This window comes from Pseudoalteromonas sp. CF6-2, assembly GCF_021729425.1.
Taxonomy (GTDB): Bacteria; Pseudomonadota; Gammaproteobacteria; order Enterobacterales; family Alteromonadaceae; genus Pseudoalteromonas; species Pseudoalteromonas arabiensis.
In genome coordinates this window covers 1,788,357-1,844,663 of sequence record NZ_CP091442.1, presented here as the reverse complement: position 1 = coordinate 1,844,663, position 56,307 = coordinate 1,788,357, and the positions used below count along the sequence as shown (strand labels likewise).

Annotated in this window: 61 protein-coding genes (1 of these 61 cut by a window edge); 32 read left to right on the top strand and 29 right to left on the bottom strand. The window is 38.9% G+C overall.

What is annotated here, in order from left to right:
• Window positions 1–342 precede the first annotated feature (342 nt).
• Together L3Q70_RS08535 and L3Q70_RS08530 are read left to right on the top strand one after the other, a co-directional pair.
• Entirely contained in the window at window positions 343–627 is a 285-nt protein-coding gene (locus L3Q70_RS08535; protein WP_062569104.1) for a hypothetical protein, read from the top strand.
• 120 nt (window positions 628–747) lie between these two features.
• Complete coding sequence (locus L3Q70_RS08530; protein WP_193988831.1) at window positions 748–1,254, top strand: AAA family ATPase; 507 nt, start codon at window positions 748–750, stop codon at window positions 1,252–1,254.
• Between the two features lie 169 nt (window positions 1,255–1,423).
• Here L3Q70_RS08530 and L3Q70_RS08525 read toward each other — a convergent pair whose 3' ends face one another.
• Window positions 1,424–2,632, bottom strand: coding sequence for a porin (locus tag L3Q70_RS08525; RefSeq protein ID WP_193988830.1), 1,209 nt, complete (start codon window positions 2,630–2,632; stop codon window positions 1,424–1,426).
• Between the two features lie 171 nt (window positions 2,633–2,803).
• Window positions 2,804–3,325 carry a TetR/AcrR family transcriptional regulator gene (locus L3Q70_RS08520; protein WP_062569101.1) on the bottom strand — a complete coding sequence of 174 codons (522 nt, stop codon included), beginning with the start codon at window positions 3,323–3,325 and terminating at the stop codon, window positions 2,804–2,806.
• A 206-nt stretch (window positions 3,326–3,531) separates the two neighbouring features.
• Between L3Q70_RS08520 and L3Q70_RS08515 the strand changes: the two genes are divergently transcribed.
• The 7 genes from L3Q70_RS08515 to L3Q70_RS08485 all read left to right on the top strand — a co-directional run bounded on the left by L3Q70_RS08515 (window position 3,532) and on the right by L3Q70_RS08485 (window position 12,218).
• Entirely contained in the window at window positions 3,532–5,118 is a 1,587-nt protein-coding gene (locus tag L3Q70_RS08515; RefSeq protein ID WP_237115255.1) for an ABC-F family ATPase, read from the top strand.
• 413 nt (window positions 5,119–5,531) lie between these two features.
• The gene (purE, locus tag L3Q70_RS08510; RefSeq protein ID WP_054561454.1) at window positions 5,532–6,014 is read left to right on the top strand and encodes a 5-(carboxyamino)imidazole ribonucleotide mutase; all 483 of its coding nucleotides are present in this window, start codon (window positions 5,532–5,534) and stop codon (window positions 6,012–6,014) included.
• A 1-nt stretch (window position 6,015) separates the two neighbouring features.
• The gene (locus L3Q70_RS08505) at window positions 6,016–7,164 is read left to right on the top strand and encodes a 5-(carboxyamino)imidazole ribonucleotide synthase (protein ID WP_237114093.1); all 1,149 of its coding nucleotides are present in this window, start codon (window positions 6,016–6,018) and stop codon (window positions 7,162–7,164) included.
• Window positions 7,165–7,299: 135 nt separating this feature from the next.
• Window positions 7,300–7,530, top strand: coding sequence for a DUF2798 domain-containing protein (locus tag L3Q70_RS08500; RefSeq protein ID WP_062569098.1), 231 nt, complete (start codon window positions 7,300–7,302; stop codon window positions 7,528–7,530).
• Window positions 7,527–8,459, top strand: a complete 933-nt coding sequence (locus L3Q70_RS08495; protein ID WP_083515304.1) for a putative sulfate exporter family transporter — start codon at window positions 7,527–7,529, stop codon at window positions 8,457–8,459. The genes L3Q70_RS08500 and L3Q70_RS08495 overlap by 4 nt, the downstream gene beginning before the upstream one ends.
• The gene (locus L3Q70_RS08490; RefSeq protein ID WP_237114091.1) at window positions 8,456–9,619 is read left to right on the top strand and encodes an endonuclease/exonuclease/phosphatase family protein; all 1,164 of its coding nucleotides are present in this window, start codon (window positions 8,456–8,458) and stop codon (window positions 9,617–9,619) included. The genes L3Q70_RS08495 and L3Q70_RS08490 overlap by 4 nt, the downstream gene beginning before the upstream one ends.
• Before the next feature lie 106 nt (window positions 9,620–9,725).
• Window positions 9,726–12,218, top strand: coding sequence for a prolyl oligopeptidase family serine peptidase (locus tag L3Q70_RS08485; RefSeq protein WP_237114090.1), 2,493 nt, complete (start codon window positions 9,726–9,728; stop codon window positions 12,216–12,218).
• Window positions 12,219–12,247: 29 nt separating this feature from the next.
• Here the strand turns inward: L3Q70_RS08485 and rrtA are convergent, their stop codons facing one another.
• A complete protein-coding gene (rrtA, locus tag L3Q70_RS08480) occupies window positions 12,248–12,874 on the bottom strand; it encodes a rhombosortase (RefSeq protein ID WP_237114089.1) in 627 nt (208 codons plus the stop codon).
• 54 nt (window positions 12,875–12,928) lie between these two features.
• Between rrtA and ggt the strand changes: the two genes are divergently transcribed.
• From ggt to L3Q70_RS08465, 3 genes are all read left to right on the top strand, one after another.
• Complete coding sequence (gene ggt, locus L3Q70_RS08475; protein WP_193988826.1) at window positions 12,929–14,686, top strand: gamma-glutamyltransferase; 1,758 nt, start codon at window positions 12,929–12,931, stop codon at window positions 14,684–14,686.
• Between the two features lie 174 nt (window positions 14,687–14,860).
• On the top strand, window positions 14,861–16,555 hold the full coding sequence (locus L3Q70_RS08470) for an NAD-dependent malic enzyme (RefSeq protein WP_062569404.1): 1,695 nt from the start codon (window positions 14,861–14,863) through the stop codon (window positions 16,553–16,555).
• Window positions 16,556–16,696: 141 nt separating this feature from the next.
• Window positions 16,697–17,413: an SIMPL domain-containing protein gene (locus tag L3Q70_RS08465; RefSeq protein WP_237114088.1), complete on the top strand. Its 717-nt coding sequence runs from the start codon at window positions 16,697–16,699 to the stop codon at window positions 17,411–17,413.
• Here the strand turns inward: L3Q70_RS08465 and L3Q70_RS08460 are convergent.
• A complete protein-coding gene (locus tag L3Q70_RS08460; protein ID WP_062569092.1) occupies window positions 17,410–18,768 on the bottom strand; it encodes a DUF2254 domain-containing protein in 1,359 nt (452 codons plus the stop codon). The two genes, L3Q70_RS08465 and L3Q70_RS08460, sit on opposite strands and share 4 nt — an antisense overlap.
• Window positions 18,769–18,889: 121 nt before the next feature.
• Here L3Q70_RS08460 and L3Q70_RS08455 point away from each other — a divergent pair, with 121 nt between their 5' ends.
• From L3Q70_RS08455 to L3Q70_RS08435, 5 genes are all read left to right on the top strand, one after another.
• Window positions 18,890–19,264 (top strand): MAPEG family protein, encoded by a 375-nt coding sequence (locus tag L3Q70_RS08455; protein WP_237114087.1) that lies wholly within the window; start codon window positions 18,890–18,892, stop codon window positions 19,262–19,264.
• A gap of 69 nt (window positions 19,265–19,333) precedes the next feature.
• On the top strand, window positions 19,334–20,179 hold the full coding sequence (locus L3Q70_RS08450) for a transporter substrate-binding domain-containing protein (protein ID WP_228074460.1): 846 nt from the start codon (window positions 19,334–19,336) through the stop codon (window positions 20,177–20,179).
• Window positions 20,169–20,807 carry a sulfotransferase gene (locus L3Q70_RS08445; RefSeq protein WP_193988822.1) on the top strand — a complete coding sequence of 213 codons (639 nt, stop codon included), beginning with the start codon at window positions 20,169–20,171 and terminating at the stop codon, window positions 20,805–20,807. Before L3Q70_RS08450 ends, L3Q70_RS08445 begins: the two co-directional genes overlap by 11 nt.
• A 49-nt stretch (window positions 20,808–20,856) precedes the next feature.
• On the top strand, window positions 20,857–21,429 hold the full coding sequence (locus tag L3Q70_RS08440; protein WP_193988821.1) for a tRNA-(ms[2]io[6]A)-hydroxylase: 573 nt from the start codon (window positions 20,857–20,859) through the stop codon (window positions 21,427–21,429).
• A 166-nt stretch (window positions 21,430–21,595) separates the two neighbouring features.
• Window positions 21,596–21,967 carry a hypothetical protein gene (locus tag L3Q70_RS08435; RefSeq protein ID WP_237114086.1) on the top strand — a complete coding sequence of 124 codons (372 nt, stop codon included), beginning with the start codon at window positions 21,596–21,598 and terminating at the stop codon, window positions 21,965–21,967.
• Here the strand turns inward: L3Q70_RS08435 and L3Q70_RS08430 are convergent.
• Window positions 21,964–22,662, bottom strand: coding sequence for a metallophosphoesterase (locus tag L3Q70_RS08430; RefSeq protein WP_237115254.1), 699 nt, complete (start codon window positions 22,660–22,662; stop codon window positions 21,964–21,966). The genes L3Q70_RS08435 and L3Q70_RS08430 overlap by 4 nt on opposite strands.
• 297 nt (window positions 22,663–22,959) lie before the next feature.
• Here L3Q70_RS08430 and L3Q70_RS08425 point away from each other — a divergent pair, with 297 nt between their 5' ends.
• The 3 genes from L3Q70_RS08425 to L3Q70_RS08415 all read left to right on the top strand — a co-directional run bounded on the left by L3Q70_RS08425 (window position 22,960) and on the right by L3Q70_RS08415 (window position 25,913).
• A complete protein-coding gene (locus L3Q70_RS08425) occupies window positions 22,960–24,576 on the top strand; it encodes an ATP-binding cassette domain-containing protein (RefSeq protein ID WP_237114085.1) in 1,617 nt (538 codons plus the stop codon).
• Window positions 24,577–24,715: 139 nt separating this feature from the next.
• Window positions 24,716–25,147, top strand: a complete 432-nt coding sequence (locus L3Q70_RS08420; RefSeq protein WP_237114084.1) for a hypothetical protein — start codon at window positions 24,716–24,718, stop codon at window positions 25,145–25,147.
• A gap of 64 nt (window positions 25,148–25,211) precedes the next feature.
• Window positions 25,212–25,913, top strand: a complete 702-nt coding sequence (locus tag L3Q70_RS08415) for a hypothetical protein (protein WP_237114083.1) — start codon at window positions 25,212–25,214, stop codon at window positions 25,911–25,913.
• 39 nt (window positions 25,914–25,952) lie between these two features.
• Here the strand turns inward: L3Q70_RS08415 and L3Q70_RS08410 are convergent, their stop codons facing one another.
• From L3Q70_RS08410 to L3Q70_RS08375, 8 genes are all read right to left on the bottom strand, one after another.
• Window positions 25,953–26,432, bottom strand: coding sequence for a DUF3653 domain-containing protein (locus L3Q70_RS08410; RefSeq protein WP_237114082.1), 480 nt, complete (start codon window positions 26,430–26,432; stop codon window positions 25,953–25,955).
• 314 nt (window positions 26,433–26,746) lie between these two features.
• A complete protein-coding gene (locus L3Q70_RS08405; RefSeq protein ID WP_237114081.1) occupies window positions 26,747–28,096 on the bottom strand; it encodes a zonular occludens toxin domain-containing protein in 1,350 nt (449 codons plus the stop codon).
• The gene (locus L3Q70_RS08400) at window positions 28,093–28,407 is read right to left on the bottom strand and encodes a DUF2523 family protein (RefSeq protein WP_062567884.1); all 315 of its coding nucleotides are present in this window, start codon (window positions 28,405–28,407) and stop codon (window positions 28,093–28,095) included. The genes L3Q70_RS08405 and L3Q70_RS08400 overlap by 4 nt, the downstream gene beginning before the upstream one ends.
• Window positions 28,407–29,981 carry a hypothetical protein gene (locus L3Q70_RS08395; RefSeq protein WP_237114080.1) on the bottom strand — a complete coding sequence of 525 codons (1,575 nt, stop codon included), beginning with the start codon at window positions 29,979–29,981 and terminating at the stop codon, window positions 28,407–28,409. The genes L3Q70_RS08400 and L3Q70_RS08395 overlap by 1 nt, the downstream gene beginning before the upstream one ends.
• An 83-nt stretch (window positions 29,982–30,064) precedes the next feature.
• Entirely contained in the window at window positions 30,065–30,289 is a 225-nt protein-coding gene (locus tag L3Q70_RS08390; protein ID WP_062567882.1) for a hypothetical protein, read from the bottom strand.
• A gap of 11 nt (window positions 30,290–30,300) precedes the next feature.
• The gene (locus tag L3Q70_RS08385; protein WP_237114079.1) at window positions 30,301–30,504 is read right to left on the bottom strand and encodes a hypothetical protein; all 204 of its coding nucleotides are present in this window, start codon (window positions 30,502–30,504) and stop codon (window positions 30,301–30,303) included.
• Complete coding sequence (locus tag L3Q70_RS08380) at window positions 30,504–30,803, bottom strand: G5P family DNA-binding protein (RefSeq protein WP_237114078.1); 300 nt, start codon at window positions 30,801–30,803, stop codon at window positions 30,504–30,506. The genes L3Q70_RS08385 and L3Q70_RS08380 overlap by 1 nt, the downstream gene beginning before the upstream one ends.
• 205 nt (window positions 30,804–31,008) lie before the next feature.
• Window positions 31,009–32,289, bottom strand: a complete 1,281-nt coding sequence (locus tag L3Q70_RS08375; protein WP_237114077.1) for a phage/plasmid replication protein, II/X family — start codon at window positions 32,287–32,289, stop codon at window positions 31,009–31,011.
• A gap of 127 nt (window positions 32,290–32,416) precedes the next feature.
• Here L3Q70_RS08375 and L3Q70_RS08370 point away from each other — a divergent pair, with 127 nt between their 5' ends.
• The gene (locus L3Q70_RS08370; RefSeq protein WP_237114076.1) at window positions 32,417–32,608 is read left to right on the top strand and encodes a hypothetical protein; all 192 of its coding nucleotides are present in this window, start codon (window positions 32,417–32,419) and stop codon (window positions 32,606–32,608) included.
• A 585-nt stretch (window positions 32,609–33,193) separates the two neighbouring features.
• On the opposite strand, the gene L3Q70_RS08365 is transcribed toward L3Q70_RS08370, so the two are convergent.
• From L3Q70_RS08365 to L3Q70_RS08335, 7 genes are all read right to left on the bottom strand, one after another.
• Entirely contained in the window at window positions 33,194–34,543 is a 1,350-nt protein-coding gene (locus L3Q70_RS08365) for a zonular occludens toxin domain-containing protein (RefSeq protein WP_237114081.1), read from the bottom strand.
• Window positions 34,540–34,854, bottom strand: coding sequence for a DUF2523 family protein (locus L3Q70_RS08360; protein ID WP_062567884.1), 315 nt, complete (start codon window positions 34,852–34,854; stop codon window positions 34,540–34,542). The genes L3Q70_RS08365 and L3Q70_RS08360 overlap by 4 nt, the downstream gene beginning before the upstream one ends.
• Window positions 34,854–36,428: a hypothetical protein gene (locus L3Q70_RS08355; RefSeq protein ID WP_237114080.1), complete on the bottom strand. Its 1,575-nt coding sequence runs from the start codon at window positions 36,426–36,428 to the stop codon at window positions 34,854–34,856. Before L3Q70_RS08355 ends, L3Q70_RS08360 begins: the two co-directional genes overlap by 1 nt.
• 83 nt (window positions 36,429–36,511) lie before the next feature.
• A complete protein-coding gene (locus L3Q70_RS08350) occupies window positions 36,512–36,736 on the bottom strand; it encodes a hypothetical protein (protein WP_062567882.1) in 225 nt (74 codons plus the stop codon).
• 11 nt (window positions 36,737–36,747) lie between these two features.
• Window positions 36,748–36,951, bottom strand: coding sequence for a hypothetical protein (locus L3Q70_RS08345; protein ID WP_237114079.1), 204 nt, complete (start codon window positions 36,949–36,951; stop codon window positions 36,748–36,750).
• Complete coding sequence (locus tag L3Q70_RS08340) at window positions 36,951–37,250, bottom strand: G5P family DNA-binding protein (protein ID WP_237114078.1); 300 nt, start codon at window positions 37,248–37,250, stop codon at window positions 36,951–36,953. The genes L3Q70_RS08345 and L3Q70_RS08340 overlap by 1 nt, the downstream gene beginning before the upstream one ends.
• A gap of 205 nt (window positions 37,251–37,455) precedes the next feature.
• Window positions 37,456–38,736 (bottom strand): phage/plasmid replication protein, II/X family, encoded by a 1,281-nt coding sequence (locus tag L3Q70_RS08335; RefSeq protein WP_237114077.1) that lies wholly within the window; start codon window positions 38,734–38,736, stop codon window positions 37,456–37,458.
• 127 nt (window positions 38,737–38,863) lie between these two features.
• Between L3Q70_RS08335 and L3Q70_RS08330 the strand changes: the two genes are divergently transcribed.
• The 6 genes from L3Q70_RS08330 (at window position 38,864) to L3Q70_RS08305 (ending at window position 45,264) form a co-directional block, all read left to right on the top strand.
• Entirely contained in the window at window positions 38,864–39,055 is a 192-nt protein-coding gene (locus tag L3Q70_RS08330; protein ID WP_237114076.1) for a hypothetical protein, read from the top strand.
• Window positions 39,056–39,730: 675 nt separating this feature from the next.
• Entirely contained in the window at window positions 39,731–40,126 is a 396-nt protein-coding gene (locus L3Q70_RS08325; RefSeq protein WP_062569081.1) for a response regulator, read from the top strand.
• 7 nt (window positions 40,127–40,133) lie between these two features.
• Window positions 40,134–41,027, top strand: a complete 894-nt coding sequence (locus L3Q70_RS08320) for a MoxR family ATPase (protein ID WP_062569080.1) — start codon at window positions 40,134–40,136, stop codon at window positions 41,025–41,027.
• 3 nt (window positions 41,028–41,030) lie between these two features.
• Window positions 41,031–41,990: a DUF58 domain-containing protein gene (locus L3Q70_RS08315; protein ID WP_062569079.1), complete on the top strand. Its 960-nt coding sequence runs from the start codon at window positions 41,031–41,033 to the stop codon at window positions 41,988–41,990.
• A gap of 2 nt (window positions 41,991–41,992) precedes the next feature.
• Window positions 41,993–43,933 (top strand): DUF3488 and transglutaminase-like domain-containing protein, encoded by a 1,941-nt coding sequence (locus L3Q70_RS08310; RefSeq protein ID WP_237115226.1) that lies wholly within the window; start codon window positions 41,993–41,995, stop codon window positions 43,931–43,933.
• Between the two features lie 8 nt (window positions 43,934–43,941).
• Window positions 43,942–45,264 (top strand): Na+/H+ antiporter family protein, encoded by a 1,323-nt coding sequence (locus L3Q70_RS08305; protein WP_237115225.1) that lies wholly within the window; start codon window positions 43,942–43,944, stop codon window positions 45,262–45,264.
• A gap of 221 nt (window positions 45,265–45,485) precedes the next feature.
• Here the strand turns inward: L3Q70_RS08305 and L3Q70_RS08300 are convergent, their stop codons facing one another.
• Genes L3Q70_RS08300 through L3Q70_RS08290 form a run of 3 tightly spaced genes read right to left on the bottom strand, consistent with a single transcriptional unit; the run spans window position 45,486 to window position 47,594 of the window.
• Window positions 45,486–45,920, bottom strand: a complete 435-nt coding sequence (locus L3Q70_RS08300; RefSeq protein WP_062569076.1) for an acyl-CoA thioesterase — start codon at window positions 45,918–45,920, stop codon at window positions 45,486–45,488.
• Between the two features lie 5 nt (window positions 45,921–45,925).
• A complete protein-coding gene (locus tag L3Q70_RS08295; RefSeq protein WP_237115224.1) occupies window positions 45,926–46,744 on the bottom strand; it encodes a M23 family metallopeptidase in 819 nt (272 codons plus the stop codon).
• Window positions 46,737–47,594 carry a 6-carboxytetrahydropterin synthase gene (locus L3Q70_RS08290; RefSeq protein ID WP_193988810.1) on the bottom strand — a complete coding sequence of 286 codons (858 nt, stop codon included), beginning with the start codon at window positions 47,592–47,594 and terminating at the stop codon, window positions 46,737–46,739. Before L3Q70_RS08290 ends, L3Q70_RS08295 begins: the two co-directional genes overlap by 8 nt.
• Window positions 47,595–47,801: 207 nt before the next feature.
• On the opposite strand from L3Q70_RS08290, the gene fabA reads away from it, so the two are divergent.
• Window positions 47,802–48,317 (top strand): bifunctional 3-hydroxydecanoyl-ACP dehydratase/trans-2-decenoyl-ACP isomerase, encoded by a 516-nt coding sequence (gene fabA, locus L3Q70_RS08285; protein ID WP_062569073.1) that lies wholly within the window; start codon window positions 47,802–47,804, stop codon window positions 48,315–48,317.
• A 71-nt stretch (window positions 48,318–48,388) separates the two neighbouring features.
• On the opposite strand, the gene rmf is transcribed toward fabA, so the two are convergent.
• Entirely contained in the window at window positions 48,389–48,559 is a 171-nt protein-coding gene (gene rmf / locus L3Q70_RS08280; protein WP_062569403.1) for a ribosome modulation factor, read from the bottom strand.
• A gap of 370 nt (window positions 48,560–48,929) precedes the next feature.
• On the opposite strand from rmf, the gene L3Q70_RS08275 reads away from it, so the two are divergent.
• From L3Q70_RS08275 to gloA, 4 genes are all read left to right on the top strand, one after another.
• Complete coding sequence (locus L3Q70_RS08275; protein WP_237115223.1) at window positions 48,930–49,562, top strand: TetR/AcrR family transcriptional regulator; 633 nt, start codon at window positions 48,930–48,932, stop codon at window positions 49,560–49,562.
• Window positions 49,563–49,623: 61 nt separating this feature from the next.
• The gene (locus tag L3Q70_RS08270; RefSeq protein ID WP_237115222.1) at window positions 49,624–50,616 is read left to right on the top strand and encodes an MDR family oxidoreductase; all 993 of its coding nucleotides are present in this window, start codon (window positions 49,624–49,626) and stop codon (window positions 50,614–50,616) included.
• A 90-nt stretch (window positions 50,617–50,706) separates the two neighbouring features.
• Complete coding sequence (locus L3Q70_RS08265) at window positions 50,707–51,123, top strand: VF530 family DNA-binding protein (RefSeq protein ID WP_062569070.1); 417 nt, start codon at window positions 50,707–50,709, stop codon at window positions 51,121–51,123.
• A 192-nt stretch (window positions 51,124–51,315) separates the two neighbouring features.
• Window positions 51,316–51,846 carry a lactoylglutathione lyase gene (gene gloA, locus L3Q70_RS08260; RefSeq protein WP_237115221.1) on the top strand — a complete coding sequence of 177 codons (531 nt, stop codon included), beginning with the start codon at window positions 51,316–51,318 and terminating at the stop codon, window positions 51,844–51,846.
• A gap of 75 nt (window positions 51,847–51,921) precedes the next feature.
• Here gloA and L3Q70_RS08255 read toward each other — a convergent pair whose 3' ends face one another.
• The 5 genes from L3Q70_RS08255 to L3Q70_RS08235 form a co-directional block, all read right to left on the bottom strand.
• Window positions 51,922–52,134 (bottom strand): CPXCG motif-containing cysteine-rich protein, encoded by a 213-nt coding sequence (locus L3Q70_RS08255; protein ID WP_062569068.1) that lies wholly within the window; start codon window positions 52,132–52,134, stop codon window positions 51,922–51,924.
• Window positions 52,135–52,265: 131 nt separating this feature from the next.
• Window positions 52,266–53,363 (bottom strand): serine hydrolase domain-containing protein, encoded by a 1,098-nt coding sequence (locus tag L3Q70_RS08250; protein WP_237115220.1) that lies wholly within the window; start codon window positions 53,361–53,363, stop codon window positions 52,266–52,268.
• A 121-nt stretch (window positions 53,364–53,484) separates the two neighbouring features.
• Window positions 53,485–53,820 (bottom strand): hypothetical protein, encoded by a 336-nt coding sequence (locus tag L3Q70_RS08245; protein ID WP_193988802.1) that lies wholly within the window; start codon window positions 53,818–53,820, stop codon window positions 53,485–53,487.
• A gap of 64 nt (window positions 53,821–53,884) precedes the next feature.
• Window positions 53,885–54,682, bottom strand: a complete 798-nt coding sequence (gene sseB / locus L3Q70_RS08240; RefSeq protein WP_237115219.1) for an enhanced serine sensitivity protein SseB — start codon at window positions 54,680–54,682, stop codon at window positions 53,885–53,887.
• Between the two features lie 256 nt (window positions 54,683–54,938).
• On the bottom strand, window positions 54,939–56,307 hold the 3' portion of the coding sequence (locus tag L3Q70_RS08235) for a serine/threonine protein kinase (RefSeq protein WP_062569064.1). 455 nt of this gene lie beyond the right edge of the window; 1,369 of the gene's 1,824 nt are visible here — the last part of the coding sequence; its start codon lies off the right edge, out of view — the gene reads right to left on this strand; the stop codon is at window positions 54,939–54,941.

Genomic DNA, 56,307 nt, shown 5'->3' with positions numbered 1-56,307 from the left:
TATTAATACATATAAGAACACATCATACTATATTTGTTTGCTTTAAACCTCAGCATAGCCTTGAATTAAAATAACTATAATCAAAGTAGGGCTCAATAAGCTTGGCTTTAACAATTAACCGGAACTTGTATATATACAGTTTAAGTTTCATCACTCACATAGTTAATAAAACGACCCTATTACTCGTTTTCCCTTAAATAAAAGCTAAGGCTGTTGAATTTCAATTGCACTGGTAATGAATTAGCAAGTTTGCTAAAAATAAACCAATAAGAATTCGAGCTTAAATGCGGTCGAAAAGCGCAATTTTCTTTCTATAATCATGTTTTAGCTGCTGGGGTCTGAGTGATAGTTTTAGATGAACAAAGTTGGTCATGGTTATTATTTCAAAATGAAAAAAACATGTACCTGTCAGTTGTATGCGGTAGTGTTGGTATTTTTACAGTTGAAATTGAATTAACTCAAGCTGAAATAGCTTCATTTAATGCAATTGGTCGTACTTTTATTGATGAACTGGCAAGTGGTATATCTTTTTCCCCAGACTCCTATTTACATAGGAAATCAAACTTTAGAAATGAGTTTGATTTATCTATTGCTATAGATAAATGGAGAGAATCGGCAAAATCGTAGTTACACCAAGGTTGTATATGCGTAAATAAAATAGCCGGCTTTGTACGTGCTTTACAACTTATGGTCAACTTTTTAGCCGATTTCACGGCTTTGTGTTTCACGGAGGAATCCATAAACTATATGTTATATATCCTTGGCGGTCTACCCGCAACAGGTAAGACTGAACTTTCAAAGTTTTTAGCTTCTTCCTTGGGCGCAGTTCATATTCGCATTGATACTATTGAGCAAGAATTAAAAAACTGTGGTTTTAACAAGCTACATGACGAAGGTTACAAGGTAGCTTTTGCTCTTGCGTTAGAAAATCTAAAAAGCGGCCTTTGTGTTGTAGCTGACTCAACAAATCCAGTTTTGGAATCTCGAGAAGGGTGGATAAACGTAGCAAATAAAGCTTCATCACCCTATATAGAAATTGAAGTTATCTGCTCGAATAAAGCCGAACATCGACAACGTGTAGAAAACAGGCAAACAGATATTCGGAATCTTTTACTTCCATCATGGGAAAGTGTGATTTCAAGAGATTATCATTTGTGGGAAACAGCACGTATTGTCATAGATACTGCGGGCAAAAATCCTGAGCAAAGCAAGAAAGAGTTGAGTGAGTTACTCAGTAGACACAATAAAACATAACATGAAACCTGTGTTAGTCAGTAAAAGAGCATAAATGAAATGCTTGAAATTGATGTAACCAGAATTAGTTTATTGATTGGTATTGCGACCAAAAAGCAAAATATTTGAGCAGTACATAAAATAGGGTAGGTAAAAGCCCACCTAGATGGGCTTAAGCGTTAATTACTATTTACAGAGTGTAATTAAATCCGATAGCTATACCGTCATCTTCTGTTTGTGACATTTGAGCTTCTTGCTCAGCGTTATTACTCGAAAAGTCACTAAAATCTTTACGAGCTTCTATATACAAAATAGTATCTTTAGCCATAAAGTAGTGCGCGCCTATCACGGCAAATTGACGTTTAAATACATCTTGTGGGTCGGCGTTAAAGTTAGGTTGAATTACGTAATCATCACCTGCGTCAAATACGTTATAAGCAATAAAAGTACGAATGTCGTTATCAAAGCGATAGCTTAGGATAGACTCTAAACCGACAGCATCTTTTATCAAACGACCTAAATTATCTGTATCGTGGTTTTCATTTTTATTGATATTTGCAGAGGCATACCAGCCAGGTTTGTAAAAGTCACCATATGTTATACCTACACCGTAAATTAAATCGGTAACAAGCTGATCACGGCCATCTGCATAAACAATATCGAATTCACCTCTGTTAATACCGGCAGTAAGCTTTAGATTATCCGTTGCTCTATAGGTAACAGCTGCGCCATAAGTCGAGTTAAACTCAACATTTTGCGCTGCAGGATTACCTTGCTCAAATAATAATTCGCATGAACTGCGAGATATATCCGCGATGTCGCAGGTATAAAAGTCATCCGATTTCAGCTGAGCTTGCAATGCGACATGAAATTTCCCCCAAGTGTTACGGTATTGCAGCACTTTATCACCACGGCCTGTTCCATTTACCGCACCATCATCTTTATTGTATGTATAGACACCTGCAGCGTTACCGTCCCACACTAAACTATAATTTGTATTGTAGACCACGTCATACCATGCACCCCATTGCTTTCCTATTGTTACTTGGCCATAGTCATCGTGTTTTAGTCCTACATAACCTAATCGATTATATAAAAACTCATCTTGAATTGATTCAAAGCGGTTATTATAAATTATGTCTGTGCTACCAACAGGGTTTACACCCCATTCAAGTAGTGCAAAAGCTTGCCAGCCATTTTTTAATTGTCGTTTAAAATCAAAGTTAATGCGCGATGCACCGTTTACAATTTCGGTTTCACCTTGAGTGTTAATTACTCTTGCATCAATAAAGCCGCCAAAAGTGACACTGTTTGTTTCATCTTTATAAATCTCAATGGCATTTGCTGTTGGGATTATCGTTAAGCCAGCGAGAAAAATGGCAGCGTGTGTTCTTTTCATAAAGTACCTTGTTTAATTGTTGTCCCTAATAGGTCTAAATTAACTAAAAGAATGAGAATATCAAAGCTAAAATATATGAAAAAGTGAAAAAAAATCATGAAACTCCCGCTTTGTGAGGAAAATTTATTCATTTTAGGTTCACTATGTTGAATTATCAATGGCTTACTCTAGTTAAAAAATAGACACTTTCTGACTCAACGTTCTGAGCATTAGTTTGGTATTAGGGATTTCAGCACTTAACCCATAAATAAGGGTCATAAAGTAACAGTCCAACAAGATAGCGGCTTTTACTTTATTAAACTGAGGTTGTTCAGAAAACACTAAAGTTTGAATTAACTCCATATGTCGTTGTTGAAATGTTTTAGAAAATAAACGTTCACTAAATAGCACTTTATAAAATTGATGATGTAAACAATAAAATTGGTAAAAGTATTGTGCGTAATGATTGATCTTCAATCGGGGAGGACGATGAATATCGGTTTCTTTAGCGCGCTCTAATACATCATTAAACCTCAATTCAAGGCATGCCTCTAAAATCGCGATCTTACTCTCAAAATGTTTAAACAAAGTACCGACAGCAACACCACAAGCAGAAGATATTTGACGTGTAGACGTATCATTAAATCCATGCTCTGCGAAAAGCTGCCATGCAGTATTTAGAATATGTTGATGTGTCTTATTATGATTGCCCATAGCTATTATATTGTTTTATTTAAAGTAATTGTAAAGTGAGCGCGTTCACTTATAAAAGTGAGCATGTTCACTAAAGATAGACCTAGTTAATTAAGTTGTAAAATGACTAGGTTGTTTTAAACAATCTTTCATAGCGTGCTAAGCGGCTTTAGTTTAAAATTGCACACAGTTTCGTTTTACTTTTTTACCCGCTGGAGGGTACCGCTATCATTAGTACAGCTAATATCACCATGCAATTTGGTGCTAAACCTTTATTCGAAAATATCTCAGCAAAATTTGGCGATGGTAACCGTTACGGTTTAATCGGTGCGAATGGCTGTGGTAAATCAACCTTCATGAAAATCCTAAGTGGCGAGCTTGAGCCATCTTCAGGTAACGTCAGTACAGATCCAAACGACCGTGTTGCAAAACTAAACCAAGACCAGTTTGCTTACGAAGAGTTTTCTGTAATCGACACGGTAATCATGGGTCATAAAGAGCTGTGGGAAGTAAAAAAAGAACGTGACCGTATTTACAGCTTACCTGAAATGAGCGAAGAAGACGGCATGCGTGTAGCAGACCTTGAAACTGAGTTTGCCGAAATGGATGGTTACTCAGCAGAAGCAAAAGCAGGTGAGTTACTGATTGGTGTAGGTATTGGCACTGAGCAACACTACGGCCCTATGTCTGAAATCGCACCGGGTTTTAAACTGCGTGTGTTACTTGCACAAGTGCTGTTTTCTGATCCAGACATCATGCTACTCGATGAGCCTACCAATAACTTGGACATCTACACTATTAAGTGGTTAGAAGACGTGTTAAACCAGCGCGACTGCACCATGATCATCATTTCGCACGACCGTCACTTCTTAAACTCAGTCTGTACACACATGGCTGACATCGATTACGGCGAGCTTCGTATTTACCCTGGTAACTATGACGAGTATATGTTTGCTGCAACACAGGCTCGCGAGCGACTACTGAGCGAAAACGCGAAGAAGAAAAGCCAAATTGCTGAGCTTCAACAGTTCGTATCGCGCTTTTCTGCAAACGCTTCAAAAGCAAAGCAAGCGACATCACGTGCTAAACAAATTGATAAAATTCAGCTTGAAGAAGTTAAAGCATCTTCCCGTCAAAGCCCATTTATTCGCTTTGAGCAAGAAAAGCAACTATTCCGTAATGCCTTAGAGCTAACAAACTTAGCGCAAGGTTTTGATAACATGCTTTTCAGTGGCCTTGAAGGCTTAGTTGAAGTAGGTGAGCGTATTGCGATTATCGGTGAGAACGGTGTTGGTAAAACAACACTGTTAAATACCCTTGCTGGTCGTTTAGCACCAAAACAAGGTGAATTTAAATGGTCAGATAACGCTAATATTGGGTATTACGCGCAAGACCACGCAGATGAGTTCGAACAAGACATGAACTTATTTCAGTGGATGGAACAATGGCAACAAGAAGGGGACGACGAGCAAGTTGTTCGTAGTTTCTTAGGTCGTATGCTGTTCTCACAAAACGACATTAAAAAGTCAGTAAAAGTGATTTCAGGTGGTGAACAAGGCCGCATGTTGTTTGGCAAAATTATGATGCATAAACCAAACATCTTATTAATGGATGAGCCAACCAACCACATGGATATGGAGTCTATCGAGGCGCTTAACTTAGCACTTGAAGCATACGAAGGGACTTTATTATTCGTTTCACACGATAGACAATTTGTTTCATCACTTGCTACCCGTATTTGGGAAATCAAAGACGGCAACATTATCGACTTTAAAGGTACATACACAGAGTACCTAGCAAGTAGAGAAGCATAATGTGCTTATGAGTGATTAAAAGCCATGCATGTCATGGCTTTTTTGTGCTTCTAGAGTCGCATCTTGAGGTGAGTTAGGGGATATACCCAAGCCACATCAAGATACAGAATTCAGCGTTTCACAGGTGCTTAATATCAAGGCGTTACTTTGTAGAAATGGCAGTCCCTTTTAAGAAGTGACAACGATGAGAGTGAGTGCCTGTGAAGCGCCCAAAGGGTTGGTTTAAAAGCGATTTATACTGCGTTATCGATTTTAACAATAGAACCACTATTATTTGCAATCAATGCCTTGCCTAAATCGCTTTTAATTCCAACTGAAACTCGCATCTTGATGTGGTTTGGGTATATAATACCCGCCACAAAATAAGGACAAAAGTCCGCTTTTTAGAAAACAATTTTAACTGAGGTGTATTTATGACAGTTGGCATTATTATGGGTTCCAAATCAGACTGGCCAACGATGGAACATGCGGCATTAATGCTAGAAAAATTTGGCATTGAATACGAAACTAAAGTTGTTTCTGCTCACCGTACCCCTCAATTACTTGCTGACTATGCAAGCTCGGCTGCTGAGCGCGGCATTAAAATTATTATTGCGGGTGCCGGTGGTGCTGCGCACTTACCTGGTATGGCTGCGGCATTTACATCACTACCAGTTTTAGGTGTACCCGTTAAATCAAAAACACTTAATGGTGTAGATTCATTATTATCTATCTGCCAAATGCCTAAAGGTGTTGCGGTAGGTACACTGGCTATCGGCGAAGCAGGCGCTGCAAATGCTGGACTTTTAGCAGCACAAATTTTAGGTTGTCAACAGCCTGAAATCTTCGCAAAAGTTGAAGCTTTCCGTAAAGAACAAACAGACACTATCTTAGCTAACCCTAATCCCGCAGAGTAATATGAATATTTTAATTTTAGGTGCAGGTCAGTTAGCTCGCATGATGAGCTTAGCGGGTGCACCGCTTGATTTAAATGTTGTTGCCTACGATGTGGGTAGTGAAAAAATCATTCACCCGTTAACCGGTGAAGTTCACAACAGCACATTACAACAAGCTATTGATAACGCAGACGCCATTACAGCTGAGTTTGAACACATTCCTGATGATGTACTAACGCTATGCTGTCAAAGCAATAAGTTTTACCCAGGTAAAGCAGCGATTAAAACTGGTGGCGATCGCGCACTTGAAAAAGCATTACTTGATAAAACAAATGTTGAATGTGCGCCTTACCAATTAATTACAGAAAAAGCGCACCTTATTGCTGCTGTAGAGCGCTTAGGTAAGCCGCTTGTGATTAAAACTTGCCAAGCGGGTTACGACGGTAAAGGCCAATGGCGCTTAAAGTCTGATGATGAAATTGACCAGATCTGGTCAGAAATGGCAGATTTCATCGCATCAGGCACCGAAACTGCGCCGCATTCTATTATCGCTGAAAAGATGATTCCGTTTGATCGTGAAGTATCTATTATTGGGGCACGCGACAAAGCAGGTAACACAGTAATCTATCCACTCACTGAAAACCAACATACTAACGGTGTACTAACACTTTCAGTAGCGGGTAAAGAAAAAGCAGCAATTCAAGAACAAGCTGAGGTTGCGTTTAACAAGCTTGCGCAAGAGCTTGATTATGTGGGTGTATTAGCAATCGAATTTTTTGATGTGCAAGGCACGTTATTAGTTAACGAAATTGCGCCACGCGTGCATAATTCTGGTCACTGGACACAGCAGGGTACGCATTGCTCTCAGTTCGAAAATCATATGCGTGCAGTTGCTGGTTTACCATTAGGTAGTACAGAACTACTTCGTCCTACCGCTATGATCAATGTACTAGGCCAGCCTTCTGTTCCACACTCAGTACTTGCAACGCCTGACGTTACAAGTCACTGGTATGGTAAAACGGCTAAACCTGGTCGTAAGATGGGGCATATTAATGTCTCAGCCGATAATCTTCATCAACTGGGTGAGCGTTTAGCGGCACTTGCTGAAGTGCTGCCAGAACACGATTATCCAGGCGTAGCTGCTACCAGCACCCAACTTATTTTAAACTGATCAATTTAAATTCTAAGGAGCCGAGTTCATCTCGGCTTTTTAATATCCTAATAGAATAGTACCTCTTGTCTCAAAGCACTTGCGTCAGGTTTTTCTTGCTATAGACTAATATTTTTATATTAATATTAGCTTGTTATGTTACATCCTCGATTTAGAACAGTCGTATTTGCGTTTTTTATGGCGCTGTTTATGTCTGGATTTATGTCTTTAGTGATCAGCATTTTTAACGTTGGTTTAATTGATAACATTGCAACCATTTGGCTTAAAGCATGGGCTTTTGCTTTTTGTGTGGCATTTCCTACCGTTATTTTTGTCGCACCTGTAGTACATAAGTTAACCAATAGATTGATCAGAGCACCGTTGTGATAGCCGAACGCCCAAAACAAGTACTATTTATTACGTTATTTTTAGCATCTGCTTTGCCATTTGTTGGCTCAGCTACGGCACTTGTAGTAGGTGCTTTGTTTGCCATGCTATTAGGTAATCCATTTGCAGCGCAGTCACAAAAAATGAGTAAATGGATGCTAAAGTTGGCGGTAATTGGCTTAGGCTTTGCTGTTGATTTTAGCCAAGTAATAGAAGTAGGGCGTAGCTCTATTGTGCTTACAATCGTTAGTATTACCGCGATTATTGGCCTTGGCGAAATTTTATCGCAGTTATTTAAGTTAAATAAAAATACTGGCGTACTCATCTCATTTGGTACTGCTATTTGTGGTGGTAGCGCCATTGCAGCAATGGCGCCTGTAATTAAGGCCAAAGATCACGAAGTGGCGATATCATTAGCCGTGGTGTTTTTATTAAATGCCCTTGGTTTAGTGTTATTTCCGATGATTGGTCATTATTTTGGCCTGACTGAGCATCAGTTTGGGGTTTGGGCGGCACTTGCGATTCACGATACCAGTAGTGTAGTGGGGGCTTCCGCGGCTTATGGCGCATCTGCGCTTGCCATTGCAACAACCATTAAGCTCACCAGAGCGATGTGGATCATACCGTATACGAGTATCGCAGGTGTATTTTGGAAGTCTGATGAAAAAGCCAGTATCCCCTTGTTTATTATAGGCTTCTTGGCTGCTGCGCTGATTAATTCAAGTTTTCCAGAGTTTCAAACACTGTGGCACGCCCTTAACATAGGTGCTAAGCAAGTTTTGGTAATGACCTTATTTTTAATCGGCAGTGGCTTATCAATTTCAGTTTTAAAACAAGCGGGCATTAAACCTTTTATCATGGCGATGATCTTATGGATCATTGTCAGCAGTATTATTTTACTACTAATAGTAGACGGATTTATTTCATGAAAAATTCCTTATTAAGTTCTTCAATAGCACTTGCTGCAGGCTTGTTTGCTAATAATTTAGCGGCTGCAGATCTGCGTGTTGCCACTTTCAACGTGAGCATGGACGCCACAAATTATGCTAAAAAAGGTGAGGCGGTCGATAAAGATGCTTTAAGCAAAGCATTAGCGAGTAACCACCAGCAAATTCGCAACATAGCAGAAATTATTCAACGTGTAAGACCAGATGTAATTCTACTGAACGAGTTTGATTATATTGATGCTGAAAAAGGCATTAACGTTTTTCGCAAAAACTATCTGCAAGTACCGCAAAATAAGCAGGTTGCAATTGACTATCCATATTATTTTATTGCACCAGTCAATACGGGTTTAGCTACTGAATTTGATCTAGATAACGATGGTGTAAAGGGGCATTACAAAGGCGACGCGCAGGGCTTTGGCTTCTTTGAAGGGCATTATGCGATGGCAGTACTGTCACGTTACCCAATTGATTTAGATAAAGCACGTACTTTACAAACATTCAAATATAAAGACATGCCAAATGCGCAAATGCCCATCGACCCTAAAACAGGTAAAAACTGGTATTCTGCTGAGGAATGGCAAGCAATCCACCTAAGCTCTAAATCATTTTGGGATTTACCGATTGATGTAAAAGGAAAAACGGTTCATCTACTAGCTTCACATCCAACACCGCCAGTTTTTGATAGTGATGAAGACCGTAACGGTAAGCGTAATCACGATGAAGTGCGCCTAATTGCTGATTACATCAATAATGCGAACTACATTTATGATGACAAAGGCCAAAAAGGGGGCTTAAAAGCGAAAAGCCGCTTTGTGATTGTTGGGGATTTAAATGCGGCACCTGAAGGTGGTAAAGCTCGTCCTGAAACAACTGACCAAATTTTGAAAAACCCTCTAGTGAATACTTCATTTACCCCTTCTAGCAAAGGGGCTAAACAGTCCTATAAAGAAGAATATGCAAAAAATTACACGGCCTATTGGCAAGCCCGTGCTGATTACGTACTCCCTTCTAATTACGGTATTGAGATCAATGACGGCGGGGTATTTTGGCCAGTAAAAAGCTCAGAATTATACCGTTTGATTAAAGATCGTAATGCCTCATCTGATCATCGTATGGTATGGCTTGATATTAGCTTGAAATAAGCTGTTATTAAACGGAAAAGTTTGGCTGTTTATCCTATAAAAATTGCTATTTCATCAGTGCTTCTGCTTAAATAAGGCGAATTATAATAACCCCGTAAGAAGCACTATGAAATTCAAAACCACTGCTAATAAAACGTTAGTGGCTCTCGCAGTCGCATCTAGCTTTATGCTAGCTGGTTGTCAATCAACCGCCTCAACACCTTCTGAAGAACAAGTAAACAATGTAGCCCCTGTTGTTGTTACCCCTGCTGACACAGGCTCAGCTGAAATCACGTTAGAGCAAGCAATGGCTCACCCTGATTGGTTAGGCCGTCAGCCAGAACGTGCTTTCTGGAATGGTGATTCTAACAGCATTGTTTATGCACAAAAGCAACAGGGTAGTGAGTTACGCGATTTATATGTGCAAGCGGTTAATAGTCAATCTGCATCACAATTAGCGTTAAACAAATTACACACCGTAGGTGCAAAAAACGCAGTTTACTCGGCTGATAAAAAGCAACAGGCTTATGCATTTGAAGGTAATATCTTTGTTAAAAACCTAAGCACTGGTCAAATTACACAAATTACACACGACAGCGCACAGCAATCAAAGCCGCAGTTTTTAACGGATGGCAGCCTTGCGTATCGCCAAGGTAATGCATTTTATAAAGTTGATTTGGCAACAGGTCGTCAAGTTGAGTTAGTTAACTTACACCTAGACGATGCACCTAAAGGTGTGCAAGAGCCAGACACGTATATTGCAAAAGAGCAGCACAAACTAATTGATTACATTGCGCTGACTCACAAAAACAAAAAAGATCGTGAAGCGCGTAAAGAGCAAATTAATGAGCAAAACGACAGTATTGCTAATTCACAGTTCTATTTAGGTAAAGATAAACGTTTGGCAGACGTGCAGCTTTCACCAAATGGTCAAGCTCTCGTTGCAGTTACCACTGAAAACCGCTCATGGCGCGATGAAGGCGATATCATGCCTAATTACATTGCCGATGATGCGCGCGTAAAAGCTGAAAAAGTACGTCGTCGCGTTGCGGATGAAAAACCAATCAGCTCAGATGTTATTTACATCGACCTTAAATCAGGCGAGCAAACAACCCTTGCATTCGATACCTTACCTGGTTTTGATGAAGACGTTCTTGCAGCTGTTAAGAAAGAAAACTACGCTCGTGATGGCAAAACTTACAAGTCTGAAAAAGCGCCGCGTGCTATCAACCTAATGATGGATTGGGGTTGGGATCAAAGTGCAATCCAATGGAACACAGATGGTTCACACGTGGCTCTTATGCTTGAAGCATGGGACAACAAAGACCGTTGGTTAGTGACTGTTGATACACAAAACAACAAACTTGTTTCACAGCACCGTTTACATGACGATGCGTGGGTTAACTATGCATACAACGATTTTGGTTGGTTGAACAACTCTGATACGCTTTACTATCTATCTGAAGAGTCTGGTTACAGCCATATTTACAAAAAGCCACTTAACGGTAAAGCAACGCAGCTTACTAAAGGCCAATTTGTTGTTTCTAACTTAACGTTAACGGCTGATAACTCAGCAATTTACTACAAAGCTAACGTTGAGCACCCAGGTCTTTACGAAATCTATCGTGTAAACCCTGCAAACGGTGAGTCTGAGCAAGTCACTAACCTTGATGGCATGACCGACTACCAGTTAAGTCCAGATGAAAGCAAACTATTGCTAACCCACTCTAAGATTATGTCGCCACCTCAGCTTTACGTTGCTGATGCAAAAGCAAATACCCAAGCAACTCAGTTAACGCACACGGTATCTGATGAGTTTTTAGCGAAGAAGTTAATTGCACCTAAGATTGTTGCTGTGCCTTCAAGCCACACTGATCAGCCAATTTACGCAAAAGTATATTATCCAGCTGATTATAAAGAAGGCGAGACAGGCAAAACCCGTAAAGCGGTTATCTTTAACCATGGTGCAGGTTACTTACAAAACTCACACATGGGTTGGTCTGGTTACTTCCGCGAGTTTATGTTCCACTCACTATTGGCTTCAGAAGGCTACGTAGTCATGGATATGGACTACCGTGCCTCTAAAGGTTATGGCCGTGATTGGCGTACAGCAATTTATCGCCAAATGGGTACGCCAGAAATTCAAGATTTAGCAGACGGCGTAAGCTGGATGGCAGACAACGCTAACGTAGATACAAAAGCGGTAGGCACCTACGGTGGTTCATACGGTGGTTTCATGACATTCATGGCGCTATTTACACAACCTGATTTATTTCAAGCAGGTGCAGCGCTTCGTCCGGTAACTGATTGGGCTCACTACAATGGTCCTTACACGTCGAACATCTTAAATCACCCAGATGTTGACCCAATTGCGTATGAGAAGAGTTCACCAATTTATTTTGCGGAAGGTTTGAAAAATCGCTTATTAATCAACGCACCTATGGTTGATGACAACGTATTCTTCCAAGACTCTGTGCGCCTAGTACAACGTTTAATTGAGCTTGAAAAAGAAAACTTTGAAACAGCTATTTTCCCAGTTGAACCGCATGGCTTTGTACAGCCATCAAGCTGGTTAGATGAATACCGTCGTATTTATAAGTTGTTCAAAGAAACGCTTTAGTTTTAGGACTTATACAAAACAGCCACTTATTAGTGGCTGTTTTTATATGTAGACTTTAAAACATTTATAAATACTGGCAAAGCCAGTACTGTGCCACCAAGTGCACCAATAAGATGGGCATCTATAGCCACATTTGATGCAATTAATTGGCTTACTGAATCACTAGGGCCTGCAATTTGCTCCCAAATAACTTTCGCCCATGTGCCTACGAACAACAACCAGCCTGAAAAGAGGCCTGCTTGTACGTCTTTTATCGAGCCCCAAATTATTACACCATGCAGTAATGCACTAAGTCCCGTATAAATATAAATATCAGGGCAAAATAACCACACCCCTAATCCACACCAAAGTGCAAGAACAGCGATGTTAAAAGTGTATCTAAATGGTGATGTATGCTCAGCATGTAATGCCCATATTAAAAAAATACCAGCGCAATTTAAGAAAAGATGAGGCCAATTTGCATGAACGAATTGACTCGTAAAAATCCGCCAATATTCACCATTTGTAACTAACAACCGATTAAATTCTAAATAATCATTAAGATTAAATGCCGCAAAAAAAGTGCTTAGTAAGATTAAACATAAAGGAGGAAGTACATATAGTGGTTTCAGGGGCAGGTTGATCATGTTATTTTTATGGCTTAGAGATTTTTTCATATTGTGCACGTTTCACACCAAGATGCCAATTAAACAACCGGGATTTAGTTTTTTATGTTTTTTAAAACCAAAGCACTTATCGTGCTCTCTTCTTCATTACTGTATTGTTCAACACTTTTAGCTGCACCGGCAAAAATTGAAACAAGAGAACCAGAAGCGGCAACGGGATTTGCTGATAAGCAGGTCGTTGAAGGCGATAAATATATGGTCGCAGCAGCCAATCCTTATGCTGTAAAAGCAGGGCAAAAAATGCTTGAACAAGGCGGTACAGCAGTTGATGCAGCAATTGCCACTCAACTCGTTCTTACATTAGTTGAGCCGCAATCATCAGGTATAGGTGGTGGCACCTTTATGATGTACTTTGATAACAAGTCAAAAAGTTTAACAAGTTTTGATGGTCGTGAAACTGCACCTAGTAATGCGGATGAAACGCTGTTTTTAGATGAACACGGTAAAGCGGTTAAATGGATTGAAGCGGTGGTTGGTGGTCGCTCAGTGGGTGTTCCGGGTATTTTACATGCCTTTGCATCAGCTCATAAACGCTACGGCAAGCTTTCTTGGCAAACGCTATTCCAACCTGCAATTGCGCTTGCAGAACAAGGTTTTGTTGTGTCACCTCGCCTGCACAAGTTACTAGCTAAAGAACTAAACCCTGGTGTTACAAAGTTGCCCGTTATTCGTGATTACTTTTTTCCAGACGGAAAGCCGCTCGCTATTGGCACTGTTAAGAAAAACCCTGAGCTTGCAGCACTTTATAAAGAAATAGCAAAACGCGGTATTGATGCTTTTTACAAAGGCGAAAATGCACAACAACTTGTTCATGCAGTGCAAAATTCAATTGTAGCGCCAGGCACACTTCGCGTAGAGGATTTAGCAAGCTATCAAAGCAAAGAGCGTGCACCTGTGTGTGTTGATTACCATCAATATGAAGTGTGTTCAATGGCACCACCTAGCAGTGGGGGAGTTGCTGTGTTACAAATTCTAGCCTTGCTTGAGCACAAAGAAATGGCAAAGCTTGAACCTAACTCAGTACAAGCGCTTCATTATTTTACTCAAGCATCGCGTTTAGCTTTTGCCGACCGAAATGTATACATGGGTGACCCTGATTTTATGGCAATCCCTACCGAAGGCTTGTTAAACAAAGAGTACATTACCAGTCGCGCTAAACTTATTTCAGAGAAAGATGTTCATGCCGAAGCAGGCACGCCACCTAACTCACTTGCTTATGCACAAGATGATGCGTATGAATTGCCATCAACGAGTCATGTATCTATTGTTGACAGTGAAGGCAATGCAGTTTCGATGACCAGTTCAATTGAGATGGCGTTTGGTTCAACAGTTATGGTAAATGGGTATATTTTAAATAATCAACTGACTGATTTTGCTTTATCGCCAACAAAAGATGGTAAACCTTTAGCAAATCGTGTTGAAGCAGGTAAACGCCCGCGTAGCTCAATGTCGCCAGTCATGGTGTTTAACAAAGACGGTAGCTTGCGCTTAGTGGTTGGTTCACCCGGTGGTAGTCGTATCATTGATTATGTAGCGCAAGTGGTTATTGGTGTTCTCGATTGGAATTTAGACGCGCAAGAGGCGATCAACTTACCACGCATTACAAACCGAAATAATTATACCAGCCTTGAAAAAGGCACCGAGCTTGCAAATCATAAAGCTGAATTTGTTAACCGTGGACACAATGTTCGCATCTTAGATTTAAACTCTGGTTTACATGCTGTTGAACTAAAAGAGGGTAAGCTTTACGGCGCTGCTGATCCGCGTCGTGAAGGTATTGCTTTAAGTGATAAAAGCCATTAAAAACGTGCTCAGCAGCCTTAAAGCTGCTGAGTTTTCATGTATACTAAAGAGTATGCAGTTTAGAGCATAAAATTCATTTTCTTCAATGGTCTGACAAGGTGGTTTGTCATTGCAATTTCACCTTTAACAGTAATAATGTCAGGTCATAATTATGACGCATCAAAGCTTGGAAATATGACTACAAATACCGATCCAAATTATCTATATATTCCTTATTCAGGCCCTGGCCTTATTGAAACGCCGCTATTAAACAAAGGCAGCGCTTTTTCACAAAAAGAAAGAGAAAGTTTCAACCTAGCTGGCTTATTACCTCCTCGTTACGAGACTATCGAAGAGCAGGTTGAGCGTTGTTATCAGCAATATTCAAGCTTTAGCGACAACCTAAATAAGCACATTTACTTACGCGCAATTCAAGATAACAATGAAACCTTATACTACCGCTTAGTGCGTGATCATCTTGAAGAAATGATGCCTATCATTTACACACCAACAGTAGGTGATGCGTGCGAAAAATTCTCGGATATTTACCGCAGTGCCCGTGGTTTATTTATTTCGTATGAAGATCGTTTTCAAATTGATGATATCTTACGTAATGCTACAAAAGGTAAAGTTAAAGTTATCGTTGTAACGGACGGTGAGCGTATTCTTGGTTTAGGTGACCAAGGTATTGGTGGCATGGGTATTCCAATCGGTAAATTATCACTTTACACAGCGTGTGGTGGTATCAGCCCTGCTTATACATTACCTGTAATGCTTGATGTTGGTACGAATAACGAAAAACTGCTAAATGACCCAATGTACATGGGCGCACGTCACAAGCGTATATCACAAGACGAGTATGATGAATTCTTAGAATTATTTATTAAAGCTGTTAAACGTCGCTGGCCTAGTGTGCTGTTGCAGTTTGAAGATTTTGCACAACCGAACGCAATGCCTTTACTGAAACGTTACCGTAACGACATTTGTAGCTTTAATGATGATATCCAAGGAACAGCAGCTGTGACTGTAGGTTCATTACTTGCTGCATGTCGTGTAAAAGGTGCAAAGCTTTCTGAGCAAAAAGTAGTGTTTGTTGGCGCAGGTTCTGCGGGTTGTGGTATCGCTGAGCAAATTATCAGTACTATGGTTGCTGAAGGCATTAGCGATGAGCAAGCTCGTTCTCAAATCTTCATGGTTGACCGTTTTGGTCTACTTACTGAAGGTATGGAAGGTTTACGTGATTTCCAAGATGCACTAGCTCAACCGAAAGCACATTTAAGCGAGTGGACTTACAGTGGTGAGTACGCATCACTCCTTGATGTAATGCACTGTGCACAACCAGACATCTTAATCGGTGTATCTGGTCAACCTGGACTCTTTACAGAGCAAGTTATCCGTGCAATGCATGCATCTTGTGCACAGCCAATTATTTTCCCATTGAGTAATCCTTCGAAGCAAGTTGAAGCACTTCCTGCTGATGTAATCGAGTGGACAGACGGCCAAGCAATTGTTGCTTCAGGTAGCCCATTTGATCCTGTTAATTACAATGGCCAAGTATTTCCAATTCCTCAATGTAACAACAGCTACATCTTCCCAGGTATTGGCTTAGGCGTTATTGCAGCTAAAGCAACCCGTATTACAGATGCAATGTTAATTGTCTCGAGTGAAACGTTAGCAGAGTCTTCGCCTCGCGCTAATACCGGTAAGGGTAGTTTGTTACCTGCCTTAACTGAGATTCAGGCTTTAAGTAAACGTATTGCGTTTGCTGTCGCTAAAAAAGCGATGGAAGAGGGCGTTGCATTAGAATTAAGTGATGAAGCTCTATGGGCTGCAATCGAAAAGAATTACTGGTTACCTGAATACCGTAACTACAAACGTCGTAGTATTTAATTCTTTATTTCTATTTAGAAAAAACAGGCTTTTTAGCCTGTTTTTTTATCGTTATTAAAAAATTTGCGCAATCGCCTTGTTCATATTGAATTAACCCTTTAAGGTGATAATGAACGGAGTTTAAGTTAAGGAACATGAATTATGCGTAAGTTCGTTTTTGCCACAATTGCCAGTGCAATCAGTTTAAATGTATTTGCTCAATCAGCACCTGATTCACCTCATATCTACATTCAAGGCCAAGCAACCGTTACCGCTATTCCTGATAACGTCAAGCTGACAGTGGGTATCGTCGAAGTTGATAAAGACCTAATAGCAGCAAAAAATAAAGCTGACACCACTATGGCTAAAGCGATAAAGTTAGCCAAAAGCCAAGGTGTAGATGAAAAAGGTATTTATGCTTCTAATATCTCGATTGATAGACAAACCGAATATAACAGAGAAACAGGTAAACAAAATTTTGTAGGTTACCGTGTAACGCGAAGCTTATCTCTGACCCTAGAAGACTTAAAAAAATACCCAATATTATTACAGCAACTTGTTGATTCAGGTATTAATGAAATAAATCAAACTCAATTTGTTTCTAGCCGCTATGATGAGCTGCACAAACAAGCACAAAAGCTCGCGATAAAAGATGCCAAAGCAGCAGCAAAAGAGCTTGCAAGTGATTATGGTGTAGAGCTAAAAGGTTTATATACGGCTTCGAATAGTCCTCTAAAGACCGATGTACAACCGTATATGCGTGCTGAAAAAATGATGGTTGCCGCAGATGCATCAGGTAACTACGTGCCGGATGCCTATCAAAGTGGTGAAATCACCATCACGGCCAGTAGTTACGCTGTTTACCTTATCGAAAATTAATCTTCTGAATTGGTGGTAAATTTTGCCACCAATTTTTCCCCTTTGTCTTCAGATATTCTCGCAATTGCTTTTAGCATGTTGGTAATTTGTTCTCTGTCGTAATCATTACTTGTATTACGGTCTATATCCTCTACTATCGCTTCTAAATAAATGAACAGGCTCTCTGTGGCTTCACTGTTTTCAGAGGATCTGAATAGAATATTTTTAAACGCTTCGAGTACATTAACCATTACATAAGCATCACCCTTGGCGTAATTGCGTATAGGGGTAAAGTTATCGTGCAATAGCTCGTCAAAAGATGTTTCGTGCAGATATAAATACGGCTTATCACCCTCAGCATGCTTCAGCGAGTAGTTCACATCGCTAATATTGAGCCTTTTAATGAGTAGAATACTCAACATATCGATCGCTTTTACTGCCGTACCAGGATCATTAATGCCTGGGCTCATTGCTTTTACTGCGATTTCAGAAATTTGCGTCATACCATAGCGGTAATGGTCACGAATGTATTCTTCTATATAAAAAATAAAACAAGCAAGCAGCTCTTCTACAAGTTCAGGTTTATCTGATAAATCCGTATCACACTTTAAAAAGGGATAACCTTTAACCGTAAAAAAACCTTGTTTAACCGAGATATAAATTCTGATGTTATGTTTCTTACACAAAGCACATAATTTATCACTGTGTGCACCTTTAAAGTAACCTTCTGTTTTACTTTTAATGCTATGCCAATCATCAAAGCGAGGAAAGTCGTTAACAGGGTTCTCCTCCTGCATTGAAATAATACTCTTTAGCTCCGCTTTGGTATTCTTGAATAAATCGTTGAGAACATTATCCACTTGAATTGCTTTAGAAATTGAGTGAATAAAGTAAACAAAAAAGCCCAATGAAATAAGGCCAAAAATTAATGAAAACAAGATGCCCAGAGAAGGGATCCCCGTATCTCCATCCCCAATAGTACGGATATTAATAAGCATAATAATGGTGTAAATAATGCTACCTAAATAAAAACCCAGTACAAGTTGATGTGATTTACGAGTAATGAGGCCAGGAAGTACTCTGGGAGACAGGCTGGCACTGGCACTATTTAATACAACCATTACCATCGAAAAGCTAAACACAGTGAGTGAAATAATACTGCCTGCTAGTGTGCTTAAGATGGTTCTGGCGTTTTCTTCACTGTCGACCAGTAACACACCAATGAGCTCTTTAAATTCCATCGATAAAGACGAATACTCAATTGCCGTTGTCACTAAAGCAAAAACTAAAAACATCACCGAGAGCATAGATGGGTAAAACCCTATACTGCTTATCATTTCTCGGTAGTTATCAGCTAATTTTCTTGGCGTAAACATGCACTTCCTTAAGAACAGTTAGACTTTCGATATGATCAAGTCATAATAGTTGAGAATATACAAACAGCCTAGCAATAAACTTGGCTAAGCGTCTAATGTTAAATAAAAATTTGGAAAAAATGTGATTGTTTCAATATTTGCAGCCGTTTTGGCAATAATGTACATCCAGTTAAGTTTTAGGGTAATTAACCTACGCAAAAAAAAGAAAATCTCGTTGGGAGACGGCGGAGACAGCACATTAAATGCTGCAATTCGCACCCATGGAAATTTTATCGAATACGTGCCTTTTTCGTTGATTCTGCTATTTTTAGTAGAGTATCAAGGTCTTTCAAGCCATTACTGCTATGTTTTAGGTTTAATGTTAGTCGTCGGACGCATTTGCCACAGTTACGCACTAGCAGAAAATCAATTGAAATTCCGTGTTATTGGAATGGGGCTTACCTTTTTAACTATGATACTAAGCGCAGTTTTATTATTAATCACACGAGTTATTTAGCTTATGCAAACGTCTGTTTTTACACTTGCCTTTCTTTTATGTTGTCAAAGCGCGCTTGCAAGTGTAGAAATGGACAACTCAACATCAAGCATAACTTCAGATAATCAAACGCTCCGTGTGGTGTACCCTAAGACCATGCCAAATTTAGATGAAGAGGTGCTTTATCCGCTCATTTTACTTCGCTCTGCTTTAGAACATAGTGGTGTAAAGTTCATACTAACTCCTTCTAAACACCTTCTAGGCCAAAGCCGTGTACTAAGACAAATAGAAGTTGGTGGAGAGATCAACGTCAACTGGACCATGACAACGATTGAGCGAGAGCAACGATTATTCCCATTAAGAGTGCCTTTGTTCAAAGGTTTATACGGATGGCGTTTACTTTTAACAACCCAATCGCAATTAAAGCAGCTAGAGCAACTGCACACGTTAGATGATTTAAAGACGGTTTACTTCGTTCAAGGGCAAGACTGGCCCGATACAAAAATACTTCGAGACAACGGACTCGTTGTATTTACCTCTTTAGATTATACGTCACTTTTTAACATGCTAAATAAAGGGCGAGGGCAGTTGTTTCCTCGTTCAATTCTGGAAGTTGATATAGAAAAAGCAATATTTGAAAATGACATGGAACTTGAAGTGTTACCACAACTCATGCTGAAATACCCAAGCCCAATATATTTCTTTTTTAATAAGAACAACACTAAAATTGCTGATGCAGTCACTAAGGGTATTAATATCATGCGTGAAAATGGCGAATTTGATCGCCTTTTTTATAAATATAATGGCGCAGCAATCAATAATGCCAGCATACACACTAAGACTATTATAGAATTAGAAAATAAAGATTTACCTCCATTAACCCCTGTAAGCGATGCTTCTTTGTGGTTAACCATACAGACTGTGAATGAAAAATAAGATATTTATAATCGGTTTGCCGCGCACAGGCACAACCAGCATATGCCATAGCTTTTTAGAGCTAGGATATAAAACAGCACACACGGCTTATACCCAACAATCAATCCACAACGCAGAAGTTATTGCCGATACCCCAGTGTTCAATGAATATAAACTACTCGACAAGCACTTCGATAATTGTAGATTTATTAATTTAGAGCGCGAGCTAACTAAATGGCTGCCATCTATAAGGCAACTGCTTACACGCATGCACACCAACTTAATGCGAGAAGATGGTGGCTTTAATACTCACCTTAAACGTTGTTACTTAGATACTTTTGGCTGTTTTAATTTGTCCGATATTGAATCTGACGAATACCTAACCCAGTGTTATAACCGCCACCAAAATCAAGTTTCTGAGTATTTTAGAGGGCGAGAGCACCAGCTCTTGTCTTTGAGTGTTGCTGATGAGCAAAGTCCTAAACTACTTCAAAACTTTCTTCAAACAGAGCAAACTATCACCTTTAAACCACTGAATATAGCGGGCAAAGTAACAGCTTGGAATGACATAAAACACCCTAACAAAGTGGCCTCTACACGAAATGGAAAAATAGATAAGTCACTGGGTTACAATCACAAGATTTTATAACGTAAATGCGCTAAAATCGCCGCCATTATTAGTTAAGTTGTTCGCTATTATGTTTGAATTAAAATATCACACGCCATTTGAATGGACTGAAGGTGTTCTTGCAGACTTTGATACCTTCTTGCAAGACCATGCCGCAGCTGAAAAAAAAGCTTCGGGTATGGCTATGTCAATGCTATCTCATTATCCAGATCGTCGTAAGCTGGTTAAAGCTATGACTGATTTGGCTTTAGAAGAGATGATTCATTTTAAACAAGTACTTAAGCTTTTAATGGAACGTGATGTTTCATTAGGTAATGATCAAAAAGATCCTTATATTAAGAATATTCGCGCATTATTCAGAAATGGCCGTGATGAGTTTTTAATGGACCGATTATTAGTCGCTGGTGTTATTGAAGCGCGAGGTCATGAACGTTTCTCTTTAGTTGCCGAGGCACTTCCTGCTGGTAAAGAAAAAGATTTTTATGTAGCTATCGCCAAGTCTGAAGAAAAACATAAAAACTTATTTGTTGAACTTGCATATGAATACTTTGACAAAACAGAAGTGGATACAAGATTAGAAGAGATCCTCGTTGCCGAAGCTGAAATATGTAAGAAGATTCCGTTTACAGCTGCACTTCATTAAAAGTTCATAACGTATCATTCGGTAACCCTTGATACGTTAAACAACTTTTAAAAACAACAATTAAGTGTTTAGAGAATGCTCAAATCAAGACAAATTAATGAAATAAACAGTTAGTATTCATCTTACTGTCCTATAGTTAAAAGGAACTAACTTTAAGGACAGAAGCATGAAATGGATGATGACTTTCACCACGCTATCATTAATAGGAATAGTAGTTGCTGGTAACACAATTTACTTCGAGGTTGAGCACTTTCGTTCAAATGATACGCCTCGCGAAATAACGCCTAGTATGTATCGCTCACTTATGTGGCATAGTGGTATCTACAATAATGAAGAGTTTTTGCAAGTCGCTAAAAGCTGTTTTAGTGACGGTAAAATCGATACACGAGAATATGCAAAACTGACAAATCTAGCAAAAGAAATCAGTGGGCCAGTTATCTATTTACAAGAAACAAATGAGCAACTTTGGCATGCTCGTCAACAATACAAACAATACCTTGAAGAAAATACAGCCACCAGACTTGCCACTTTAAACTAAATGGAACTGTACTGGTTAATTAAACGTTCAAGTTCCACAATAGTTGGCTTTCCGCCTAGATAATTGGTATCTATATGGTAAGTGTTGCCAAGCCAATAGGGGGTTTGAGTCGTGTTATGGCCATGAATTGAAAAACTAATACTGGGATTATCTTCGACTATCCTCTGCTTTACTATTGTTCGTTCCCACAAAAGAGCGGAGACCGCAAGTTGTTTATCATTAGCAGGAACTAACCAATTCCAATTATGCGATACTGTGTGCGATAAACCAATTTTAGCCCCTCGATAATCCAATAAATATGAAAGAGGGCGATTGCGTAAGTAATTGCAAACAAATTCAAGTTCTTCATCACTCGTATCTATATGCCAGCGACCACCATTTTTAACCCATAACGAAAAGTAATCTTTATCGTGTGTAAGCAAAGATTCTAGCAACATATGTTCATGATTACCCAGCGACATGTAAACCCCCAACTCTATAAAGCGTTTGATGAGTTTTACACTATCAGCACCTCTATCTATAACGTCACCAAGCGAAAACAGCACATCGTGATTTTTATCAAAATTTACAGATTTAAGCGCTTGCTCAAATTTAGTCAAGTCAGCGTCTAAATCGCCAATGACAAATACACGCTTATTAGCATCAAAATGAACTTTAACTTGTATTGGGTTTTGTAAGTGAGCGTCACAATTCACTAAATTCAAAATAGACTCCTTTAATTAGTCAATGAGTTAAGGGTAACATAACTCGTTGCTATTTAATCATTGGCTGGTTATCATTTAACCTCACCTTTAGGAGTAGATGCCAACATGAACAACTAAACCTGTTATCCAATTTCATTCTATCTTTTTGGACCAGCAGGGTTAGTAGGCGTTGCTCACTATCACTTTACATTATGTTACTTCTTGCGTGATCAACCGCTTATACCAATTCGCTTAATTAAATATATTATTGTGAATTGGTATCACTGCCCCTGTCATACAGGAGGCACTATGCCACACCTTCAAGCTTTTAATTTATGTTATCAACATGGCAATGGCGATGTTGTTTTTAACAAACTCTCATTTTCACTCACTGCTAAAGTCACTGCGTTAGTCGGAAGAAACGGCTGTGGTAAATCAATATTAGCGTCGATACTTGCTAAGCAAAGAGAACCTAACTCTGGCACGGTTGTTTGTAATTCAACCCTCGGTTTTTACTGGCAAATGGACGATGTAAAGCAAACGGATGACCAAACAATCGCAGAGGCTATTGGGCTAGAGCACATCTTTAATGCTCATGATGCGATAAGCCAGGGGCAAGTTACAGAGCAAAATCTAACTTTGCTCGAGGGGAATTGGGACTTAGCAGAGCGCTTTAACGCAGAGCTTTTAAGGCTCGATGTTAAAAACAAAGGCCACAACTCATTAAGTAAACATTTAAGCGGTGGCCAGCTTAGCCAATTAAAGCTTTGGGCACTATTTACCTGCATTAAGCCCGACATTTTAATACTGGATGAGCCATCAAACCACTTAGATGCAAAAGGCAAAAGCGGGCTTATAAAGCAAATAAATAGCTTTAAAGGGCAGATATTACTGATAAGTCATGACCGAGAACTGTTAGAAGAAGCGCATGAAGTTTGGGAGCTAACATCCCTTGGTTTAACACAATATTGCACGTGTTTTTCACAATACCATAGTCAAAAGCAGCAGCAAGTTGCTGCCCTTGAAAACAAGTTAAACCACATTGTTAAACAGCAAACTAAACTTAAAGCAGCAGAGCAATTACAAAAGCAAAAAGCACAAAAGCGAGCAAACCAAGGTGCAAAACTTAGAAAGTCTGGCAGCCAACCCAAAAAGTTGATGGATACTAAAAAAGATAAAGCCAGCGCTCATTTATCATCACAAAATAAAAATACCGCTAAACGAGAAGGCATACTGACTAGTAATAAACAAGAGCTTTCTAGCCAGCTTGAACAAACTAAAGCGCAGCAATTTTATTTAGCACAATCAAATAAAGCTAAGCATCATAAAGTACTTAGCCTGGAGGACGTTGTATTATCACACGGCACACAAAAGCCACTTAATTTTCAAGTATTCAGTGATGATAAAATTCATTTAGCGGGCGCAAATGGCACTGGTAAATCAACCTTACTTAAAACTCTGACATACGACATACCAGTAAAAGCAGGGCAGTTACATTGCAATCAAGCACTCTATTATTTAGACCAATATTTCACATTAATAAACAACCAACTAACCCTGCTTGAAAACATCATGGCTCACTGTAAAAACCTAGATGAGAGCACAGTACGTACTTTACTTGCCAGTATGGGCTTTAGAAAAGACGCGGTTTTTAAACACGCCGCATTTTTAAGTGGCGGCGAAAAAATGAAGCTCGCCATGTGTATCGTCAGTAATATTGAAAGCACTGCATTTTTGTTATTAGATGAACCGGATAATCATCTCGACCTTGAATCTAAACGGCTCTTGGCTCAGTCATTACAAGGTTTTAAAGGTGGTTTTATACTCGTAAGCCATGATAAATACTTTGTAGAAAGCATCGGCTGCTGTAGGCAAATTGTGTTACAAGCTCGATGTGTAAAATTCCCATCGTTATTCATCGAATAACGACTCAGCCCCAATTAACGGGATTCGCCACATATTTAAGGCTAAAACCTAAGTATTACCCGCTTTTAAATGGCACGGTCAATGTAACAACAGTTAACGCTCTAAAATAAATCCAGTTTATAGAATAAGGAAAAATAAAATGAAAGATGAAAAGTACATATCATTAGTGTGTGATTGTCTATTGGCTTTTCAGATGCTTGAAGAGGGTTTAAAAATATTGATAATAGGATCGTATGAAATCATAGCTAAATCAACTCCCGAAGAAATTGATTTTAAGTTTGATTATGGCTCTATTGATGACTTAGCCCTTAAAATGCTGATAAAAAAGTATATTGCAGTAACAAGTAATAATGAGCTAATTCAGGCTTTAAAAAGTAAAGATCTTACAAAGTGGAGAAACTTTTTTGCTCACAATGCCTTTCACCATGAGTTAATGAAACGTAATTCTAAGAGTCAATATACAGAACACTCTTACGAGGATTTAATGTTAGTCCGAAAAAAAATACATAGATTAAACAATGATTTGACCAAAGAAGTTATAAAGCTTAGGAAAGTGAAAGATTCTATATAAAAGTTAACAGAGACTTCTTTAAGCTCCTAGACATGCTCGATCTAAAAATATTAGGGAATAATATATGAAGAAAAAATGCAATTCGCAAAGTGCATTCGCATTAATAAAATTCTTTACTCATAAGGAGCACTACTTAAGTTTTTTAGCAGGAACAAGTTTGTTCCGGACGCCTCATTATTATCGAACTTGTGAAGATATTGGAAGAGGTGATCGTAATGAATCTTGTGTACTGTTTTGGGAGCAAGGATTAAGCGGAATAAAACCTAAGTTCTTTAACCCAGACGGTACTGAAAATATCAATAAAGCCTTCAAAAGCCTTCTAGTTTATCCTATTCATGAGCAACATGATGCTTGGATGCAATCTTGGTCTATTATAGGTCCGAACAATGATTTCGATGGATCTTTGGAGAAGATGCAGCAAGAATTTGGCTCTTTTTTTGTTATCTTACCTGCTAAAAGGATTGAGGATTATGCACATTTAGTGGAAAAGTCTAGCGGGTTAAAAGTCAGATTTGGTTCTGTTCAATACTCAGAAGATCCAACAAAGCGGTCACTGACAGTAAAAGATTCTAAGTATAGTTATCAAAAAGAGTTCAGGTTCTTTGCTGGAGAGTGCTCTAAAGGAATGTTAGAAGACAAGTTTTTCAAATTACCTAAACTTGGAAAGTTGTTACTTGATGTTCAGAGCTTAGAACTCACTTCACCTAATGGTGTGATTACATATTGTTCTGTAGGGTACAAAGGTATAGTAACAGTGAAACCTTGATGAAATAGTGAAAAAACCGCACAAAGTGTGCGGTTAAGTTTAAGCAGTATTTTTGTCACCGTATTTTAAAACAATATCCTTGAGGGCTAGTTGATCGCCCATTTTAATTAAGTCATTACCAATAGTTTTGAGGGTTTCACTGGCTTGGACTAAATCATGTAAGTGGGCGATTTGCTGTTTAAGAGATTCAGTTTCAGATTCGTTGTAACGTACAGAACGCTGCAAAAAATCAATTTTATTGATAGTACTAGGTTCGTAACGTTTACCACGAGGTGTCCACAAATATCCATCTCGACATATGAAAAAACCATCCCAAGATCTATGAAACGTAAAACTCCCGTTAATACGTGATTCAAGCATTGCAATCGCGCGTGGGCAAGGGTTGTTTGTTGAAATCCAGCGTTCAAGTGTGCGTTCAGACTTAATTAACAAGAAATCCATAGCTGCACGGCGATCAAGTTTGCCGAAATTCATAAATCCAGCTCTAAATAGCAGTTGTTTAAAATCAGTCATTTCCATTTAAATCCATTGACGTTGTTATGTTGTTGCGTCTACGCGGAGGAATGTTTGATGATTTTTTTAGATTGATAATTATATTTTCAATTAGTTTTATAGATTGATAGCCAAAATTAGAAAACATATAAAAACAGGGCGTAGGATACCGTTTTAAAACGAACGGGGAAACACCGACAATATGACAGAAAATACAGTATTTAACATAATATAAATTATGGGTTGTTAGTGATGGTAAGTAATAAAGTAAATTGATAACCCCAGCACACACAGTCAGAGGCTCGAAACTCGCCTTTCTGTCTGTGTGTTTGCTGTGGGTGTTAGAATTGTCTTAGATAAATATTTTTATCTAAGTATTTGAGTATCGGCAAATCTTCTCTAAGGTAAACGGAGTAACCTATCTTCTCTAGATAATTAGAACTTAAAGTTATTATCTCAGGCTCTTTTACTTGTTCAGATTGTTCGGTTTGGTTTTCACCTTCCCCCATAACTGATGTTTTTTGGCGCTCAACATCCTTGCCAGTTACACAATTTATATAATGTTCAACCGTAATAATGCCATGACTTTTTTTGAGTGTATATCCACCGTATTCATAGTCATCACATATTTCATTTAAGGGATGCTCAAACTTCTGCGGCTTATAAGTTAAATCTAATTTTGGTTTAGCAATGGTTTGTTCTGCTTGCTGTTTAACATCAGTGTTTGTCGATTCAGGTGTGCTGTCAGTGAAAGGTTCGTCAGAACCAACAATCCCCAAGTTAACAAACAAGGTATAAACAACATAGATTAATAGAGGGATAGCAAGTAAAAACAAAAAAGCTTTTGGTGGTAATTTAAATTTAGCGGTATGTTCATCAGCAGACCAATAAACACCATAGAAACTTGAATCCCTGCGCATCATTTTAGATGAACATTTATCTAAGTCCCCCTTATAGTCAGTATTAAACTGCTTATCACGTTGAAAGCGTGTAATAGCTGAACCACCCATCGGTCTAAAATAGTGAATATGGGAGTTGGTACACTTCTGGATAACGTTATCTAAAAAGGTGTAGTGTTGTGTCACAAGGTGAATATCGACACCTGAATGCCTATGTTTTTGGAACTGGGTATAGTGCTTAGGTCGTTTGGCGCTATTGGCCATAGGTGGAAAATAGTCTTGGCATTCATCAAACACGCTAATTGAACCATTAGGTAGCTCATACCACTGTGTAGGGTCATCCGTTTTAGTCCAGTGGTAATTAAGCAACTTGATGGATTCAATTGTTGGTTCTTCTGATTCATCCATGTAAGTATCCAAAGCTACTAAATTTTGCTTTGGGTAGCAGTTTCTACACCACGTTACGAATAAATTTATAACTGCCCGTTCATCATAAAGCTTAAATTGTGGTGCCAACCAAGGCACATCAACTAGCTCAACCAATTTATCTTGCTCATGGGCATGTTTAATAATTTTAGAGTACCGGTGCCCTTTTTTTGTCTGCTGAACAGTAGGATAGAACACACCATAAAACCACCCTGAAAAGCTATTACAAAAATCCAAATCAAGCAAAAAGCACTTGATATTGTTATAAAACTTTTCCTTTTGTGTAACGGAGGAATCTTCACAAATTTCTTTCAATGTATTTAATGTTTTGCCCGCACCAGGCACACCTGTTCGTAAATAAATCATGCGTTAGGTGCTCCCATTTTCATCTTAGTAACAGAGCCAGCGGACGTTAATCCGCGAATAGTTAAAGCAGCTGCGTAAGCACCCATCATAAAACCGAGGGCTTCGTCTAATTTTGCGTAGTTGAATACAGCAAGCACCTCGACTGGTAATGTCGAAGAGTTAGCAACTATTAAATTAAATAGATAGTCGATACCAAATGAACCAAGTTCATAGGTGACGTAACCAAAACCAAGACCAACAAGAACTTTAGAAACTAAGCTAGGGAGTAACGTAGCAAGCGCTGCAAAAAATGCTTGAATTAAAAATGGCATTAGACTGACCTCACAATAATAGCGGCACTATGGATTAATGAACTAAGCACAATCAAACCAGATAGAGCCTGTAAAAAATAAATGATGTAATGGAAGCTAAAACAAGCGGTGTAACCAGTGGTTAAGGTGATACATTTTTCTTGTGGTAACTCTGCATCAGGTAGCCAGTTTTGATATTTTTGGGCGTACTGCTCTAGGTTCTTGGTTTCATGAGGTAGTTCAACACCATCACCAGAGCCAATACCCGCACATTCTTCAATTGTTCCTTCACAATCTTGACCGCCAATATTACCGTTAACTGTACCATTACCACCGCCGCCACCACCGCCAGATATTTCTAATCCATTTATGGCATCTATTACCCCCTGCAATTTCCCATGAGTAATAGCTGTGTTACGTTCATCATCTTCACGATGGAAATAGATTTGTGTTTCAATATCACCTAGGGCTGCAATAATAGCATTTGTGTTTTTTGTATCTGCTTCAGTTTGCTTGTTATGTAATAAGTTATCATTGTCCATATGTCTATTGGTGCTATTCTCAATTTCTATCTCTACATTGTTTAAATGGCAGATAGAATCACCAGCTTGACAACTTGCTTTGTTCTTTTGTGCGTTTGGGGTTTCATCAACTTTGTTTTCATCGTTATTATGAGGCGTATCTTCAGGTACATCTGGAGCTGAAGGACAATTAAGAACATTTATATTAGAGTCACCCGTTTTTGTTACAGTACAAGAACCCTCATCACCTTCATCAGCTAATTTTTTAGTATCATAGGGCTTATCACCACATGCAACACCTTGGCTAAGACCTATTGCATGTTTGTTTGATTTGCCAATGTTTTCCGAATTTACTGTATATGCACATCCCCCATTACAATACAATCCAGCACCGTTAAAGGATTGGCCTAGATTAGGGCTTGTATATAATTCCTTGCTAGAACCTTGGGCTGGGCAGTCTTTAGGTATACAGCCACTAGAACCTAATTGAGCAGAAGTACCTCTAGAGTGGTAACCAGCGGGGCAATCTTCAGGTTCTTTTGGTTTAGCACACCAGAAAGGCGAATCGTCACCAGTAACTGGAACCCCTCTATCAGGGTCAGGGCTTACTTCAATTGTATGTTCAGCGGAATTAGAAGGAGGGCAGCTATAAGTATATTCACCAGCTATATTTGCAAAAAATACGGAGTAGGTTCTGCGAGTAGGAAGTCTTGTTCCATCTGAATATTTACGAACACCAGACTGAAAAATTTTAAGGGTTCCATTTTCAGATTGGCACGTTCCGCCATCAGCCATATCATACTCTTCAGTCGAATAACCTTCGACAGTAGCGGCTAAAGACATACAGGATTGCATCTTTACATCTCTACCTTCTGAATCAGGACCACCGCAAACTTTATGAGTTAAGTCACCACCACCATGAAATGATGCAGCTTCACATGGTTCCATTTGATGTTTGGGCTTTAGTAAATCACTTAAGTCGGGGCCGTATAAATCCGATAAAGCAAATGCGTTTATTTTTGAAACAAAAAAGGCGCTCATTAGCGCCAATATAAATATTAGTATTCGCATCATTGCGCCTTAGTTTTAATCATCGAAAAGGATATAAAGTGCTAAAAGTCCTGAGACGATTAGCACTGTGTCTAATGTGATGAACATTAGCTAAATGACATGCCTTTAATCCACTTCCAGCCAATAGCAACAAAGGCACAAAGCAGCATAACGCCACCAATTAAATTGGCGTTATCGGTAAAGAAAGTTTGAAAGCTGGTTGTTGCAGCAGTTACTTCGGCAGCCGCTTCAGCATGAGCAGCACCAGCAGCAAATGCAGAGGTTACGACTAATCCAGCTTTAGCGAGTTTACTTTTTAAAATGTTTTTCATGGTTAAGTTCCTTATCTATTCCAAACCATTTTGTTTAATTTCTTCCAACCGTAAGCGGTGAGAAGAACGACGATGATTGACGGAGCAACTTCACTTTTGAAGGTGCTCCAATCGAGTGGAACTGGAAATGGATTTTCAACTACTTCCAATTCTACAGGACACTGTTTTTCGACAGGTTCTACAGGACAAATAGCGATGTATTTGTAGTCAGGCATTAACTAGCCTTTTTATCCAAAGTGCTAGAAACAGGTATTAGCTTTAGACCAAAACGATCTAATTCTAATTGGCCGTACTGATTAACCTTGTAACTTTCCGGTGCTAACATATATTCGCCAACCTGATAGGCGTTATTATGGTCATCATGAGTAATTTTAAATTCCACAGGGAAAACACCGCCCATATGTGCATAAGCTTTCTGTTCATAAACAGTGCGGGCTGGTTTATCGCCTTTAGGTGGAAAAGTTCTAGGCGTTGGAATATGTGCGCCATTTGTGTCGATAATTTGGATTTTCATTTGTTTAATTCCTCGTTGTAATCATCAATCGCGGTTCTCTGACCGTCAGTAAATTGATTTGTGGTTAAGTCTCGGATAAGTCTTTTTAATAATTCAGCACCAGCTATTAAAAAAAATACTGTTATGAATAAAAAAAGGGCTATGTCATATTCTTTATATGTAAGGCACACAAAGCCCATAAAGTTGTAAAATGCGTAAAGGAAAATCATGAAACCAACCTTAGAAAACCTTGGTTCTCTTTAAGTAAAACTTGATTTGATAAACGGTCAGGTTCTTGCCATCCAGTCGGATGCTGTTTTGAAAAATCAACGTTAACCATACGAATGAGCGGAACAACATTTGAAGCTGTTGCTTGTAGATTTTGTAAGTAGGCTTTTGGTACTACTTGAGTTAAATCATTTATGGTTCTATGAAATGTTGGTTTTGGGGTTGTTGCTTTTAGTTCGTCCCAACCCTCATGCTTTAAAAGTCTAAATGTCCTGAATAGACGATCAGCTTTTGAATAACTAAAGCCTGTCTTAGTTTCAGTTTTAAAATGGTTTCTTAGCTGATTATGAATTTCTTCATCTGAGTATGTACGCATAGTTGCACCCTCGAACGTTTTAAATATGTCAGACCAAGATTGCTCCCATAACTTTTGTATTAAACACCCATCAAAATTGCTGCTGTATTCTTCGAATAGCCAAAGGTTAGTAGGTATGCCTAAACGGTTTAACATGCGAGGCATTACACTAGCTTCGAAACGAAGTGCGTTTTTTGCAAACTGTTGTACTTCTGGTGCTGTCATTGAATCAAGCTGACGTTTGAAAATTTGGTCTTTAGTTTTGTCGAATTTTGCTTGTGCTTTATTGGTTTGGTCTTGTAGCTCAAACTGTTTTAAGTACGCTTTTAAGCGTTTATGTCGTGACCCCTTACCAAAGTAAGCAGTCGTATCAAATGCAGATTTAGCGCCCCTCGTTTGACCATTAGATATGTTGCGTAATGCATGAATTACGTTCCGACTATCTGATTCGGTCGCTAAGTGAGCGCTAAATGTGCAATCAATTTGTGCTAATTCTGCGTTATGATACTCAAGAATTTCACCCATTTGAGGAAGTGCATATTCGAAAGTAGTAATTAGTGCGTCAATACAAAGCATCACATCACATGTACCAAATACGTTATGACCTTGAAGTAATTTTGCAGGACTAGCTTTTAGTTCTATATGTGGATAGTAATTGCTGCCCCCTGCTCTCACTTTGAAAGCAAGGTTAGCCCAAGAGCTTGGAAGTGATTCGTAAGGATGGCGCAAAGCAGAAACCTCTGCCAAACAGATGTTTTCACTGTCTAATCGATAATCATTAGGTGTAAAAGTCACGTCCCCTGCTTCCATCTTACAACCTCTTTTCTGACACTCTCGCAAATCAATTAAACCACTTGCTCCATCTGGAGAAGCAGCTACAACTGATTCATGAAAAGGTATCTTAATCCTTAAGAGGTCAATCATTACATGTAAACACGAAATAAATAATTGTGTGGATTATAGTCATGATATTTATTACATGTAAACATATTTCATTAATATTTTATAAATGTTGTATAGTTGCATGATTATTTAGACGTGAGTTTTGAAAATGAAAAAGCGCAAAGACACCACCATTGCTATAAATGGAGAGAGAAAAGAAGCATTACAGGAAGCCGCTGTCGAAATTACTATCGCAACAAGGGAAACAATAAAACCTTCTACAATAGTTCAATACTTGATCGATAATTATCTAGATGAAGCAACAAAAGATCTAAAAGGCAAAAGGAAAGAATCAGCGTAAAAAGTTTCAAAATGAGACTAGAGTCCACTATTAAAGTATGTGGACTCTCCCACCTACTGTACCTATTCTGGTACATTAATTTTTACTGAAACATGGGTTAGGTTTATCAGGGGCGCATGGCTGCGCGGGGTTTTTCTTCCAAAAATAGATGGTTTGCGCTTCGCTTGGTTACGGCCAATAACCTACAGCTTTTAAAATTACTTATGAGTGTGGCCTACGTTCTTACGAACAAGTTCCCAGTGGTACGTAATATCGGAGTCGATTATTACGTAACGAGTTAAATATTACGTAATAAATTACGTACCTTTTGAATTGGTACGTAAAAAATAACATACCCATAATTGGCATTATGTTACGGGTTGCTTGCTCTGGGGAGCTTGCAATCGTTGTGCGCTTCGCTATTTTGCACAACGAATACCACAAGCGCCCCGCCATTAAACCATTTTGGCGCGGCACTTTCTCAACATAACACGTTTCAAATTATGGGTTGTTAGTGATGGTAAGTAATAAAGTAAATTGATAACCCCAGCACACACAGTCAGAGGCTCGAAACTCGCCTTTCTGTCTGTGTGTTTGCTGTGGGTGTTAGAATTGTCTTAGATAAATATTTTTATCTAAGTATTTGAGTATCGGCAAATCTTCTCTAAGGTAAACGGAGTAACCTATCTTCTCTAGATAATTAGAACTTAAAGTTATTATCTCAGGCTCTTTTACTTGTTCAGATTGTTCGGTTTGGTTTTCACCTTCCCCCATAACTGATGTTTTTTGGCGCTCAACATCCTTGCCAGTTACACAATTTATATAATGTTCAACCGTAATAATGCCATGACTTTTTTTGAGTGTATATCCACCGTATTCATAGTCATCACATATTTCATTTAAGGGATGCTCAAACTTCTGCGGCTTATAAGTTAAATCTAATTTTGGTTTAGCAATGGTTTGTTCTGCTTGCTGTTTAACATCAGTGTTTGTCGATTCAGGTGTGCTGTCAGTGAAAGGTTCGTCAGAACCAACAATCCCCAAGTTAACAAACAAGGTATAAACAACATAGATTAATAGAGGGATAGCAAGTAAAAACAAAAAAGCTTTTGGTGGTAATTTAAATTTAGCGGTATGTTCATCAGCAGACCAATAAACACCATAGAAACTTGAATCCCTGCGCATCATTTTAGATGAACATTTATCTAAGTCCCCCTTATAGTCAGTATTAAACTGCTTATCACGTTGAAAGCGTGTAATAGCTGAACCACCCATCGGTCTAAAATAGTGAATATGGGAGTTGGTACACTTCTGGATAACGTTATCTAAAAAGGTGTAGTGTTGTGTCACAAGGTGAATATCGACACCTGAATGCCTATGTTTTTGGAACTGGGTATAGTGCTTAGGTCGTTTGGCGCTATTGGCCATAGGTGGAAAATAGTCTTGGCATTCATCAAACACGCTAATTGAACCATTAGGTAGCTCATACCACTGTGTAGGGTCATCCGTTTTAGTCCAGTGGTAATTAAGCAACTTGATGGATTCAATTGTTGGTTCTTCTGATTCATCCATGTAAGTATCCAAAGCTACTAAATTTTGCTTTGGGTAGCAGTTTCTACACCACGTTACGAATAAATTTATAACTGCCCGTTCATCATAAAGCTTAAATTGTGGTGCCAACCAAGGCACATCAACTAGCTCAACCAATTTATCTTGCTCATGGGCATGTTTAATAATTTTAGAGTACCGGTGCCCTTTTTTTGTCTGCTGAACAGTAGGATAGAACACACCATAAAACCACCCTGAAAAGCTATTACAAAAATCCAAATCAAGCAAAAAGCACTTGATATTGTTATAAAACTTTTCCTTTTGTGTAACGGAGGAATCTTCACAAATTTCTTTCAATGTATTTAATGTTTTGCCCGCACCAGGCACACCTGTTCGTAAATAAATCATGCGTTAGGTGCTCCCATTTTCATCTTAGTAACAGAGCCAGCGGACGTTAATCCGCGAATAGTTAAAGCAGCTGCGTAAGCACCCATCATAAAACCGAGGGCTTCGTCTAATTTTGCGTAGTTGAATACAGCAAGCACCTCGACTGGTAATGTCGAAGAGTTAGCAACTATTAAATTAAATAGATAGTCGATACCAAATGAACCAAGTTCATAGGTGACGTAACCAAAACCAAGACCAACAAGAACTTTAGAAACTAAGCTAGGGAGTAACGTAGCAAGCGCTGCAAAAAATGCTTGAATTAAAAATGGCATTAGACTGACCTCACAATAATAGCGGCACTATGGATTAATGAACTAAGCACAATCAAACCAGATAGAGCCTGTAAAAAATAAATGATGTAATGGAAGCTAAAACAAGCGGTGTAACCAGTGGTTAAGGTGATACATTTTTCTTGTGGTAACTCTGCATCAGGTAGCCAGTTTTGATATTTTTGGGCGTACTGCTCTAGGTTCTTGGTTTCATGAGGTAGTTCAACACCATCACCAGAGCCAATACCCGCACATTCTTCAATTGTTCCTTCACAATCTTGACCGCCAATATTACCGTTAACTGTACCATTACCACCGCCGCCACCACCGCCAGATATTTCTAATCCATTTATGGCATCTATTACCCCCTGCAATTTCCCATGAGTAATAGCTGTGTTACGTTCATCATCTTCACGATGGAAATAGATTTGTGTTTCAATATCACCTAGGGCTGCAATAATAGCATTTGTGTTTTTTGTATCTGCTTCAGTTTGCTTGTTATGTAATAAGTTATCATTGTCCATATGTCTATTGGTGCTATTCTCAATTTCTATCTCTACATTGTTTAAATGGCAGATAGAATCACCAGCTTGACAACTTGCTTTGTTCTTTTGTGCGTTTGGGGTTTCATCAACTTTGTTTTCATCGTTATTATGAGGCGTATCTTCAGGTACATCTGGAGCTGAAGGACAATTAAGAACATTTATATTAGAGTCACCCGTTTTTGTTACAGTACAAGAACCCTCATCACCTTCATCAGCTAATTTTTTAGTATCATAGGGCTTATCACCACATGCAACACCTTGGCTAAGACCTATTGCATGTTTGTTTGATTTGCCAATGTTTTCCGAATTTACTGTATATGCACATCCCCCATTACAATACAATCCAGCACCGTTAAAGGATTGGCCTAGATTAGGGCTTGTATATAATTCCTTGCTAGAACCTTGGGCTGGGCAGTCTTTAGGTATACAGCCACTAGAACCTAATTGAGCAGAAGTACCTCTAGAGTGGTAACCAGCGGGGCAATCTTCAGGTTCTTTTGGTTTAGCACACCAGAAAGGCGAATCGTCACCAGTAACTGGAACCCCTCTATCAGGGTCAGGGCTTACTTCAATTGTATGTTCAGCGGAATTAGAAGGAGGGCAGCTATAAGTATATTCACCAGCTATATTTGCAAAAAATACGGAGTAGGTTCTGCGAGTAGGAAGTCTTGTTCCATCTGAATATTTACGAACACCAGACTGAAAAATTTTAAGGGTTCCATTTTCAGATTGGCACGTTCCGCCATCAGCCATATCATACTCTTCAGTCGAATAACCTTCGACAGTAGCGGCTAAAGACATACAGGATTGCATCTTTACATCTCTACCTTCTGAATCAGGACCACCGCAAACTTTATGAGTTAAGTCACCACCACCATGAAATGATGCAGCTTCACATGGTTCCATTTGATGTTTGGGCTTTAGTAAATCACTTAAGTCGGGGCCGTATAAATCCGATAAAGCAAATGCGTTTATTTTTGAAACAAAAAAGGCGCTCATTAGCGCCAATATAAATATTAGTATTCGCATCATTGCGCCTTAGTTTTAATCATCGAAAAGGATATAAAGTGCTAAAAGTCCTGAGACGATTAGCACTGTGTCTAATGTGATGAACATTAGCTAAATGACATGCCTTTAATCCACTTCCAGCCAATAGCAACAAAGGCACAAAGCAGCATAACGCCACCAATTAAATTGGCGTTATCGGTAAAGAAAGTTTGAAAGCTGGTTGTTGCAGCAGTTACTTCGGCAGCCGCTTCAGCATGAGCAGCACCAGCAGCAAATGCAGAGGTTACGACTAATCCAGCTTTAGCGAGTTTACTTTTTAAAATGTTTTTCATGGTTAAGTTCCTTATCTATTCCAAACCATTTTGTTTAATTTCTTCCAACCGTAAGCGGTGAGAAGAACGACGATGATTGACGGAGCAACTTCACTTTTGAAGGTGCTCCAATCGAGTGGAACTGGAAATGGATTTTCAACTACTTCCAATTCTACAGGACACTGTTTTTCGACAGGTTCTACAGGACAAATAGCGATGTATTTGTAGTCAGGCATTAACTAGCCTTTTTATCCAAAGTGCTAGAAACAGGTATTAGCTTTAGACCAAAACGATCTAATTCTAATTGGCCGTACTGATTAACCTTGTAACTTTCCGGTGCTAACATATATTCGCCAACCTGATAGGCGTTATTATGGTCATCATGAGTAATTTTAAATTCCACAGGGAAAACACCGCCCATATGTGCATAAGCTTTCTGTTCATAAACAGTGCGGGCTGGTTTATCGCCTTTAGGTGGAAAAGTTCTAGGCGTTGGAATATGTGCGCCATTTGTGTCGATAATTTGGATTTTCATTTGTTTAATTCCTCGTTGTAATCATCAATCGCGGTTCTCTGACCGTCAGTAAATTGATTTGTGGTTAAGTCTCGGATAAGTCTTTTTAATAATTCAGCACCAGCTATTAAAAAAAATACTGTTATGAATAAAAAAAGGGCTATGTCATATTCTTTATATGTAAGGCACACAAAGCCCATAAAGTTGTAAAATGCGTAAAGGAAAATCATGAAACCAACCTTAGAAAACCTTGGTTCTCTTTAAGTAAAACTTGATTTGATAAACGGTCAGGTTCTTGCCATCCAGTCGGATGCTGTTTTGAAAAATCAACGTTAACCATACGAATGAGCGGAACAACATTTGAAGCTGTTGCTTGTAGATTTTGTAAGTAGGCTTTTGGTACTACTTGAGTTAAATCATTTATGGTTCTATGAAATGTTGGTTTTGGGGTTGTTGCTTTTAGTTCGTCCCAACCCTCATGCTTTAAAAGTCTAAATGTCCTGAATAGACGATCAGCTTTTGAATAACTAAAGCCTGTCTTAGTTTCAGTTTTAAAATGGTTTCTTAGCTGATTATGAATTTCTTCATCTGAGTATGTACGCATAGTTGCACCCTCGAACGTTTTAAATATGTCAGACCAAGATTGCTCCCATAACTTTTGTATTAAACACCCATCAAAATTGCTGCTGTATTCTTCGAATAGCCAAAGGTTAGTAGGTATGCCTAAACGGTTTAACATGCGAGGCATTACACTAGCTTCGAAACGAAGTGCGTTTTTTGCAAACTGTTGTACTTCTGGTGCTGTCATTGAATCAAGCTGACGTTTGAAAATTTGGTCTTTAGTTTTGTCGAATTTTGCTTGTGCTTTATTGGTTTGGTCTTGTAGCTCAAACTGTTTTAAGTACGCTTTTAAGCGTTTATGTCGTGACCCCTTACCAAAGTAAGCAGTCGTATCAAATGCAGATTTAGCGCCCCTCGTTTGACCATTAGATATGTTGCGTAATGCATGAATTACGTTCCGACTATCTGATTCGGTCGCTAAGTGAGCGCTAAATGTGCAATCAATTTGTGCTAATTCTGCGTTATGATACTCAAGAATTTCACCCATTTGAGGAAGTGCATATTCGAAAGTAGTAATTAGTGCGTCAATACAAAGCATCACATCACATGTACCAAATACGTTATGACCTTGAAGTAATTTTGCAGGACTAGCTTTTAGTTCTATATGTGGATAGTAATTGCTGCCCCCTGCTCTCACTTTGAAAGCAAGGTTAGCCCAAGAGCTTGGAAGTGATTCGTAAGGATGGCGCAAAGCAGAAACCTCTGCCAAACAGATGTTTTCACTGTCTAATCGATAATCATTAGGTGTAAAAGTCACGTCCCCTGCTTCCATCTTACAACCTCTTTTCTGACACTCTCGCAAATCAATTAAACCACTTGCTCCATCTGGAGAAGCAGCTACAACTGATTCATGAAAAGGTATCTTAATCCTTAAGAGGTCAATCATTACATGTAAACACGAAATAAATAATTGTGTGGATTATAGTCATGATATTTATTACATGTAAACATATTTCATTAATATTTTATAAATGTTGTATAGTTGCATGATTATTTAGACGTGAGTTTTGAAAATGAAAAAGCGCAAAGACACCACCATTGCTATAAATGGAGAGAGAAAAGAAGCATTACAGGAAGCCGCTGTCGAAATTACTATCGCAACAAGGGAAACAATAAAACCTTCTACAATAGTTCAATACTTGATCGATAATTATCTAGATGAAGCAACAAAAGATCTAAAAGGCAAAAGGAAAGAATCAGCGTAAAAAGTTTCAAAATGAGACTAGAGTCCACTATTAAAGTATGTGGACTCTCCCACCTACTGTACCTATTCTGGTACATTAATTTTTACTGAAACATGGGTTAGGTTTATCAGGGGCGCATGGCTGCGCGGGGTTTTTCTTCCAAAAATAGATGGTTTGCGCTTCGCTTGGTTACGGCCAATAACCTACAGCTTTTAAAATTACTTATGAGTGTGGCCTACGTTCTTACGAACAAGTTCCCAGTGGTACGTAATATCGGAGTCGATTATTACGTAACGAGTTAAATATTACGTAATAAATTACGTACCTTTTGAATTGGTACGTAAAAAATAACATACCCATAATTGGCATTATGTTACGGGTTGCTTGCTCTGGGGAGCTTGCAATCGTTGTGCGCTTCGCTATTTTGCACAACGAATACCACAAGCGCCCCGCCATTAAACCATTTTGGCGCGGCACTTTCTCAACATAACACGTTTCAAATTATAGGAAGTTAAATATTTAAACATAGCTCAACCCATTCTCTGAGGACGCTAAGTCCAATACTAGACGGTATCGGACATTTTGCTGTTGTTTTATCGTATTATTCATTTTATTAGTGTCTGTTTCTTGAGCTTACTTATCTCATGACTTATATTAAAACTATCAACTTGAGATGTAACGATAAGATGTAACAATATGGAATTTGTGAAGCCGTTGGAACCTATTTTGATAATTGATGATATGCAAGACATCAGAGATTATCTAAACCAAATTTTGACTGGTCTTGGCTTTGAAGATATTTTAGAAAGTCGAGATTTTGAATCAGCTAAAACTGTTATCGAAGAAAAGTCACCGAACGTTATCTTTCTTGATATTGAGCTACCTAATACTGATGGTACGGAAATTCTTGAATACTTAAACGACCACCACCCACATACACATGTTGTTATGTGCTCTGGCCATAACAGTCTTGAGAATGTTCAAAACACCTGGGAACTCGGTGCTAAAGGTTTTATCGCCAAACCATTCAACGCAAAAAAAGTCGACTCTGTTATGAAACGTCTAGAATTGATGGAAACCATAACAAATTAAGTAGTTTATGAATTCGACAATCCAACTCGTTATAGATGACCTATCAACGGTTATTTTCGGTAAGCAACAACAAATAAAACTCGCCCTAACGTGTTTATTTAGTGAAGGCCACCTGTTAATTGAAGATTTACCAGGTATGGGAAAAACCACGTTATCTCATGCACTTGCGGCTGTTCTTGGCTTATCGTATCAGCGAATTCAATTCACCAGCGATTTATTACCCTCTGACATACTTGGTACAAACATCTTTGATGCCAAAGAGCATAGCTTTTCATTTCATCAAGGCCCTGTATTTAGCCAAGTTGTTTTAGGCGATGAAATTAATCGTGCTGGTCCTAAAACGCAAAGTGCACTGTTAGAAGCAATGGAAGAAAAACAAGTGACGGTAGATTCTGTTAAGCACGCCCTACCATCACCATTTTTTGTGATTGCTACTCAAAATCCAGTGCATCAATCAGGCACTTATCCTTTACCTGAGTCGCAATTAGATCGCTTTTTTATGCGTATTAGTTTAGGTTTTCCTGACAAACACGCTGAAAAAAATCTCATTTTAGGGTTAAACAACCGTAACTACGATGACTTGCCCGTTCGTATTAATCCTGGTCAACTTGCTGTTATCCAAAAAGAAATTAATACGGTAACGATAAGTAATGCGGTTGTTGACTATATACTTGAGCTAGTTGCGTTTACTCGCCAAGATAACCACTTTGTAAACCCATTATCACCAAGAGCCAGTATTGCGCTTGCCCGTGCTGCAAAGTCATGGGCGTATATTGAAGGCCGTGATTTTGTGCTGCCTGAAGATGTGCAAGCGGTTTTCCCTAGCGTGACCGATCACAGGCTTGGTTTAAACGCTGGTGATAGCGGGTTTGCACTTAAACATGTGCCAGTAAGCTTATAAAACATGTTTAAGTGCCCTGCTTTTATTGAGCAATTTCGTCAGTCAATTTTTAATAAGTTATTAAAAAGCAAACATAGAACCAACGAAATTGAACTTAAGCATAAAACAATTTATGTATTACCCTCTAAACTTGGCGGGCAGTTTTTACTGATTGCGCTGCTTAATTTTGTGATGGGTATTAACTATCAAAACAACCTAATTTTAGCCATGGCGTATTTAATGGTGGTTGTTTTGGTGTTTACGATACTGACCGGCTATAAAAACGTTAGAGGTTTGTCAGTTAACTACCTATTTGTTAATGAAAGTTATGCGCCAAAAGCCCCTTTCGCGCGTTTTCAAGTTCAAGCTAAATCACACTGTGAACTAGTAAAACTCGTTAATAAAAACGTTGAATCTGAAACTGTGTCACTGCAAAGCAAAGAGACAAAAACAGTTGAAATAGCACTTAAATGTAGCGATCGTGGTGCTTATGACTTTGATAGAATTAAAATTATTAGTCATTTTCCATTTGGTTTAGTATCTGTTTGGAGTTATATAGAGCCAATAAGTACCGTTTTTGTTTACCCACAACCAATTACATCAGAAAAGCTTGATACTCAACTCCATGAAAATGACGAACATGATGGCGATAACGCACAAGTTAAAGCCGGTAATGATGACTTTTATCAGCTTACACCGTTTGTGCAAGGTACAGCACTGAATAAAGTATCGTGGAAACACTACGCTAAAACTCAGCAGCTATTAACGAAAGAGTTTACCAGTGATGCATCACAGGAATTAGCGCTTAATTTCAATATGTTAACTGGCAATAACGAACATCGTTTAAGCCAATTATGCTTTTTGGTAAACCAATTAACCGATCAACACATGGCGTTTTCGTTAACCTTGCCTAATAAACACATTGCAAAAGGCTTAGGGGTTCACCATCAAAGAGCCTGCTTACAAGCTTTGGCGGAGTTTTAATTATGAATACCCCGCTTATAAATACTGTTTTATCACTGCTTTTTATTGTTATCAGTGGTTTTTTGTTTACCGAAGTCCCTACTCTATTTTTAGCCATATTGGCTGGCTTAAGCTTTTTAAACCTGTTTTTAAGTAAGTTTTATAAAAAACTAAATGGATTGGGCGCGAATATTTTGGCTGCAGTTAGCTTAATAGCCTTATTTGTTCTTGTTGGTGTGAGCGATACGGTAAAGTTGTTTGTATCCATGATGCTACTTGCTAGCAGCTTTAAATTGCTACAAGCAAAAACAATTAAACAGTATCAAACCGTTTGTTTACTAGTGTTTTTTAACCTTTCAACTGTGTATTTATTTCATCAAGGGCTGTTCGAAACCTTGATTGTGAGTGTACTCTATATTGTTAACTTCGCAGTACTTGGCTACTTAACCAGTCCGCAAAGCTTTAAGGCCGCTAACAAGCAGAGTTTTAAAACAATATTACTAGCCTTACCCATAGCAGCATTTTTGATTTTGTTTTTACCTAAAATACCAGCATTTTGGCAGCTACCTGGGCCAAAGCTTGCGAAAACTGGCTTATCAGAACAAGTGAACCCCTTTTCGATTGCTAAATTAGCTGAGTCTGATGATTTGGTTTTTCGGGTAGAACAACAGCCAGGGCAAACCTTACACGCCCCCTATTATTGGCGAAGCCTCATTCATGATGAGTTTAATGGCAGTGAATGGTTAATATCGGACATTTTAAAATCTAAACAATTTAACCCTATTCGCCACGCCATTAGCCGTAGCAATAGCATTGATTATCATGTTATTGCAGAGCCCTCATCTTCAAATTGGTTATTTGCCCTTGGCTTTGCACTAAGTGCTAATTCAGATGTGCACTCTACTTACAATGGTTTGTTAAAACGCAAAGGTAACTTAAACAAAAACATTAAATACGCGGTAACGAGTAGCCAAGCTTCGCTGAGGCTGAATGCCTTTGAAAAACGTTTATACACCCGCTTACCTAAAATGACTAACCCACAAACGACGGCGCTGGCAAATCAGCTGGCTGCTGAGCATGATAATGCACAAAGTTACTTTAACGCATTACTTAATTACTTTAATCAGCAGCAGTTTGCTTACACATTAACACCAACGCCAATGTATGGTGATAATACGTTAGACCAGTTTGTATTTGATACCAAACGTGGTTTTTGTGGTCATTATGCTAGCACGGCCGCATTTATGTTTCGTGTTGCCGGTTACCCTGCCCGAGTTGTGTCGGGTTATTTAGGGGGCGAACAAACTAAAGCCGCTACGCTCAACATTTATCAATATGATGCGCATGCGTGGGTTGAAGTGTTCTTCGATGAAAAGTGGCACATATTTGATGCTACCGCTGTTGTTGCCCCGGAGCGTTTAAATAGTTCGTTATCACAGCTTGGTGATTTAAATGAAAGTTTTAACAACAATCTTAATTTTGGTTTAAAGCGCTGGAGCCATTTTAAAGCAATAAACTGGCTGCGTATTCAGCTTGAAGAGCTCGACTATAAATGGACTAACTGGGTGCTTACGTTTGACCAAGCATCACAGCAAAGTTTATTTGATTCACTGTTTGGTAATAATTCAGCATGGCTAACGCCATTAGTTGTGTTAGGTACTTTATTACTGAGCTTTACAGGCTATTTTTTATATAGCAAGCGCCCAGTACGAAGTAGCGAACCATTGGTTGATGACATTACTTGGCTTTATCAGTGGGCTAAAAAGCAAGGTGTCTCGCCTGTTTCTACCCACACACCACTACAAAATATTGCTTTGATCAAACAGCAAAAGCCCGCAGTGAAGCCTTATTTAAACGAATTTGAGCAAATAATCATCGAAGTACGCTATCAACAACAATCATATACTCAAAATCGCAAAAACCGTGTGCGAGTTCTGTTAAACTCTCTCAAAACAGCCAAATAGAGAACAATATGAATGCAGTAATTGTCGGCGTTATGTTGATGCTGGTTTTAACGCTTTGTCGAATTAATGTCATTGTCGCGATGACAGTGAGTGCTATTGTTGCGGGTTTGACCGCTGGTCTTGGTTTAACTGAAACTGTTAATGCATTCAATGATGGCTTATCGGGCGGTGCTGAAATAGCGCTTAGCTATGCGATGTTAGGTGCGTTTGCGGTTGCTATTTCTAAGTCGGGTTTAACACGTATTTTAGCGTCTAAGTTACTTAAGCAAGTAAACGAGAATAGTCATAAAGGCGAAACTACGCTTAGTTACCTTATTTTAAGTATTATTTTACTCTGTGCGATTTCATCGCAAAATTTAATACCTGTGCACATAGCCTTTATACCAATACTTATTCCGCCATTGCTGATTGTGTTTAACAAGTTGCGCCTTGATAGACGTGCTATAGCATGTATTTTAACCTTCGGATTAGCCACTTCTTATATGGTGTTACCTTATGGTTTTGGTGGTATTTACTTATATTCCATTTTGCACAAAAACCTCACTGAAAATGGCTTAGATATCGTTAATACTCAAGTCCCCATGGCAATGATAATTCCAGCCATCGGGATGTTATTTGGTTTATTGGTTGCGGTATTTATTAGCTATCGAAATCGCCGCAGTTATGAGTCTCATAGCTTAACAGAGCCACAACAAGAGGTGCTCATAGAACAGCCTAAAAAGGTACTGGTAGTTGGCATTACCGCTGTACTTTGCTCTTTAGTGGCGCAAAATATCAGTGGCTCAATGATCTTAGGCGGCCTCGTTGGAGTGGCCATATTTACCTTGCTTGGTGTTGTAAAGCTTGAGCAAAACGGCGATGTATTTAGTAAAGGCATCGCGATGATGGCGATGATTGGCTTTATTATGATCTCAGCACAAGGCTTTGCTTCAGTGATGAAAGCAACGGGTGATGTAACTTCGTTAGTCAGCTCAGCAGCGGCTATGATTGAAGGTAACAAACCCCTTGCAGCCGCATTGATTTTATTGGTTGGACTCTTAATAACCATGGGTATTGGTAGCTCGTTTTCAACAGTGCCAATTATAGCCACCCTATTTGTACCACTTTGCATGGAACTTAATTTTTCGGTAATGGCAACGGCGGCACTGGTTGGTACAGCGGGCGCTTTAGGTGATGCTGGCTCCCCTGCTTCTGACTCAACACTTGGGCCAACATCTGGCCTAAATGCAGATGGTCAACATGACCATATTTGGGATTCAGTGGTACCTACTTTTATCCACTTTAATATTCCGCTACTTATTGCTGGCTGGGTTGCGGCAATGGTTTTGTAAATAGATAAACAGTGTAGCTTCTTTTTATGGGGCTACACTAATCTATTCTCAATAATAAAAAGAAAGAACTCCCTCATATATCTATTCCTTGTACACACTCTCTTAAATTATTTTTACAGTTGCTAAAGTTAACTTTAAAAAAATAAAGTATGATGTGTTCTTTATATCTAATAAATTAAGCACCCGAAGGTACTTAATTTATTTAAACCTTATAGTAAGTATTATTCGAAACCGTTGATCATCTTATCGCAAACTACCGGTGTTGGTCTGTGGTTATCATCAACAGCTACAAACGTGAAGCTACCTGAAATAGCTAAATGCTTGTCATCTTTATGCATTCTTTCTAAAAAGATTTCTACGTCTACTTTAAGACTGGTATTGCCAACGTGAACAACTTTTGAAATTAGCTCGGCGAATGTACCTGCCGGAATAGCCTCTTTAAAATCAACACGGTCAGACGAAATCGTTACAAGTGGCTTACGACAAAAACGGGTTGCTGCAATAAAGGCGACTTCATCCATCCAAGCTAACGCGTCCCCACCAAATAGTGTGTTATGGTGATTTGTACGGCCTGGGAAAACTGTTTTTGTTACTGATGTTGTTGAGTCAATAATACGCTGTGCAATAATAGCATCACGATCGATTTGTTGTGTCATAGTCTCTACTTTTCATTAGCTAATGTGTCTTGCATCATTAGCGCAGGGTCAAGGCGTTCGTTTTTCCAATTAAAACGCCAGTCTAAATGAGGGCCGGTAACTCGGCCTGTTGCGCCGATCTCAGCAATTTTGTCACCACGCGTAATTTCATCCCCTACTTTTACATCTAATTTGCTTAAATGAATGTAGGTAGAGGTAACGCCATGGCCATGGTCAAGAATTAACGTGCCGCCAGAGTAATATAAATCTGCATCAGCAAACACCACGGTGCCGCTTACTGGTGCATACACTGGGCTGCCTGTTTTATTGGCAATGTCTAACCCAAAATGTGGGCGGCGAGGCTCACCGTTAAAGTAACGCTGGCTACCATAAACACCTGAAATACGCCCTGTGGCTGGCTTATAAACAGGATCTAAAAAGTAACGTAAGTCAGAATTTACTTGCCTAGCTTTACGTACTGCAACAGCTTCACGGCTAATACGCTCAGACACTTCTTTAGGTGGCGAAACATATTTTTTTGCAACACCGGTGATTTTATCGATTTTATAATCACGCTTGGTGATTACAATTGCTTTCTCGTGGTTCACACCAGCACTATCAACCCAAGAAAGAGTATGGTTTGTCTTAGCATCACGGCCAAAACCAAAAACAAATTCACCACTTGTTGAAAGCTTAAGTTGCTCGCCATTGAAACTAACACTTTTAGCGCCTTCAATTTGGCCAGTTACTAAACCGCCTTGAGTTAAATGTCCTTTTAATTCAACAGCACTGGCAGTTAAAGAAAACAATCCTGCAAACGCTGCTATTAGTAATCCTTTACGCATAACTTATAGACCCCTTGCCCACTCCTTCATAAGCGGTAATTTTTACTTCAGAGTCAGGGTACTGGCTTTTCACTTGTGAGCTTAGATAATCGGCAATGCATTCAACCGTGGTATCGCAAGGTAAAATGTCACAACGTGATTTATCAATCGCCATTTCAAAATAGCCTTGTTGTGATGTATAGGCAAAACACACATCGTTATCTAGTGCAGTTACATGCTTAAGGTCAGATTTATTGATTTCATCTTCTGCTGTCGCTAAGTAAATATCTTGCCATTTATCTGCCCATTCTTTTTGTAAGCGAGGCATCGCCATACCATCAAGGCTAATTCCAATTTGTGAGCGATGACCATGAATAATACGCTGGCAATTACCATCGTGCTTTTTGAGACCGTGGCTGTAATGATAGTAAAAGCTTTGGCTATGTTCTGGCTTTAAACTAATTTCGATTTTTTCGATATTATTAGGAAGCTTGGGCATTATCGTTTTAATTAAAAACTCAGTCACTGAGTTTTCATCAATAATATCTGCATCTATAGGACAAAAGGCTTGATTTGGTGCACTCATTGCTAAGTGATAATTATCACCGAAGTGACAATCTAGCACGCTGTGCTCTGCATGCTGTGTTAGTGAACCATTTAATTTTGCTGGTACAGCAAGTTTATGGTCAATACATTCATCAATAATGCCTTTAATTTGCTTTTTAACTAAACCAAAATCCAACACCATCGACTCATCATTCAACTGACCATGTAGAGTTAAATCCACAATCCAGCTCTCGCCAACTGCGCCGCGTTTATTACACAAGTAAGAAAAATCAATCACTGTTAGTGAGTTTACAAAAAGGATCATAAATTTCCTTTAGACTGGTTAAAGAATCACAGCAATTATAATGATTTTTACTTCACAATGCGCGGTTTTATCTCCCTTTATCTGTAACAGTTTAATTAAGTGGTCATAAAACAAGCTGAAAATATAAATTATTTAACTGCTCCGAGTTGTTTAGCGTACAAGTGTACGCTAAAGTACAGGGCAATTTCTAAGCGACGAATAAGAGTTATGGAACCTAAAAACAGCTATACAAAAGAAGAACTAATCCTTTGCGGTCAAGGTGAAATGTTTGGTGAAGGCAACTGCCGCCTACCTAGCGACAACATGCTAATGATGGATCGCATCGTTTCAATTACTGAAGATGGCGGCGAGCATGGTAAAGGCCAGATCGTTGCCGAGTTAGATATTAACCCTGATCTTTGGTTCTTTGATTGCCACTTTAAAGGGGACCCTGTTATGCCTGGTTGTCTAGGCCTTGATGCAATGTGGCAATTAGTTGGTTTCTTCCTTGGTTGGTCTGGTGGTCCTGGACTTGGCCGTGCACTCGGTGTAGGTGAAGTTAAATTCACAGGTCAGATCCTGCCAACAGCAAAAAAAGTTACTTATCGTTTAGACATGAAACGTGTTATCAAACGTAAATTATTCATGGGTATGGCTGATGGTACTGTAGAAGTAGATGGCCGCGTAATCTATGAAGCGAAAGATCTTAAGGTAGGTCTTTTCCAAGATACAACTGCATTCTAATTTTTACTTGTTTGCAGATACAAAAAAGCCCCTGCATGGGGCTTTTTTGCGTAAATTAACAGGTGCCTATATTAAGTTTTAAACATATTGCGGTTTTCAATTGCTTCGCGCCAGCCGCCTAACCATTCGGATTTAGGGTCGATTTGTTGATAAGGGCATTGATCTTTGGAACGGCCTGCCAAGCCTGCTTTATAACCTTGAGAATGAGCTCTTTCTAAACGATCTCTTTTCTGTCTCTTCATAGGTAACATCCTCACCTTTTATATTTATAGATATGTAGCGAAATTGACATCTACATTTAATGAATAGTTAATAAAACTGTTAAATTCAAATAGCAAAAAGCAATTAAATAAATTGACAATAACTAACATGCTGATGCTCAACTGAATTAACATTTTAAATGACTAAGTGGTCGTACCTCTCATCTAAAACCACCTATAAATACACTTAAATTAGGCTAAAAATTTTTATCTTTTTTAGCTTCATAATTGTGACCTAAGCCGTTTCGGCAAAGTTCCCATTTAAATTGTAATCATGACAAATTTATGATGATTACAATTTATGCAATTAATTACTTGCACATTAAAGACCAATCGGTCTAATATAGTATTCATGCAAACAAATAACTCTGTGCCAAGCCGTCGCGGCAGGCCACCTAAAATAGCGCGTTCAAATGCAGATACTCGCGCCTTATTAATTAATACGGGTTTAGCTGTATTAACCGAAAAAGGCTTTAGCGCAACCGGCATTGATTTAATTTTAAAATCAGCCCAAGTACCTAAAGGCTCTTTTTATCATTACTTCAAAAGTAAAAATGATTTTGGCTTAGCACTTATAGATGCTTACGACAGCTATTTTCAAGCAAAGTTAAAACGCCATCTAACTGATGAAAAAATAAACCCGCTTGAAAGAGTTGTACTGTTTGCTAACGACGCCAAACAAGGCATGGCAAAATTTGAGTTTAATCGTGGCTGCTTAATTGGCAATTTAAATCAAGAACTCAGTTACCTTGATGAGCCAATGATTGACCGTATTAAACAGGCTTACACCAGCTGGCAAGCTTTAATTGAGCAGTGCTTAGTTGACGCAAAGCAGCAAAAGCAAATACCTCAATCATCAGATTGTAAAATGCTAGCTGAGTTCTTCTGGATCGGCTGGGAAGGCGCTGTAATGCGCTCTAAACTTGATAAATCAAGTGAACCACTTACCCTTTATACAGCACAATTTTTACGCTTAATTTTATAAAGCCGTTTTAATACGGTTTTATTTCAACCATTAAAAGACGATCGGTCTAAAAGGAGTCAACATGACAACATCAGTAAAATCGGTAGTTATCAACAAAGATGATCAAGGCTACCGTGCCCAGTACACAGATTTCCCTGTAGAGAGCATCCACCAGCACGATGTAAATATTGATGTTGACTACAGTACGTTAAATTACAAAGATGCTTTAGCGATTACAGGTAAAGGTCCTGTGGTAAGAACATTTCCTATGATCCCAGGCATTGACCTTGCAGGCACAGTGACAGAGTCTAAGAGCGATGAATTTAAAATTGGTGATAAAGTCCTGTTAAATGGCTTTGGTGTTGGGGAAAAATACTTAGGTGGTCTAAGTTCAAAAGCGTCTATGAACAGTGACTGGCTTATCCCCCTACCCGCTAATTTAACACCAAAACAGGCAATGCAAATTGGTACAGCAGGTTATACCGCAATGCTCAGTATTATCGCCTTAGAAAAACAAGGTATCACACCACAAAGCGGCGAAATACTTGTCACCGGTGCTAATGGTGGTGTAGGTAGTTTTGCTATCTACTTATTAAATAAACTTGGCTTTGATGTAGTTGCAACAACGGGTCGAATGAATGAAGCAGAGCACCTAAAAAAACTAGGCGCAAAACGCATTTTATCTCGCGATGAATTCTCCAAACCTAGTAAACCACTCGCAAAAGAGCAATTTGCTGGCGCGATTGATTCTGTAGGTAGCCACACCCTTGCCAATGTGTGTGCATCGATTAAATACGGTGGTGTTGTAACAGCCTGTGGATTAGCACAAGGTATGGACTTTCCGGCAACGGTAGCGCCCTTTATCCTTCGTGGCATTAGTCTAATGGGAATAGACAGTGTAATGCGCCCTAAAGCCGACCGAATTGAAGCATGGCAACGTTTAAGTGAGTTAGTAGAAGCTGAGTACCTCAATGCTATTTCACAAGAAATTCCACTTTCTGATGCCGTTGCCAATGCCGAAGCCCTATTAAAAGGTGAAATTCGCGGCCGTGTAGTGGTTAATTGTAAAGAATAGGCGCGAATATAAACATTCTTTGCAAGTTAGCTATAAAACTAGGGTAAAGGCAATTATACTTACCCTAGTTTTGTAATACCGGACAGCCTAATGAGTAATAAAGAAATTTTCAGCAATAACCCACTGCAAGGTGTTGGTATCGAGCAAGTTGTGATAGAGCTTGTCGAACAATATGGCTGGGAATTACTCCACGCCTATATGCGTTTGAACTGCTTTAAGAATAACCCAGATGTTAAATCAGCGGTTAAGTTTTTACGTAAAACCCAATGGGCACAAGAAAAAGTCGAGAATTTTTATTTGTATCGTCTTAAAAACTTACCACGCCCTGACGATGTAAACTACGAATTACCGCCGCGCGACCGTGTGATCCCTGCTGATCAAAAACCAGGTGAACCGTGTGAGCTTAGCTTTACTGATGCAAAACGCATTCATGAGAAAAAAGAAGCGAAGCAAAAAGCCCGTGCGCGTAAGCAGCGATCAAATGCGAGTAACCCTTGGGGTAATTGATCGACAAAAGCTGTAAGTTTTAAGCTATAAGTAGAAATGAGCCGCCTGTTGGGCGGTTTTTTTATGTGAGTTAGTAAGTTAAAAATTGAAGTGCTATCTAAACACGTCAATAATATTTGTTATTAATTTAAGGGCAACCTGATTATGTTAGACTGATTACATCATCAATAATTTGAGTTAAAAAGGATGTGTATGTCTAACTACAACGAGTCACCAGAACAAATCGCAAATGCAACGCAAGGTTATGTAATGCAACAGACAATGTTGCGCATAAAAGATCCAAAGCCTTCATTAGACTTCTACCAAAACGTTTTAGGCATGAAGTTATTGGGTAAATATGACTTCCCTAAAATGGAGTTTACGCTGTACTTTTTAGGCTATGAGCAAGACATGCCAACAGGCACCGATAAGGAAAAAGCACAGTGGGTGTTTCGTCGCCCTGCTCTTATCGAGCTTACACATAATTGGGGCACAGAAAACGACGAGAGCTTTGCTGGGTACCATAGTGGTAATGATGAACCAAAAGGCTTTGGTCATATCGGTATTAGCGTGCCAGACGTTTACGCAGCATGCGAGCGCTTTGCAAAATACGATGTTGAGTTTGTAAAAAAGCCTGACGATGGCTCTATGAAAGGCCTAGCCTTTATTAAAGACCCAGATGGTTATTGGATAGAAATACTCTCAGCTGAAGGGATCACTGAGATAATTGAAGATCACAAATAAGAAAACCTTATATTAAAACCTGCCATCTCGCAGGTTTTAATATTTAATGAATTAGAAATCTTAGTATTTCATTTTTTAATAGTTAGAAAAGCCACAACTTTCATCATCGCTTGATACAGTAACGGAAAGTTCTTCATCACTGTTTTCAAAAACTAAAAAATTTATTGGCTTACAACAAACTTGGCAATCTTCGATGTATTGTTGATTTAAGTCTGCGGGGTCAAGTAAAACATCTATATGTTCTCCACAATATGGACATGCAATCGTTTTTTCAGTTAATTGATTCATCAGTACGACTCCCTAAAATTGAGTTCTATACTAAGTAGATTGTTCTTACCTCTATGCTTTTCAACATAACCACCTTATTAAATATCAAAAATACCTATTAAGTAAGCTTAGTTGCCATAAACTACTCACTTTTAAGACTTGCGCAGTTTAGATAAAATAAGACTATCAATATCATTACTAACGCCTCCTATGCTGCTATTGGTAAGTATGACGTAGCCTCTATTTTGGTCTGTAATCGACCGTGTTAAGGCTATCCAACCTTGATTAAATCCAGCGAACCCTAAACTTTTATTTTCTGAATCGACAACATAACTCATACTCCAGCGCCCCCCCGTGTTTGCTACAGGTGTAATCATTTCTGTAATTAGAGCTTGTGATATAAGACGGTAGCCATTGTATTTATTTTCCTTATTTTTAAGCACGGCTAAATTAAATCGTGCTAAATCAATAGCAGTTGTTTGTAAACCCGCAGCGGCTTGCTCAGCAAAGTAGATCATGGATGTTTTCTTGGCATTTTCATCATACGGTGTTGCTGACTTACTCATAACAGCAGGTGTTACATTAAATGTTGAGTTATTCATTCCGAGCGGCTCAAGTACATTTTTCTGCATATAGTCTTCAAAACTTAAACCCGATACATCTTCTATGAGTAACTGAACAATAGAGTACCCACCCCCTGAGTATGACCATTTTGTATTTGGTGTATGTATTAATTTTACATCGCCTGCACCATTATTCTTGCCATTTAATGAATCAACGATCGAAGGAACATCAGTCGGTGAGCCCCAGCCAAAATAAGGACCGAGAGACAAGCCAGATGTATGCGACAGAACATTTCTTAACGTTACATTTTCTGTTCCAAATTCAGACTTAGGTATCTTCCAGCGTTTTAAATAATTATTTATTGGTTTATCAAGTTCAACTTTACCTTGCTCAACCAACTGCATAACCCCCCACGAAGTTACTACTTTTGATATTGAGCCCACATTAAACATGGTATTTTCTGTAATCGCTTTTTGACTTTCAATATCAGCAAAGCCATAAGAAAGAAATCCGGTAACCTCTTCGCCTTGAACAAAGGCAATGGCCACACCTGGGGCTTTATGCTTATCTAAAATCTTTGGTACAGCCTGATCAAGCTCGGTTTTAAGTTCTGAGAAATAAGTCGCGTCAGCTGCTTGAGCATTACTAATAACGAAAAAAACAATAAAAAATAATAATTTATTCATAACATCCCTTTTAAAAAGCTAAATATCGTAAGTACACGCTTCTAAAGTAAGAATCTCTTTAATAAAAAACACCCTACTATTAATTATTTAAGTAAATTCCTATTAATATTTACAGCAATTTCTAATAACCTTGGTTTTTTGTTAGCCTCACGCCATCAACAACCATTACCCATTGGTCATCAACCAAGTGTGGTGCTTCTGTTACATCGAAATTAGTGGTTAAAAAAGCCACACCTACTACAAAGTCATCTCCTCTAAACTCTTTTAACGGCGCGTTTATGGATGTTGACCCTCCATCCTGAACCCTCTCATATACCACTGTTCCATCTTGGAGGATAAGCAAATACATTTCTTTGCTTTCCCACTCACCTACGTAAGATAACTTATCCGCTGGCAAAGGCTTGCTACAAGAAGTCAGAGTAAGCACAGCTAAAACCAGTAAAATAAACTTTTTCATAATCCCTCACGATTAACTAAACATCACATTGTGCAATAACTAAGTAATTAAATACCAATGAGTTTTATGCCTTGCCTGAGCCAAGCGTAGAACAAAGTTTCGTTCCCCATCTTTTCTCATAAAAGGGCTTAATTTGAGTTAGCAAAAACTCACTCAAACCAGAGTCATTTTCTTTGATTTGATAAAAATCTATTGATTCACCTTTTGGTAATGTATCTGTGGCGACAGAGCCTGCTTCTGTTATCACTTTTTTAGCGTCACCATCTGTTTCAATGCCAATAATTAAATGCGGCTTTTCATCAACGGATTTATCGTGCATTAAAGCAAGGTAGGCGCTATTCACATTTCTATGCTTTGCGAATAACTGAGTTAAAGAGTCAATCATTTTATGAGGATAATTAGCGGGCTCTCCCAATAGGACTGTTGTTTCTTTCTCAACAACTCTTTGTACTGGAGACTGACTGATACCTGTGGTTAATAAGTGAGCCACTTCCTGTGGTAAAAACTCTTTACCATAATTTGATTTAGGATTGAGGAATAATGTAGCTCCTTGTGTCATTTCAAATAAAGAGCGGGCTGGCAGCATCAAATACGACTGTTCAGTATCAATGGATTTCTGAAGCACTTCTAAAGACGAAAAAAACGGGATGACAGATAAGCCATCGGCTCTTTGCCAGTGTTGTATTTGAATGTGACTACCAGCTTCAAGGTTGTTATGCCCATAAGCCTCTACTTGTTCTGTAGCACCCAGTAAAAACACGTTTGAATTAAGTAGAGTTTCGCAAAATTCTGGCCGATGAGCAGGTTCATCTGCTGCAAGCCTTAATAGTTTTTCAAGTTTATTTTCTTCGATTATTTCCACAACTCTTCCTTAAGCTGGTTTACACCTAAAATGGCAGGTTGAAGCGAGTAATGCTTAGCTTTTTGATTTAGCTAATTTCAAAATTTTTTTGAAATTAGCTGCTTGCATTAAACCACGATTATCGCGCGTGTACAAAAAGTGGCAATATTTTACTTACTAAAAAACAATCTATCTCTAAAAATAAATGCTTGTTCTATATTTTTATTTTGGAAAGTTATATTTTCTAACCGTTTACAATGAGTCTTAATTAAAGAACTCATTCCATCAAAATTCTTTTTGGATCTCGTGGATAAAACTCATCGGCTTGTTTAGCACATAAATCAAATTCACGGGTATTTTTGTAAGGTAGTTTCATAAAGCCAGCTACACCTACATCAGTTATACTTACCGCATATTGCATCAACTTACTTAGCAAACGTTTAAATTCAGGCTCTTTACTGGCATCTAATAGTCGATAGTAGTGGTGTATCTTCATCCTATCTGGCAACGCCTCAAAAATGATACACCCCGTATGGTGTATTTGGTTTAGCTCAAATACGCACTTTATAACCTTTTTTGGGAGCTGCAATTGCTCATCAGGATCTTTACCATCTTCAAAGTAGGAGTGTGGTCTGGTTACATCTGAGGCTTGTACATCCATTACTTCATAATCAAGCTCTGGTAAGTGTTCAAATTTAAAAGCACCGGTGCCATCCCGTTCGAGCTGAATGGTCTTACGGGCATCAAATAAGCAACATTTAAAGAGACCTTTTTGTTCAATCCCCTGCGCTAACATCACCGTGTTGTTAATCGCATCGGTAAAGGCAGTGCCGAGTGTTTCATCGTGCAGGATAAGGGAAGACTCAACAAACAGTGAGTTTTCTTTCCAATGAAAACTTAGGCCCCCTACTACTGGGTATTTTGCTAATCGGCTAATCGAGGCCAAAAATGCTTTTTCGGTGTCGCCGGTATCAAATAAAAACTCTTTGTAGTACCTATCGAGCTGGGCATCGTTTACATCAAGTAATTGTTGATTATGGTCGGCTTGCCGTAAAAATTGTTTACGGGAGCTGTATACCACCGTGTCTGGGTGCTCATCAAACTCACTAAACCAATAAGGAATATAAGGGCGAATTAGTTTACGGGGCAGCTCAGGTAGGTAAGCTTTGGCCATTGTAGGCATGTTACGCATAAAATAATCACCCGCACTATCGCGAGTGGCCTTATTTTTTGAAAGCATACCGTCAATAACACGGGCAAGCTCCATAGGTAAATTTAGGCTTGTAGCCGGAATAACCGCAGCACCAAATCGGCAAGATTGGGCAGAGGCCAGTGCATAAAGAGTTGAGGCGACACCTTGCTCATCAAATCGTGGCGAGGACTGTCCACCTGACATTTGCTCATCACCAATAAAATACACATCACCCATGCGTGCATTCGTGGTGCTTATATCAGCAGACATAAGATCCATAAAATTGCTGGCAACCGGATTCCCTTCAGCGTCTATTTGCGCATAAACAGAGCTGCCCCAGTCTACCAACGACAATTTATTAGTTTGTTCATCATAAACAATGTTAGAAGGTTTAATATCACCATGTACAATCGGTTGCGGGCTGATGCCGTTTTTGTGTTCGCGTAAGTCAATA

Bases quoted from the DNA above. Each gene is read 5' to 3' on its own strand.
- L3Q70_RS08530 (WP_193988831.1), top strand. From the start codon at position 748: ATGTTATATATCCTTGGCGGTCTACCCGCAACAGGTAAGACTGAACTT.
- L3Q70_RS08525 (WP_193988830.1), bottom strand. From the start codon at position 2,632: ATGAAAAGAACACACGCTGCCATTTTTCTCGCTGGCTTAACGATAATC.
- L3Q70_RS08520 (WP_062569101.1), bottom strand. From the start codon at position 3,325: ATGGGCAATCATAATAAGACACATCAACATATTCTAAATACTGCATGG.
- purE (WP_054561454.1), top strand. From the start codon at position 5,532: ATGACAGTTGGCATTATTATGGGTTCCAAATCAGACTGGCCAACGATG.
- L3Q70_RS08505 (WP_237114093.1), top strand. From the start codon at position 6,016: ATGAATATTTTAATTTTAGGTGCAGGTCAGTTAGCTCGCATGATGAGC.
- L3Q70_RS08500 (WP_062569098.1), top strand. From the start codon at position 7,300: ATGTTACATCCTCGATTTAGAACAGTCGTATTTGCGTTTTTTATGGCG.
- L3Q70_RS08490 (WP_237114091.1), top strand. From the start codon at position 8,456: ATGAAAAATTCCTTATTAAGTTCTTCAATAGCACTTGCTGCAGGCTTG.
- L3Q70_RS08485 (WP_237114090.1), top strand. From the start codon at position 9,726: ATGAAATTCAAAACCACTGCTAATAAAACGTTAGTGGCTCTCGCAGTC.
- rrtA (WP_237114089.1), bottom strand. From the start codon at position 12,874: ATGAAAAAATCTCTAAGCCATAAAAATAACATGATCAACCTGCCCCTG.
- ggt (WP_193988826.1), top strand. From the start codon at position 12,929: ATGTTTTTTAAAACCAAAGCACTTATCGTGCTCTCTTCTTCATTACTG.
- L3Q70_RS08470 (WP_062569404.1), top strand. From the start codon at position 14,861: ATGACTACAAATACCGATCCAAATTATCTATATATTCCTTATTCAGGC.
- L3Q70_RS08465 (WP_237114088.1), top strand. From the start codon at position 16,697: ATGCGTAAGTTCGTTTTTGCCACAATTGCCAGTGCAATCAGTTTAAAT.
- L3Q70_RS08460 (WP_062569092.1), bottom strand. From the start codon at position 18,768: ATGTTTACGCCAAGAAAATTAGCTGATAACTACCGAGAAATGATAAGC.
- L3Q70_RS08450 (WP_228074460.1), top strand. From the start codon at position 19,334: ATGGACAACTCAACATCAAGCATAACTTCAGATAATCAAACGCTCCGT.
- L3Q70_RS08445 (WP_193988822.1), top strand. From the start codon at position 20,169: ATGAAAAATAAGATATTTATAATCGGTTTGCCGCGCACAGGCACAACC.
- L3Q70_RS08440 (WP_193988821.1), top strand. From the start codon at position 20,857: ATGTTTGAATTAAAATATCACACGCCATTTGAATGGACTGAAGGTGTT.
- L3Q70_RS08435 (WP_237114086.1), top strand. From the start codon at position 21,596: ATGAAATGGATGATGACTTTCACCACGCTATCATTAATAGGAATAGTA.
- L3Q70_RS08425 (WP_237114085.1), top strand. From the start codon at position 22,960: ATGCCACACCTTCAAGCTTTTAATTTATGTTATCAACATGGCAATGGC.
- L3Q70_RS08420 (WP_237114084.1), top strand. From the start codon at position 24,716: ATGAAAGATGAAAAGTACATATCATTAGTGTGTGATTGTCTATTGGCT.
- L3Q70_RS08415 (WP_237114083.1), top strand. From the start codon at position 25,212: ATGAAGAAAAAATGCAATTCGCAAAGTGCATTCGCATTAATAAAATTC.
- L3Q70_RS08410 (WP_237114082.1), bottom strand. From the start codon at position 26,432: ATGGAAATGACTGATTTTAAACAACTGCTATTTAGAGCTGGATTTATG.
- L3Q70_RS08405 (WP_237114081.1), bottom strand. From the start codon at position 28,096: ATGATTTATTTACGAACAGGTGTGCCTGGTGCGGGCAAAACATTAAAT.
- L3Q70_RS08400 (WP_062567884.1), bottom strand. From the start codon at position 28,407: ATGCCATTTTTAATTCAAGCATTTTTTGCAGCGCTTGCTACGTTACTC.
- L3Q70_RS08395 (WP_237114080.1), bottom strand. From the start codon at position 29,981: ATGATGCGAATACTAATATTTATATTGGCGCTAATGAGCGCCTTTTTT.
- L3Q70_RS08390 (WP_062567882.1), bottom strand. From the start codon at position 30,289: ATGAAAAACATTTTAAAAAGTAAACTCGCTAAAGCTGGATTAGTCGTA.
- L3Q70_RS08385 (WP_237114079.1), bottom strand. From the start codon at position 30,504: ATGCCTGACTACAAATACATCGCTATTTGTCCTGTAGAACCTGTCGAA.
- L3Q70_RS08380 (WP_237114078.1), bottom strand. From the start codon at position 30,803: ATGAAAATCCAAATTATCGACACAAATGGCGCACATATTCCAACGCCT.
- L3Q70_RS08375 (WP_237114077.1), bottom strand. From the start codon at position 32,289: ATGATTGACCTCTTAAGGATTAAGATACCTTTTCATGAATCAGTTGTA.
- L3Q70_RS08370 (WP_237114076.1), top strand. From the start codon at position 32,417: ATGAAAAAGCGCAAAGACACCACCATTGCTATAAATGGAGAGAGAAAA.
- L3Q70_RS08365 (WP_237114081.1), bottom strand. From the start codon at position 34,543: ATGATTTATTTACGAACAGGTGTGCCTGGTGCGGGCAAAACATTAAAT.
- L3Q70_RS08360 (WP_062567884.1), bottom strand. From the start codon at position 34,854: ATGCCATTTTTAATTCAAGCATTTTTTGCAGCGCTTGCTACGTTACTC.
- L3Q70_RS08355 (WP_237114080.1), bottom strand. From the start codon at position 36,428: ATGATGCGAATACTAATATTTATATTGGCGCTAATGAGCGCCTTTTTT.
- L3Q70_RS08350 (WP_062567882.1), bottom strand. From the start codon at position 36,736: ATGAAAAACATTTTAAAAAGTAAACTCGCTAAAGCTGGATTAGTCGTA.
- L3Q70_RS08345 (WP_237114079.1), bottom strand. From the start codon at position 36,951: ATGCCTGACTACAAATACATCGCTATTTGTCCTGTAGAACCTGTCGAA.
- L3Q70_RS08340 (WP_237114078.1), bottom strand. From the start codon at position 37,250: ATGAAAATCCAAATTATCGACACAAATGGCGCACATATTCCAACGCCT.
- L3Q70_RS08335 (WP_237114077.1), bottom strand. From the start codon at position 38,736: ATGATTGACCTCTTAAGGATTAAGATACCTTTTCATGAATCAGTTGTA.
- L3Q70_RS08330 (WP_237114076.1), top strand. From the start codon at position 38,864: ATGAAAAAGCGCAAAGACACCACCATTGCTATAAATGGAGAGAGAAAA.
- L3Q70_RS08325 (WP_062569081.1), top strand. From the start codon at position 39,731: ATGGAATTTGTGAAGCCGTTGGAACCTATTTTGATAATTGATGATATG.
- L3Q70_RS08320 (WP_062569080.1), top strand. From the start codon at position 40,134: ATGAATTCGACAATCCAACTCGTTATAGATGACCTATCAACGGTTATT.
- L3Q70_RS08315 (WP_062569079.1), top strand. From the start codon at position 41,031: ATGTTTAAGTGCCCTGCTTTTATTGAGCAATTTCGTCAGTCAATTTTT.
- L3Q70_RS08310 (WP_237115226.1), top strand. From the start codon at position 41,993: ATGAATACCCCGCTTATAAATACTGTTTTATCACTGCTTTTTATTGTT.
- L3Q70_RS08305 (WP_237115225.1), top strand. From the start codon at position 43,942: ATGAATGCAGTAATTGTCGGCGTTATGTTGATGCTGGTTTTAACGCTT.
- L3Q70_RS08300 (WP_062569076.1), bottom strand. From the start codon at position 45,920: ATGACACAACAAATCGATCGTGATGCTATTATTGCACAGCGTATTATT.
- L3Q70_RS08295 (WP_237115224.1), bottom strand. From the start codon at position 46,744: ATGCGTAAAGGATTACTAATAGCAGCGTTTGCAGGATTGTTTTCTTTA.
- L3Q70_RS08290 (WP_193988810.1), bottom strand. From the start codon at position 47,594: ATGATCCTTTTTGTAAACTCACTAACAGTGATTGATTTTTCTTACTTG.
- fabA (WP_062569073.1), top strand. From the start codon at position 47,802: ATGGAACCTAAAAACAGCTATACAAAAGAAGAACTAATCCTTTGCGGT.
- rmf (WP_062569403.1), bottom strand. From the start codon at position 48,559: ATGAAGAGACAGAAAAGAGATCGTTTAGAAAGAGCTCATTCTCAAGGT.
- L3Q70_RS08275 (WP_237115223.1), top strand. From the start codon at position 48,930: ATGCAAACAAATAACTCTGTGCCAAGCCGTCGCGGCAGGCCACCTAAA.
- L3Q70_RS08270 (WP_237115222.1), top strand. From the start codon at position 49,624: ATGACAACATCAGTAAAATCGGTAGTTATCAACAAAGATGATCAAGGC.
- L3Q70_RS08265 (WP_062569070.1), top strand. From the start codon at position 50,707: ATGAGTAATAAAGAAATTTTCAGCAATAACCCACTGCAAGGTGTTGGT.
- gloA (WP_237115221.1), top strand. From the start codon at position 51,316: ATGTCTAACTACAACGAGTCACCAGAACAAATCGCAAATGCAACGCAA.
- L3Q70_RS08255 (WP_062569068.1), bottom strand. From the start codon at position 52,134: ATGAATCAATTAACTGAAAAAACGATTGCATGTCCATATTGTGGAGAA.
- L3Q70_RS08250 (WP_237115220.1), bottom strand. From the start codon at position 53,363: ATGAATAAATTATTATTTTTTATTGTTTTTTTCGTTATTAGTAATGCT.
- L3Q70_RS08245 (WP_193988802.1), bottom strand. From the start codon at position 53,820: ATGAAAAAGTTTATTTTACTGGTTTTAGCTGTGCTTACTCTGACTTCT.